Annotated in this window: 58 protein-coding genes and 4 tRNA genes; 50 read left to right on the forward strand and 12 right to left on the reverse strand. The window is 71.1% G+C overall.

The window, feature by feature from the left end; translation table 11 throughout:
• The first annotated feature begins 139 nt into the window (after positions 1-139).
• The 8 genes from VIS07_16655 (at position 140) to VIS07_16690 (ending at position 4,955) form a co-directional block, all read left to right on the forward strand.
• Positions 140-228: transfer RNA gene (locus VIS07_16655), tRNA-Ser, on the forward strand.
• Positions 229-321: 93 nt separating this feature from the next.
• Positions 322-395: transfer RNA gene (locus VIS07_16660), tRNA-Gly, on the forward strand.
• 79 nt (positions 396-474) lie between these two features.
• Positions 475-975: a hypothetical protein gene (locus VIS07_16665; protein HEY8517144.1), complete on the forward strand. Its 501-nt coding sequence runs from the start codon at positions 475-477 to the stop codon at positions 973-975.
• Between the two features lie 163 nt (positions 976-1,138).
• Entirely contained in the window at positions 1,139-2,200 is a 1,062-nt protein-coding gene (locus VIS07_16670; protein HEY8517145.1) for a tetratricopeptide repeat protein, read from the forward strand.
• A 95-nt stretch (positions 2,201-2,295) separates the two neighbouring features.
• A tRNA-Cys gene (locus VIS07_16675) sits at positions 2,296-2,368 on the forward strand.
• A 213-nt stretch (positions 2,369-2,581) separates the two neighbouring features.
• Positions 2,582-3,778 carry an HRDC domain-containing protein gene (locus VIS07_16680; protein HEY8517146.1) on the forward strand — a complete coding sequence of 399 codons (1,197 nt, stop codon included), beginning with the start codon at positions 2,582-2,584 and terminating at the stop codon, positions 3,776-3,778.
• Positions 3,779-3,794: 16 nt separating this feature from the next.
• Positions 3,795-3,880: transfer RNA gene (locus VIS07_16685), tRNA-Leu, on the forward strand.
• A 514-nt stretch (positions 3,881-4,394) separates the two neighbouring features.
• Positions 4,395-4,955, forward strand: a complete 561-nt coding sequence (locus tag VIS07_16690) for a lytic transglycosylase domain-containing protein (protein ID HEY8517147.1) — start codon at positions 4,395-4,397, stop codon at positions 4,953-4,955.
• Between the two features lie 42 nt (positions 4,956-4,997).
• On the opposite strand, the gene VIS07_16695 is transcribed toward VIS07_16690, so the two are convergent.
• Positions 4,998-5,858, reverse strand: coding sequence for an MOSC domain-containing protein (locus VIS07_16695; GenBank protein ID HEY8517148.1), 861 nt, complete (start codon positions 5,856-5,858; stop codon positions 4,998-5,000).
• A 161-nt stretch (positions 5,859-6,019) separates the two neighbouring features.
• Between VIS07_16695 and VIS07_16700 the strand changes: the two genes are divergently transcribed.
• Genes VIS07_16700 through VIS07_16710 form a run of 3 tightly spaced genes read left to right on the forward strand, consistent with a single transcriptional unit; the run spans position 6,020 to position 8,131 of the window.
• Positions 6,020-6,190, forward strand: coding sequence for a hypothetical protein (locus VIS07_16700; GenBank protein ID HEY8517149.1), 171 nt, complete (start codon positions 6,020-6,022; stop codon positions 6,188-6,190).
• Complete coding sequence (rffA, locus tag VIS07_16705) at positions 6,187-7,359, forward strand: dTDP-4-amino-4,6-dideoxygalactose transaminase (GenBank protein ID HEY8517150.1); 1,173 nt, start codon at positions 6,187-6,189, stop codon at positions 7,357-7,359. The genes VIS07_16700 and rffA overlap by 4 nt, the downstream gene beginning before the upstream one ends.
• Positions 7,360-7,363: 4 nt before the next feature.
• Positions 7,364-8,131, forward strand: a complete 768-nt coding sequence (locus VIS07_16710; GenBank protein ID HEY8517151.1) for a GNAT family N-acetyltransferase — start codon at positions 7,364-7,366, stop codon at positions 8,129-8,131.
• Here the strand turns inward: VIS07_16710 and VIS07_16715 are convergent.
• Positions 8,052-9,128 (reverse strand): glycosyltransferase family 2 protein, encoded by a 1,077-nt coding sequence (locus VIS07_16715; GenBank protein HEY8517152.1) that lies wholly within the window; start codon positions 9,126-9,128, stop codon positions 8,052-8,054. The genes VIS07_16710 and VIS07_16715 overlap by 80 nt on opposite strands.
• Positions 9,129-9,304: 176 nt before the next feature.
• Here VIS07_16715 and VIS07_16720 point away from each other — a divergent pair, with 176 nt between their 5' ends.
• The 4 genes from VIS07_16720 (at position 9,305) to VIS07_16735 (ending at position 15,832) form a co-directional block, all read left to right on the forward strand.
• On the forward strand, positions 9,305-11,890 hold the full coding sequence (locus VIS07_16720) for a glycosyltransferase (protein ID HEY8517153.1): 2,586 nt from the start codon (positions 9,305-9,307) through the stop codon (positions 11,888-11,890).
• Positions 11,887-13,683: an ABC transporter ATP-binding protein gene (locus VIS07_16725; GenBank protein HEY8517154.1), complete on the forward strand. Its 1,797-nt coding sequence runs from the start codon at positions 11,887-11,889 to the stop codon at positions 13,681-13,683. The genes VIS07_16720 and VIS07_16725 overlap by 4 nt, the downstream gene beginning before the upstream one ends.
• Entirely contained in the window at positions 13,676-14,839 is a 1,164-nt protein-coding gene (locus tag VIS07_16730; protein ID HEY8517155.1) for a hypothetical protein, read from the forward strand. The genes VIS07_16725 and VIS07_16730 overlap by 8 nt, the downstream gene beginning before the upstream one ends.
• Before the next feature lie 180 nt (positions 14,840-15,019).
• Positions 15,020-15,832, forward strand: coding sequence for a hypothetical protein (locus VIS07_16735; GenBank protein ID HEY8517156.1), 813 nt, complete (start codon positions 15,020-15,022; stop codon positions 15,830-15,832).
• A gap of 67 nt (positions 15,833-15,899) precedes the next feature.
• Here VIS07_16735 and VIS07_16740 read toward each other — a convergent pair whose 3' ends face one another.
• Positions 15,900-17,090 (reverse strand): acyl-CoA dehydrogenase family protein, encoded by a 1,191-nt coding sequence (locus VIS07_16740; GenBank protein HEY8517157.1) that lies wholly within the window; start codon positions 17,088-17,090, stop codon positions 15,900-15,902.
• 124 nt (positions 17,091-17,214) lie between these two features.
• Between VIS07_16740 and VIS07_16745 the strand changes: the two genes are divergently transcribed.
• The 4 genes from VIS07_16745 to VIS07_16760 all read left to right on the forward strand — a co-directional run bounded on the left by VIS07_16745 (position 17,215) and on the right by VIS07_16760 (position 22,183).
• Positions 17,215-17,883 (forward strand): ribonuclease HII, encoded by a 669-nt coding sequence (locus tag VIS07_16745; GenBank protein HEY8517158.1) that lies wholly within the window; start codon positions 17,215-17,217, stop codon positions 17,881-17,883.
• Positions 17,884-17,982: 99 nt separating this feature from the next.
• A complete protein-coding gene (locus VIS07_16750; protein ID HEY8517159.1) occupies positions 17,983-19,632 on the forward strand; it encodes a 2-oxo acid dehydrogenase subunit E2 in 1,650 nt (549 codons plus the stop codon).
• Positions 19,629-21,383, forward strand: a complete 1,755-nt coding sequence (gene lipA / locus VIS07_16755) for a lipoyl synthase (protein HEY8517160.1) — start codon at positions 19,629-19,631, stop codon at positions 21,381-21,383. Before VIS07_16750 ends, lipA begins: the two co-directional genes overlap by 4 nt.
• Positions 21,384-21,550: 167 nt before the next feature.
• Positions 21,551-22,183, forward strand: a complete 633-nt coding sequence (locus VIS07_16760) for a glutathione S-transferase family protein (GenBank protein HEY8517161.1) — start codon at positions 21,551-21,553, stop codon at positions 22,181-22,183.
• A 21-nt stretch (positions 22,184-22,204) separates the two neighbouring features.
• On the opposite strand, the gene glgC is transcribed toward VIS07_16760, so the two are convergent.
• Positions 22,205-23,449 (reverse strand): glucose-1-phosphate adenylyltransferase, encoded by a 1,245-nt coding sequence (glgC, locus tag VIS07_16765; GenBank protein ID HEY8517162.1) that lies wholly within the window; start codon positions 23,447-23,449, stop codon positions 22,205-22,207.
• Between the two features lie 101 nt (positions 23,450-23,550).
• Between glgC and VIS07_16770 the strand changes: the two genes are divergently transcribed.
• From VIS07_16770 to VIS07_16835, 14 genes are all read left to right on the forward strand, one after another.
• Positions 23,551-23,775: a (2Fe-2S)-binding protein gene (locus VIS07_16770; GenBank protein HEY8517163.1), complete on the forward strand. Its 225-nt coding sequence runs from the start codon at positions 23,551-23,553 to the stop codon at positions 23,773-23,775.
• A gap of 109 nt (positions 23,776-23,884) precedes the next feature.
• The gene (locus VIS07_16775) at positions 23,885-24,313 is read left to right on the forward strand and encodes a rubrerythrin family protein (GenBank protein HEY8517164.1); all 429 of its coding nucleotides are present in this window, start codon (positions 23,885-23,887) and stop codon (positions 24,311-24,313) included.
• Positions 24,314-24,381: 68 nt separating this feature from the next.
• Positions 24,382-24,963, forward strand: a complete 582-nt coding sequence (locus VIS07_16780; protein ID HEY8517165.1) for a DUF3501 family protein — start codon at positions 24,382-24,384, stop codon at positions 24,961-24,963.
• Positions 24,960-25,454 (forward strand): transcriptional repressor, encoded by a 495-nt coding sequence (locus VIS07_16785; protein ID HEY8517166.1) that lies wholly within the window; start codon positions 24,960-24,962, stop codon positions 25,452-25,454. The genes VIS07_16780 and VIS07_16785 overlap by 4 nt, the downstream gene beginning before the upstream one ends.
• A 12-nt stretch (positions 25,455-25,466) precedes the next feature.
• Positions 25,467-26,120 (forward strand): LON peptidase substrate-binding domain-containing protein, encoded by a 654-nt coding sequence (locus tag VIS07_16790; GenBank protein HEY8517167.1) that lies wholly within the window; start codon positions 25,467-25,469, stop codon positions 26,118-26,120.
• A 15-nt stretch (positions 26,121-26,135) separates the two neighbouring features.
• Entirely contained in the window at positions 26,136-26,396 is a 261-nt protein-coding gene (locus tag VIS07_16795) for a hypothetical protein (GenBank protein ID HEY8517168.1), read from the forward strand.
• A gap of 55 nt (positions 26,397-26,451) precedes the next feature.
• Positions 26,452-27,645, forward strand: coding sequence for a molybdopterin-synthase adenylyltransferase MoeB (gene moeB / locus VIS07_16800; protein HEY8517169.1), 1,194 nt, complete (start codon positions 26,452-26,454; stop codon positions 27,643-27,645).
• A gap of 3 nt (positions 27,646-27,648) precedes the next feature.
• The gene (locus tag VIS07_16805) at positions 27,649-28,323 is read left to right on the forward strand and encodes a histidine phosphatase family protein (GenBank protein ID HEY8517170.1); all 675 of its coding nucleotides are present in this window, start codon (positions 27,649-27,651) and stop codon (positions 28,321-28,323) included.
• Between the two features lie 54 nt (positions 28,324-28,377).
• Positions 28,378-29,232, forward strand: a complete 855-nt coding sequence (locus tag VIS07_16810) for a transketolase (protein ID HEY8517171.1) — start codon at positions 28,378-28,380, stop codon at positions 29,230-29,232.
• A 2-nt stretch (positions 29,233-29,234) separates the two neighbouring features.
• The gene (locus VIS07_16815) at positions 29,235-30,182 is read left to right on the forward strand and encodes a transketolase C-terminal domain-containing protein (protein HEY8517172.1); all 948 of its coding nucleotides are present in this window, start codon (positions 29,235-29,237) and stop codon (positions 30,180-30,182) included.
• Positions 30,183-30,270: 88 nt separating this feature from the next.
• Positions 30,271-31,362 carry a Zn-dependent alcohol dehydrogenase gene (locus VIS07_16820; protein HEY8517173.1) on the forward strand — a complete coding sequence of 364 codons (1,092 nt, stop codon included), beginning with the start codon at positions 30,271-30,273 and terminating at the stop codon, positions 31,360-31,362.
• A gap of 508 nt (positions 31,363-31,870) precedes the next feature.
• Positions 31,871-32,311 (forward strand): OB-fold domain-containing protein, encoded by a 441-nt coding sequence (locus VIS07_16825; GenBank protein HEY8517174.1) that lies wholly within the window; start codon positions 31,871-31,873, stop codon positions 32,309-32,311.
• Between the two features lie 26 nt (positions 32,312-32,337).
• Entirely contained in the window at positions 32,338-33,468 is a 1,131-nt protein-coding gene (locus VIS07_16830; GenBank protein ID HEY8517175.1) for a thiolase family protein, read from the forward strand.
• Positions 33,469-33,521: 53 nt separating this feature from the next.
• Complete coding sequence (locus VIS07_16835; GenBank protein ID HEY8517176.1) at positions 33,522-33,701, forward strand: hypothetical protein; 180 nt, start codon at positions 33,522-33,524, stop codon at positions 33,699-33,701.
• Between the two features lie 43 nt (positions 33,702-33,744).
• Here the strand turns inward: VIS07_16835 and VIS07_16840 are convergent, their stop codons facing one another.
• Positions 33,745-34,635, reverse strand: coding sequence for an alpha/beta hydrolase (locus tag VIS07_16840; GenBank protein ID HEY8517177.1), 891 nt, complete (start codon positions 34,633-34,635; stop codon positions 33,745-33,747).
• A gap of 94 nt (positions 34,636-34,729) precedes the next feature.
• On the opposite strand from VIS07_16840, the gene VIS07_16845 reads away from it, so the two are divergent.
• Positions 34,730-35,515: an enoyl-CoA hydratase-related protein gene (locus VIS07_16845; protein HEY8517178.1), complete on the forward strand. Its 786-nt coding sequence runs from the start codon at positions 34,730-34,732 to the stop codon at positions 35,513-35,515.
• A gap of 39 nt (positions 35,516-35,554) precedes the next feature.
• On the opposite strand, the gene efp is transcribed toward VIS07_16845, so the two are convergent.
• From efp to VIS07_16860, 3 genes are read right to left on the reverse strand one after another with little or no spacing between them, the layout of a single operon-like run.
• Positions 35,555-36,127: an elongation factor P gene (gene efp / locus VIS07_16850; protein ID HEY8517179.1), complete on the reverse strand. Its 573-nt coding sequence runs from the start codon at positions 36,125-36,127 to the stop codon at positions 35,555-35,557.
• 41 nt (positions 36,128-36,168) lie between these two features.
• On the reverse strand, positions 36,169-36,489 hold the full coding sequence (locus tag VIS07_16855; protein ID HEY8517180.1) for a cupin domain-containing protein: 321 nt from the start codon (positions 36,487-36,489) through the stop codon (positions 36,169-36,171).
• 21 nt (positions 36,490-36,510) lie between these two features.
• Entirely contained in the window at positions 36,511-36,975 is a 465-nt protein-coding gene (locus tag VIS07_16860; GenBank protein ID HEY8517181.1) for a hypothetical protein, read from the reverse strand.
• 94 nt (positions 36,976-37,069) lie between these two features.
• Here VIS07_16860 and VIS07_16865 point away from each other — a divergent pair, with 94 nt between their 5' ends.
• Positions 37,070-38,716, forward strand: coding sequence for a nitrite/sulfite reductase (locus VIS07_16865; GenBank protein HEY8517182.1), 1,647 nt, complete (start codon positions 37,070-37,072; stop codon positions 38,714-38,716).
• Positions 38,703-39,023, forward strand: coding sequence for a hypothetical protein (locus VIS07_16870; protein ID HEY8517183.1), 321 nt, complete (start codon positions 38,703-38,705; stop codon positions 39,021-39,023). Before VIS07_16865 ends, VIS07_16870 begins: the two co-directional genes overlap by 14 nt.
• Here the strand turns inward: VIS07_16870 and VIS07_16875 are convergent.
• Positions 39,012-39,821, reverse strand: a complete 810-nt coding sequence (locus tag VIS07_16875; GenBank protein HEY8517184.1) for a hypothetical protein — start codon at positions 39,819-39,821, stop codon at positions 39,012-39,014. The two genes, VIS07_16870 and VIS07_16875, sit on opposite strands and share 12 nt — an antisense overlap.
• A gap of 86 nt (positions 39,822-39,907) precedes the next feature.
• Here VIS07_16875 and VIS07_16880 point away from each other — a divergent pair, with 86 nt between their 5' ends.
• A complete protein-coding gene (locus VIS07_16880) occupies positions 39,908-40,786 on the forward strand; it encodes a DsbA family protein (protein ID HEY8517185.1) in 879 nt (292 codons plus the stop codon).
• 115 nt (positions 40,787-40,901) lie between these two features.
• On the forward strand, positions 40,902-41,444 hold the full coding sequence (locus tag VIS07_16885; protein ID HEY8517186.1) for a hypothetical protein: 543 nt from the start codon (positions 40,902-40,904) through the stop codon (positions 41,442-41,444).
• A gap of 7 nt (positions 41,445-41,451) precedes the next feature.
• Here VIS07_16885 and VIS07_16890 read toward each other — a convergent pair whose 3' ends face one another.
• Positions 41,452-42,249: a hypothetical protein gene (locus tag VIS07_16890; GenBank protein ID HEY8517187.1), complete on the reverse strand. Its 798-nt coding sequence runs from the start codon at positions 42,247-42,249 to the stop codon at positions 41,452-41,454.
• An 81-nt stretch (positions 42,250-42,330) separates the two neighbouring features.
• On the opposite strand from VIS07_16890, the gene VIS07_16895 reads away from it, so the two are divergent.
• Both VIS07_16895 and VIS07_16900 read left to right on the forward strand, forming a co-directional pair.
• Positions 42,331-42,939 carry a hypothetical protein gene (locus tag VIS07_16895; protein HEY8517188.1) on the forward strand — a complete coding sequence of 203 codons (609 nt, stop codon included), beginning with the start codon at positions 42,331-42,333 and terminating at the stop codon, positions 42,937-42,939.
• A 156-nt stretch (positions 42,940-43,095) separates the two neighbouring features.
• Entirely contained in the window at positions 43,096-43,257 is a 162-nt protein-coding gene (locus tag VIS07_16900) for a hypothetical protein (GenBank protein ID HEY8517189.1), read from the forward strand.
• 18 nt (positions 43,258-43,275) lie between these two features.
• On the opposite strand, the gene VIS07_16905 is transcribed toward VIS07_16900, so the two are convergent.
• Entirely contained in the window at positions 43,276-43,542 is a 267-nt protein-coding gene (locus tag VIS07_16905) for a helix-turn-helix transcriptional regulator (GenBank protein HEY8517190.1), read from the reverse strand.
• A gap of 373 nt (positions 43,543-43,915) precedes the next feature.
• Here VIS07_16905 and mvaD point away from each other — a divergent pair, with 373 nt between their 5' ends.
• From mvaD to VIS07_16935, 6 genes are read left to right on the forward strand one after another with little or no spacing between them, the layout of a single operon-like run.
• Positions 43,916-44,941, forward strand: a complete 1,026-nt coding sequence (gene mvaD / locus VIS07_16910; GenBank protein HEY8517191.1) for a diphosphomevalonate decarboxylase — start codon at positions 43,916-43,918, stop codon at positions 44,939-44,941.
• A gap of 2 nt (positions 44,942-44,943) precedes the next feature.
• Complete coding sequence (locus tag VIS07_16915; GenBank protein HEY8517192.1) at positions 44,944-46,011, forward strand: hypothetical protein; 1,068 nt, start codon at positions 44,944-44,946, stop codon at positions 46,009-46,011.
• Positions 46,008-47,108 carry a type 2 isopentenyl-diphosphate Delta-isomerase gene (gene fni / locus VIS07_16920; GenBank protein ID HEY8517193.1) on the forward strand — a complete coding sequence of 367 codons (1,101 nt, stop codon included), beginning with the start codon at positions 46,008-46,010 and terminating at the stop codon, positions 47,106-47,108. The genes VIS07_16915 and fni overlap by 4 nt, the downstream gene beginning before the upstream one ends.
• On the forward strand, positions 47,105-48,424 hold the full coding sequence (locus VIS07_16925) for a hydroxymethylglutaryl-CoA reductase, degradative (GenBank protein HEY8517194.1): 1,320 nt from the start codon (positions 47,105-47,107) through the stop codon (positions 48,422-48,424). Before fni ends, VIS07_16925 begins: the two co-directional genes overlap by 4 nt.
• Entirely contained in the window at positions 48,421-49,377 is a 957-nt protein-coding gene (gene mvk / locus VIS07_16930) for a mevalonate kinase (GenBank protein HEY8517195.1), read from the forward strand. The genes VIS07_16925 and mvk overlap by 4 nt, the downstream gene beginning before the upstream one ends.
• A gap of 10 nt (positions 49,378-49,387) precedes the next feature.
• Positions 49,388-49,600 carry a hypothetical protein gene (locus tag VIS07_16935; protein ID HEY8517196.1) on the forward strand — a complete coding sequence of 71 codons (213 nt, stop codon included), beginning with the start codon at positions 49,388-49,390 and terminating at the stop codon, positions 49,598-49,600.
• 36 nt (positions 49,601-49,636) lie between these two features.
• Here the strand turns inward: VIS07_16935 and VIS07_16940 are convergent, their stop codons facing one another.
• Positions 49,637-49,939: a 4a-hydroxytetrahydrobiopterin dehydratase gene (locus tag VIS07_16940; GenBank protein ID HEY8517197.1), complete on the reverse strand. Its 303-nt coding sequence runs from the start codon at positions 49,937-49,939 to the stop codon at positions 49,637-49,639.
• An 81-nt stretch (positions 49,940-50,020) separates the two neighbouring features.
• Between VIS07_16940 and VIS07_16945 the strand changes: the two genes are divergently transcribed.
• From VIS07_16945 to VIS07_16960, 4 genes are all read left to right on the forward strand, one after another.
• Positions 50,021-51,739 (forward strand): hypothetical protein, encoded by a 1,719-nt coding sequence (locus VIS07_16945; protein HEY8517198.1) that lies wholly within the window; start codon positions 50,021-50,023, stop codon positions 51,737-51,739.
• Entirely contained in the window at positions 51,736-52,479 is a 744-nt protein-coding gene (locus tag VIS07_16950; protein HEY8517199.1) for a hypothetical protein, read from the forward strand. Before VIS07_16945 ends, VIS07_16950 begins: the two co-directional genes overlap by 4 nt.
• A complete protein-coding gene (locus VIS07_16955; GenBank protein HEY8517200.1) occupies positions 52,476-53,303 on the forward strand; it encodes a lysophospholipase in 828 nt (275 codons plus the stop codon). Before VIS07_16950 ends, VIS07_16955 begins: the two co-directional genes overlap by 4 nt.
• A 123-nt stretch (positions 53,304-53,426) precedes the next feature.
• Positions 53,427-55,262, forward strand: a complete 1,836-nt coding sequence (locus VIS07_16960; GenBank protein ID HEY8517201.1) for a DEAD/DEAH box helicase — start codon at positions 53,427-53,429, stop codon at positions 55,260-55,262.
• Positions 55,263-55,289: the final 27 nt, after the last annotated feature.

A 55,289-nucleotide genomic window follows, 5' to 3' on the forward strand; every position in this document is an offset into this window, starting at 1 on the left:
CGCGGTCACCGAGCACCGCACGGGGGCGAAATTGCTGCGAGGAGGGAGGGCTTTGCCCGACCGACGAGGCCCATCGGAGGAGCGCAGGTGAACGCGCGCAGCGCGGTCACCGAGCACCGCACGGGGGCGAAATTGCAATGGAGAGGTGCCGGAGTGGTCGAACGGGCGCGACTGGAAATCGCGTGTACCCCCAAAAGGGTACCGTGGGTTCGAATCCCACCCTCTCCGTTCCGACGCGCGGCGGGAGAATTTCGCGATCGGCAATTGCTCCCCAGCCGCTCGTTCATTATCTACGGCACCAACAGCGAGTCGTAACGCTTTGCGGGTGTAGCTCAGTTGGCTAGAGCGCAACCTTGCCAAGGTTGAGGTCGCCGGTTCGACCCCGGTCACCCGCTCTCTCATCCCCCTGCTCACGGGAGGCGCTGGCGGATTTCTTTCTAGCCTAGCGCGCGCGGGCCGTGTTAGGCGTTCGCCATGGCGTCGAACACGTTATTCGTGAGCAACTTCCCGTTCGCCACGACCGAAGACGAGCTCCGCGCGACGTTCACCGCCTTCGGCACCGTCAGCAGCATCCGGATCATCCACGACCGTGAGACCGGCCGCAGTCGTGGCTTCGCCTTCGTCGAGATGGCGGACGGCGACGCCGCCGACGCCGCGATCGAAAGCCTCAACGACACGGAGTTCCATGGTCGCCGGCTCGTCGTCAGCAAGGCGCGCGGACGCACCGCAGGGGACGCCGGTGCAGGCACCGTGACGTCGAGCACGCGCTACGCACGTCCGGGCAACTCCGCTTCGTCGCCGGCGAGCGCTCCGTTCCGCCATCGCATCGTCGTCGAGTGGAGCGAGCAGAGCGGGGCGTACGTCGCCACGGTCCCCGACCTCGGCGTCTCGGCCCAGGCGCCGACGATCGAGGCGGCCGTGCGTCAAGTACAAACGCTGGCGCGGGAGTCCGTGCTGACGAGCCACGTCGGCTGAGCCCGGCTCGAGCTCGAGCACCGCAAGCGAGCGCACGCGCACGACCGGACTTCTTGACACGCGGCGTCTTTTGCGCGAAGCGAGCGCCAATCGAGGTGGGGCGCGTCGAGACGTCCGGCGTGTCCGCAAACGGAGCCGCAACCGGGGTGGTTGTGTGGACGAGGTGCAGCATTCGCCGCTAGCGGGTAAACGAATCGGCTTCACCGGGCGCCTGCTGTCCTGTGATCGGCGCCTCGCACGCGAGCTGGTGCGCAACGCGGGTGGACGCGTCGCGCGCGGACGCTCGCTCGACTACCTCGTGCTCGGCAACGGCGGACGCGCGACCGCCGTCGCCGCCGAGCGAACGCTCACCGAGGCGCAGTTCCTGAATCTGGTGTGCGCCTCGACCTCCGATCCGTTGCCCGATCCGCCCGAGCTCAACGACCTCGTCCCGGCCCGTCACGCGGCGCGGCTGTATCCGCGCGTCACCTGGGCGCGCCGCCAGAGCCTCGCGCGCCGCGGTCTGATCAACCCCGTGCAGCTGCCGAACGGCGTCGGCTACCGCTTCGCCGACCTGCGCGTCCTGCGTCAGGTCGACGAGCTGCTCGGTGCTGGCTTGACGCTCTCGCAGGTCATCCAGCGACTCGCGCCGAAGCTGCGCGGCCAGCTCGAGTTCCGCTTCCCGATGGCGGCGATCAAGCCGAAGCCGCGCCGGATGGACGTGCGGCCCGACGCCGAGTCCGCCGACGCGTGGTTCGACGTCGGCTTCTGGGCCGATCGCGACCGCTCGAGCTACCCGACCGCGATCGCCGCGTACCAGCGCGCGCTCAAGATCGATCCGACGCACGTGCCGTCGCTGATCAACCTCGGCAACATCTACTACGAGCTCGGCGAGTTCTCGCGCGCGCGGGAGATGTACGCGCGCGCGACCGTGCTCGACTCGGAGAACCCGCGGACGCACTTCAACCTGGGCAACGCCTGCGACGAGATGGGCGACCTGCTCGGCGCGACGCGCGCGTACCGCCGCGCGATCGCGCTCTGGCCGGGCTACGCCGACGCGCACTTCAACCTCGCGCTGGTCGCCGAGAAGCTCTCGAGCTGGGCGCTCGCGCGCAAGCACTGGGAGCGCTTCCTCGAGCTCGAGCCGGGCAGCGAGTGGGCCGCGGTCGCGCGCTCGCACCTCGCGGACGTGAAGCGGGCGCAGCCGGCGCGCCGCAAGTCCTCCGCCGAAACCGAGCCGCGCTGAGAGCGCCAAAGCACGAGCTCGCTAGCGCGCTACCGGCGCGTATGGTAGCTCGTTCGACGCGCACGCGTTCGCGTCGCGCTCGTTCGAATTCCCCGGGCGGCGTACCCAAGTGGCTAAGGGGAAGGTCTGCAAAACCTTTATTCGTGAGTTCGATTCTCACCGCCGCCTGTTGATTCGAGCCGGCGGGCGTCGGCCCGGCGCGCCACACGGCGACGCCGCCAGGCGCCCGCGCACCGGTGACACGACGGGCCGGCTGCGAGCCGCCCGTCGGAGCCGCCGTCGCCCGCACGCGACCCGGCGACGGCGCGCTCGGCCCGCGTCGAAGCTCGCACGCGACGCTCGACAGTGGGCAGCGTTCGCCGCCGTCGCTATAGTCGCGGCGTGACGAAGCCGCTGTGGATCGACGACGCGGAGGGGCTCGAGCGGCTCGTCGACACCGTCGTCTCCGAGCCCGCCTATGGGCTCGACACCGAGTTCCACCGCGAGCGGACGTACTTCCCGCACCTCGCGCTGGTGCAGCTCTCGTGGTCGTCGGGCATCGCCGTGATCGACCCGATCGCGGTCGACGTGGCGCCGCTGCGACGCCTGCTCGAGAGCCCCGGGCTGATGATCTGCCACGCGGCGGAGCAGGACCTCGAGGTGCTGTGGCTCGCCTGCGGCACGCGACCGAGCCGGCTGTTCGACACGCAGATCGCGGCCGCGTTCGTCGGCCTCGGCTTCGCGGCGCTCGGCCGCCTGGTGACGGCGCTCACCGGCGCCACGCTCGCGAAGGGCGACCGCCTCACGGACTGGACGCGCCGCCCGCTCGACGAGAGCCAGATCGCGTACGCGGCGGCGGACGTCGAGCACCTGCTGCCGATGCACCGTGCGCTGGTCGAGCGCGCGCGCGCCGCCGGCACGCTCGCCTGGATCGAGGAGGAGTGCGAGAACCTGCGCCTCAAGGTCGCTGGTCCGCCGGAGGCCGAGACGGCCTGGTGGCGGATCAAGGGTAGCCGCAGCCTGCGCGGCAAGGCGCGCGGGGTCGCGCAGGAGGTGGCGGCCTGGCGCGAGCGGGTCGCGATGGCGCGCGACATCCCGCCGCGCTTCGTGCTACCGGACCTGGCGCTCGCCGGCATCGTGCAGCGTCCGCCGCGGACGCGCGAGCAGCTCGCCAAGGTCCGCGGCCTCGAGCCGCGGCACGTGCGGGGTGCGATCGCGGACGAGATCTTCGCGGCGATCGAGCGCGGGCTCGCGCTCGATCCGAAGGACCTGCGCCTGCCGGCGCGCGGCGAGCCGCCGGTCGACGAGGACGTCGGTCCGAGCGTCGCGCTGGGGCTCGCCCTGATCGCGCAGATCGCGGCCCAGCGTCGCATCGAGCCGTCGCTGCTCGGCACCCGGGCCGACGTGCAGCTGCTCGCGGCGGGACGGCGCACCGGTCGTCTGAGCACCGGCTGGCGGGCCGAGCTCGCCGGCACGGCGTTACGTCGGCTGCTCGCCGGCGAGGCGGCGCTGACCGGCGACGGCAACGGCGGCGTGCGGCTGCTCGAGGTCGAGCGCGGTCCCGGCGACGACGCGCGCGGCGTGCCGGCCGCCGAGTGAGCGACGCCACACCCCGGCCGGGGTGGTGAAATCGGCAGACACAGGGGACTTAAAATCCCCTGGGGCGTGAGCCCCGTGCGGGTTCGAGTCCCGCCCCCGGCACCTCGCATGGCGGCGCCGCTGGCCGGCGCCCGGTGTTTCGCTATCCGGGCCGACCGAAATTCTGGGGTTGTGGACGGCGCTCCCGTGTGCTGACGTAAGGGTCGCCTCAAGACAGACCGCCCGAGCCCAGCCGCGACCCCCCAGCGGAGTCTCCGTTGCGGCTCCCGCCCCAGGCCCATCCCTGGGCCATCCGAGGCGGGGTTCAGCCGCGCTCATCCTAGCCATGAGACTTTCTGGGCAAACCCACGCTTGTGGGTTTGACGCAGCGCGTTACGCTCGGCGACTGGACGTTCCCATGACCGATTCACCTGTACTCGCAGCCGCCGACGCGCAGCCTTCCGCCCCGTCGGCGTCCCGTGGTGCGCTTGCCTGGCGGACGCTCTCCGCCTTCGCCACCCGGGCAGCCCTGGCCGCGACCGTCAGCGGATCGATCGCGGTCTTCCTGTCCTCGGACCTGGCCCCCAGGCGGGCGGCGGAGGTCCTGGAGGCCGAGCGGGCGGCACGGCCGGCCGCCGTGCAGCAGCCGCAGCCCGCGGTCGCGACCGCGACGAAGGCCGCAAACGAGGCGACCTCGACCGTCGAGCGGCCGGAGGCGGAGGTGGTCCGCGAGCGCCTGTTCGCCGCGGTTTCGCGCTGCCGGCCGACGCTGAACCGCTCGGAGCGCGCCCGCATCGCCGAGGCGATCCATCAGGAGGCCGAGCGCCACGGCTACGACCCGATGTTCGTGATGGCGATGGTCGAGGTCGAGAGCACCTGCTCGCCGACCGCCAACAGCCCGCGCGGCGCGGTCGGCCTGACGCAGCTCCGGCCGTCCACGGCCAAGGCCGTCGCCAAGGAGGTCGGGGTGCCCTGGCAGGGGCGCACGACGCTCGTCCACCCGGTGCTCAACGTCCGGCTCGGGCTCAGCTACCTGACCCAGCTCCTCGAGCAGTTCGGCGACCCGTACCTCGCGATGGCGGCCTACAACATGGGCCCGACGCGGGTCTCGAGCATGCCGAAGCACCGCGCGCGCGGCTCGCGCTACGTGAAGAAGATCCTCGCTCGCTACCAGGGCCTGCTCGACGAGCACGCCTGAGCGCGGTCCTCGCCCAGCGAGCGCATCCGGCTCGCGACGCGGCTAGAGGAGCTCGACCGGGTCGCCTTGCGTGACCTGTCCCGGCTCGACGACGCGCGCGTAGACCCCGAGGCACTGCTTCGCGTCGCGCACCAGCGTGCGCATGATGCGCGGGTCCTTCGGCAGGTCGTCGAACGGCAGCGTGGTCATCACGCAGCGCATGCAGTGGATCGTCGCCTCGGCGACCATGCCGCCGATCCGCAAGCGACGTCCCGTCCAGGCGCTCTCGACGAAGCTCGGCTCGGCGTCCGGCGTCGCGATCAGGAAGTTCGGCCGGAAGCGGCGCACGTCGATCTGCGAGTCGGGCAAGAGGCTCTGCAGGTGGGCGAGCGACGCCTCGGTCAGCAGCAGCAGCGGGAAGGCGTCGAAGTAGGTCCCCGGCGGCGACTCGAACTCGTACAGCTCGGGCGGCAGCCCGGAGAGGTCCGGCAGCGGCTCGTCGGGCTCGAGGCCGAACATCGAGCGGAGCTCCTGCTCGAGGTCGTCGTGCGTCGGAGCGCCGCGGCGGTAGTGGTCGAGCTTGTCCGCGGGCTGCAGCGGCCACAGCGTGACCGGCGTGCCGAGCGCCGCGCTGAGGCGCTCGTGGACGTCGGGCGCGTCGCTGCGCACGATGCCGCCGTCCGGCAGGCGCATCTCGACGTCGCCCGCGCGTGCGAGCGTCGGCTCGCCGAGGTAACGCGCCGCGCAGCGCATCAGGTCGGGGATCTTCTTCGCGCCGCGGATGCCGCCGCGCTGCTCGTCGCGCACGGCCCAGCCGCGGTCGCCCGCGAGCCCCTGCATCCCGACGTCCGTTCGTGCGAGACGCTCGCCCGCCATCGACTTGACGGGGTAGCGCCAGATCTCCTTCACGCTGCCGACGCGCATCGATCCTCCCGAGCGGCGCGGCAGCAGGACCGGACTCGTCTTGCTCGACCGCGCGGCGCAACGCTCCTACCATGCGCGCGTCGCCGACCGTAGCCGCGGGTCGCAGCGCGGACGCGGCGAGACGAGCCGCGCCTCGAGCGCGATCGCACGGAGGCGAGAGCGTGGTCGTGGTGCCGCTCTTGATGCGCGACCGCAGCGTGCTCTACCTGCTGTCGGAGCGGGTGCCCTACGTGATCGACGGGCTGTACGACAACCGCGGGATGCCGGACTGCGCGCGCCGTGGACGCTTCGCCGACGCGTACGTCCTCGGCGACGAGGGAGCGCCATCGTGAGCGAGCGCGACTCGCCGGACGCGAGCGCGGGCGGCTACCGCATCCCGTTCCATCGCTCGTCGCTCGTCGGACGCGAGCTCGAGTACATCGCGCACGCGATGCGGATCGGGCAGATCGCGGGCGATCAGGAGTACTCGCGCCGCTGCCACGAGTTTCTCGAAGCGACGCTCGGCGTGCGGCGCGCGCTGCTCACCACCTCGTGCACGCACGCGCTCGAGATCGCGGCGCTGCTCCTCGAGCTCGAGCCCGGCGACGAGGTCGTCGTGCCGTCGTTCACCTTCGTCTCGACCGCGAACGCCTTCGTGCTGCACGGCGCACGCCCGCGCTTCGTCGACATCCGACCCGACACGCTGAACCTCGACGAGCGCCTGCTCGAGGGATGCATCGGTCCGCGCACGCGCGCCGTCGTGCCGGTGCACTACGCGGGCGTCGCGTGCGAGATGGATCCGATCCTCGAGCTCGCCGATCGACGCGGCTTCGCGGTGATCGAGGACAACGCGCACGGTCTCTTCGGCAAGTACCGCGGACGTCACCTGGGAACGCTCGGGCACCTCGCGACGCAGAGCTTTCACGAAACCAAGAACGTCACCTGCGGCGAGGGCGGCGCGCTGCTGATCAACGACCCGGGCTACATCGAGCGCGCCGAGATCCTGCGCGAGAAGGGCACCGACCGCAGCCGCTTCTTCCGCGGCGAGGTCGACCGCTACCGCTGGGTCGACGTCGGCTCGAGCTACCTGATGTCGGACGTGCTCGCGGCGTTCCTGTACGGGCAGCTCTGCGAGTGGCGAACGATCCAGGAGCGTCGCGCGCATCTCTGGTCGCGCTACCACGAAGGGCTCGCCGCGTGGGCGGCGGAGCACGGGGTGCGCACGCCGATCGTGCCGCCGGACCGCGAGCAGACGTACCACATGTACTACCTGCTGCTGCCGTCGTGTGACGCGCGCACGCGCCTGATCGCGCGGCTCAAGGAGCGCGGCATCCTTGCCGTGTTCCACTACCTGCCGCTGCACCTCTCGCCGATGGGCCGCAAGCTCGGCGGGCGACCCGGAGATTGCCCGGTCGCGGAGGACGTCAGCGAGCGGCTGCTGCGTCTGCCGATGTTCGTGTCGCTGACCGACGCCGAGCAGGACGAGGTCATCGACACGGTGTGCTCGTTCCGCGAGCTTTGACGCGATGGCGGCGCTCGTCGAACGACTCGCCTGGGACTCGGACTTCTTCGGCCGTCCGATCGGACGCGCGCGGATCGAACGTCTCGACGAGGCGACCGCCGATCGTCTTCTGGACGAGGCGCGCGCGGCCGGCCTCGAGTGCGTGTACTTCGCCGCCGCGGCGGACGACCTCGCGACGCTGCTCGTCGCCGAGGCGCGCGGCTTTCACCTGGTCGACGTGCGCGTGGTCTTCGAGCGCTCGACGGCGACGCCGCTACCGAGCTGCGCGGAAGACGAGCGCTACGTCCTCGAGCCGGCGCGTGCGGACGAGCTCCCGCGCCTCGAGCGGATCGCGGAGCAGGTGTCGCGCGTGAGCCGCTACGCCTTCGACCCGCGCTTTCCGACCGGCGACGTCGAGCGTCTCTACCGGACCTGGATCCGCAACGCGCTCGGCGGCTCGGCCGACGCGGTGCTGGTGGCGCGCGAGGCCCCGGGCGCGGAGGCGCTGGGCTTCGCCTGCTGCAAGCTGCACGGCGAGCTGTGCGATCTGGAGCTCGTCGGCGTCGACGAGCCGTACCGCCAGCGCAGGGGCGGCCGCGCGCTGGTCGCCGAGGTCGTGCGCTGGGCGCAGGCCCACGGCGCGAAGCGCGTGCAGGTCGTCACCCAGGCGCACAACGTCGCGGCGCAGCGGCTCTACCAGCGGCTCGGCTTCCTCACCGCCGAGGTGAAGCTGCGCTTCCATCTGTGGTTGACGCCGCCGACGCAGTCGTCTCCGCCGACGCCGGCTCGCTGAGCGAGCGCACCGTGTACGGCGGACGGTTCATCGTCCGGAAGTGCACGCGCGCGAGGTACTCGCCGATGATGCCGAGCGCGAAGAGCTGCGCGCCCGAGAAGATCGCGATCACCGAGGCGAGGAACGGAAAGCCCGGCACGCTGCTGCCCTGGATCAGGTAGCGCCCGATCACGTACGCGAGCACCGCGAGCCCGAAGAGCGTGAAGCCGAAGCCGACCAGGCTCGCGATCTGCAGCGGGAAGACGCTGAAGCCCGTCATCATGTTCATCGCGTGCGTGACGAGCTTGCGGAAGGTGTAGTTCGACGTGCCGTCCTGCCGCGGCGCGTGCTCGACGGGGACCGCGGAGAAGCGCGTCGTGCCCCAGGTGAGCAGCACGTCGATCGAGACGAAGAAGCCGTCGTAGGCGGCGAACGCGTCGCGCAGCCGCGTGCGCAGCGCGCGGAACGCGCTCACCTTTCGCGCGATCGGCGCGCCCATGGTCTGCGCGAGCGCGAGCTTGGTGACGCGCGAGGCGACGTCGCGCAGGAAGCCGTGCTGCTCGTGCAGCGGCGCGCCGTAGACCACGTCGTGGCCGCGGTCGAGCTCGGCGAGCAGCCGCGGGATCTCCTCGGGCGGGTGCTGCAGGTCGTCGTCCATGGTGACGACGACCTCGTGGCGCGCCGCGCGGATCCCGCAGAGGAGCGCGTTGTGCTGACCGTAGTTGCGCATCAGGTCGATGCCGCGCACCCAGTCGTGCGTGCGGGCGAGCTCCTCGATGACGCTCCAGCTCGCGTCGCGGCTGCCGTCGTTGACCAGGATCAGCTCGTAGTCGCGCGCGACCGCGCGCAGCACCGGCGCGAGCCGCTCGACGAGCCGCGGCAGGATGGTCGCGCTGTCGTAGACCGGGACGACGACCGAGACGCCGCGGGCGGGAGCGGGGCAGGGCGTCGCCTCCGTGGTCGGCGAGCGGTGCTGCGCATCGTCGCGGGCCTGCGTCGCGTGCGGGACGGAACGCATCGTCGTGCGGCATCCTCGCACCGGCATCGCGAGCGTGGCAAGCAGGCGGTCTCGTTGGTGTCCGGCGCGGGGATGTCCGGCGCGCGCGGCGGCGGACCGGCCTTGCTCCCGCGCCGGGCCGCCGTTACGCATGGCAGATCGATGATCGAGGGCGAGCCAGCGCAGTGGGAGCGGCCATGAGCGTGCCCTCGATCGCCGCGCAGCGCGAGCCGCTGGTCGCCGCGGCGCCGGCGGGCGCGCTCGAGCGCGTCCGCGTCTCGGGCAAGTTCTTCTTCGCCGGCAAGGAGAAGCTCTACGTCAAGGCGGTCTCCTACGGACCGTTCCGCCCGACGGAGGACGGCACGCCGTTCCCCACGCGCGAGCGCGTGCGCGAGGACTTCCGGCTCATGCGCGAGCTCGGCGCGAACGCCTTTCGCACCTTCACGCCGCCGCCGATCTGGCTGCTCGATCTCGCCGCGGAGCACGGCCTGCGCGCGATCGTCGGCGTGCCGTGGGCGCAGCAGGTCTGCTTCCTCGACGACCCGCCGATCATGCGCGACGCGCGCCGGCGCATCGCGGATGCGGCGCGCGCCGTCGGAAAACATCCCGCGGTGCTGGCGCTGTTCGTCGGCAACGAGACGCCGCCCGACATCGTCCGCTGGCACGGACCCGAGCGCGTGCAGAGCTTTCTCCGCACGCTCTACGAGGAGGCGAAGGGCGCCGCGCCCGACACGCTCGTCAGCTACGCGAACTTCCCGCCGACCGAGTACCTCGACCTCGACTTCCTCGATTTCCTCTCGTTCAACGTCTACCTGCACCGCGAGCCGGACTTCCGCCGCTACCTGATGCGGCTGCAGAACCTCGCCGAGGACCGGCCGCTGTTCCTCTCGGAGTTCGGCATCGACTCGATCCGCGAGGGGCGTGACAAGCAGGCGGAGATCCTCGGCTGGCAGGTGCGCGCCGCGTTCGAGGTCGGTGCCGCGGGCGTGACGGTCTTCTCGTGGACCGACGACTGGTTCGCGCTGTCCTGGCAGACCGGCGGCGGCTTCCAGGTCGAGGACTGGGCGTTCGGTCTGGTCGACGTCGAGCGCAAGCCGAAGCCGTCGTACTACGCGGTGCAGCGGACGTTCACCGAGCCGCTGCCGCCGATGCCGCCCGACCCGCCGATGATCTCGGTCGTGGTTTGCGCGTACAACGCCGAGCGCACGATGGCGGCGTGCCTCGAGTCGCTCGCCGACTGCCCGTACCCGAACTACGAGGTGATCGTCGTCAACGACGGCTCGACCGACGCGACCGGCGAGATCGCGCACCGCTTCGAGGGCGGACGCATCCGCGTCATCGACCAGCCGAACCTGGGCTTGTCGGCGGCGCGCAACGTCGGCTGCGACGCCGCGCGCGGCGAGATCGTCGCCTACACGGACTCCGACTGCGTCGTCGACCCGGACTGGCTCACGTACCTCGCGTACAAGTTCAAGGAGGGCTTCGTCGCGGTCGGCGGTCCGAACTTCCCGCCGCCGGAGGACACGCTCGTGCCGTCGGCGGTCGCGGTGTCGCCGGGCGGTCCGACGCACGTGCTGGTGAACGACGAGGTCGCGGAGCACATCCCGGGCTGCAACATGGCCTTCCTCAAGTCGAAGCTCGAGGAGATCGGCGGCTTCGACGTCAACTATACGGCGGCCGGCGACGACGTCGACCTGTGCTGGCGTCTGCAGGACGCGGGCTACACGATCGGCTTCAGCCCGGCGGCGATGGTGTGGCACTTCCGGCGCAACACCGTGCGCGCCTACCTCAAGCAGCAGATGGGCTACGGCAAGGCCGAGGCGCTGCTGTTCTTCAAGCACCCGCTGCACTTCAACCTGCTCGGGCAGTCGCGCTGGCTCGGACGCATCTACGGCGACCTGACGACGTCGTTCTTCACGCGTCGCCCGGTGATCTACTACGGCACGTTCGGGCAGGGGCTCTTCCAGACGCTCTACGAGCGTCCGGCGTCGTTCCTGAGCTACCTGCCGTTCACGCTCGAGTGGAACCTGATCGCGGCGGTGCTGCTGCTCACGGCGCTGATCTCGGGCGAGTACCTGATCGCGTCGTCGCTGCCGCTCGCGATCTCGGTGATGTCGGCCGCGAACAGCGCCGCGCGCGCGAAGCTCGACCCGCGCTTCCGCGGGCTGCGCGCGCGCCTGCTCGTGATGCTGCTGCTCTACCTCGGACCGCTGGTGCGCAGCTTCGAGCGCTACCTGTGGCGCATGCGCGGCACGAAGGACGTCGAGCGCTTCGAGGGGGCCGTGAAGCTGCGTCCGACCGAGGTCTCGTGGCTGCGGCGCACCTTCCAGCTCGCGCTGTGGAGCGAGAGCGGCCACGAGAAGGATCACCTGCTGCACGAGCTGATGTCGTTCCTCGCCGTGCGCAAGTACCGCATCTCGATCGACTCGGGCTGGAACGACTGGGACATCGAGGTGTCGCGCGGCTTCTGGACGTCGGCGCGGATCGCGGTCGCGGTCGAGAACCACACGGGCTCGAAGCGTCTGCTGCGCGTGCGCGTGTCGCTGCACAGCGCGAAGACCGGGCTCTGGGCGTTCCTCGCCTGCGTCGGCGTCGCGGTGCTCGGCGTCGTGCTCGACAACCCGGACCTCGCCCGCATGGGCGCCCTGCTGGCGCTGCTCGATGCGGGGACGGTCGCCTACCAGAACTTCCGCCTTGGCCGCATCCTGCTTCGCGTCTTCGGGACGCTCGCGAGCCGGCTCGAGCTGACGCCGCTGCCCAAGGAGAAGAGGCGCACCGCGTGAGCGAGCTGCTCGCCCACCTGCGTCGCATCTCGCCGTACCTCCGTCCGTATCGCTGGCGTCTCGCCGGTGCGGTGGCGCTCGTGCTCGGCATCTCGCTCGCCGAGGTGGCGAAGCCGTGGCCGCTGAAGGTCGTGGTCGACAGCGTGCTCGGCGGCGAGCCCTTGCCGTGGCTCGGCTTCCCCGACGAGCTCGACGCGCGCGGCCTGCTCGCGCTCGCCGCGATCGCGCTCGTGCTGCTCTACGTGATCCTCGGCCTGCTGCAGGTCGTGAGCAACTACGTGACGATCGACGTCGGCCAGCGCATGGTCGACGACTTCCGCAGCGACCTCTACCAGCACCTGCAGCGCCTCTCGCTGCGCTTCCACACGCGACGCAGCGCCGGCGATCTGATGTACCGCCTCGCCGCGGACACCTTCGCCGTGCAGACGCTGACCATGAACGGCTTCTTCCCGACGGTGTCGGCGCTCGCGATGCTGATCGGGATGCTGGTCGTGATGGCGCGGCTCGATCTCTACTTGACGATGGTCGCGCTGCTCGTGTGTCCGCTGCTCGCGGTCGCGATCCGCTTCATGAGCGCGCGGATCACGCAGGTCGCGACGCAGGCGCGCGAGCGCGAGAGCGACCTCTACACGGCCGCCGAGCGCTCGATGTCGGCGATCAAGGTGATCCAGGCCTTCACCACCGAGGAAGAGGAGCTTCGCCGCTTCGGCGACGTGAGCCGCGCGAGCCTGTCGGCGAACCTGCGGCTCTACACCTACCAGACCGGCTACTCGATGCTGGTGAACGTGATCGCGGCGGTCGGCACGGCGGTCGTGATCTGGGTCGGCGCGAGCGCCGTGCTCGACGCTCGCCTCACCGTCGGCGACCTGCTGGTCTTCACGAGCTACCTCGCGTCGCTCTACGCGCCGATCAACAGCATCAGCCAGAGCTACGGGCTCGTGCAGGGCGCGAAGGCGGGCATCGCGCGCGTCTTCGAGATCCTCGACATGGCGCCCGACGTCCCCGACGGTCCGCGCGTCCTGCAGCGCGCCGACGTGCGCGGACGCTTCGAGCTGCGCGACGTGAGCTTCGGCTACGCTCCCGGCTCGCTCGTGCTGCGCGGCGTCTCGCTGACCGTCGAGCCCGGCGAGCGCATCGCGCTGGTGGGTCCCACGGGCGCCGGCAAGACGACGCTCGTCAGCCTGCTCGCGCGCTTCTACGACCCGAACGAGGGCGTGATCACGCTCGACGGCGTCGACCTGCGCGAGCTGAACGTCCGCTCGCTGCGTCGGCAGATCGCGATGGTGCTGCAGCCGCCGCTCGTCTTCCCGACGACGCTGCGCGACAACGTCTCGTACGGACGCCGCGACGCGACGCCGCGCGAGATCGAGGCGGCCGTCGAGGCGGCGCAGCTCGCCCCGCTGGTCGCGCGCCTGCCGCAGGGTCTCGACACGGTGATCGGCGAGCGCGGCGCGACGCTCTCGGAAGGCGAGCGTCAGCGCTTGACGATCGCGCGCGCGATCCTGCGCGACGCGCCGATCCTGATCTTCGACGAGCCCACTTCGGCGCTCGATGGGGAGACCGAGGCGCTGCTGATGCGCTCGCTCGACCGGCTGCTCGTCGGACGCACGTCGTTCATCATCGCGCACCGGCTGTCGACGATCCGCAGCGCGGACCGCATCCTCGTCCTGCGCGACGGCACGATCGAAGAGATGGGGACGTACGACGAGCTGGTCGCGCGCCGCGGGCTGTTCGCGCGTCTGCACGCCGCACAGCAGGGACTCGAGGAGGCGGGGAGGGAGAGCGTTGGCTGATCCGCGACGCATCCTCGTGCTCGGCCTGATGGCGCGCTACCCGATGGCGGGCGTCGCCTGGCAGGCGTTGCAGTACCTGCTCGGGCTCAAGCGGCTCGGCTACGACGTCTGGTACGCGGAGGACTCGGGCGCGTACCCCTACGACCCGATCCGCATGACGGTCAGCGACGACTGCACGTACAACGTGGAGTTCCTGCGCGCGGCGATGGCGCGGATCGGTCTCGCGGACCGCTGGGTCTACCGCGACGAGGCGCGCGACCGCTGGCTCGGGCTCGGCAAGGACGCGCTCGACGAGCTGTACCGCACCGCGGGCTCGATCTGGAACCTGTGCGGCGCGAGCCCGCCGCGTCCGGAGCATCGCTCCGGCCGCGCGAAGCTGGTCTACGTCGAGACCGATCCCGTGTACGAGCAGTTCCGCGCCGCGAAGGGTGACGCCACCGTGCGTGCGATGCTCGACGCGCACGACGTGCTGTTCACCTACGGCGAGAACCTCGGACAGCCGGACTGCCCGGTGCCGCTGTCCGGTTACACGTGGCACGCGACGCGGCCGCCGGTGGTGCTCGACCTGTGGGAGGCGCCGCCGCCCGCGCGCGGCGCGTGGTCGACGATCGCGACCTGGGAGAACAAGGGCAAGGACGTCGAGTTCGCGGGCGAGACCTACCGCTGGTCGAAGCACCTCAACTTCCTGCACTACCTGCCGGTCGCGAAGCGGAGCGGCGTCGAGTTCGAGGTCGCGATCCAGCCGCCCGGCGAGCGCGAGGCGGCGCTGCTGCGCGACAACGGCTGGCGGACGATCGATCCGCGCGCGGTGTCGCAGGACCTCGACGTGTACCGCCAGTTCATCCAAAGTTCGCGCGGCGAGTTCACCGTCGCGAAGGACATCTACGTGCGTCCGCGCTCCGGCTGGTCGAGCGATCGCAGCGTCTGCTACCTCGCGGCCGGGCGTCCGGTCGTGACGCAGGAGACCGGGGCGAGCAAGCGCATCCCCTCGGGCGAGGGCTTGCTGACCTACTCGACGCTCGACGAGGCGGTGGCGGCGATCCGCGCGGTCGAGGCGGATTACGAGCGGCACTGCGCCGCCGCGCTGCGCATCGCGCGCGAGTACTACGCCGCCGAGCGCGTGCTCGGCGACATGCTGCGGGTGATCGGGGTCTGAGCCGCGCCCGCGCGCACGTCGCGGCCTTGCGCGACTCCCGTCTGCGATGCGCGCACGAACGGCTTTGACAGACGCGTGACGGCTCGCGTAGCTCTTGTGCGCTTGCTCACCGAATCCTGCTCAGCTTCCCCGGCGTCGCGGCGAAGGCGCGGCGCCCTCGTCCTGCTCGCCCCGCTCGTCGTGCTCGCGCTCGCCGCGTGCAACCGCTCGCCCGAGCGCGTCGACCTCGCCGCGCACGAGCGCTCGGTGTTCTCGCAGTCGGGCGAGGACGGTGTGCTCGAGAAGATCTTCACGATCATCGAGCCGACGAACCGCTTCGCGGTCGAGTTCGGCGCGGGCGACGGCATCAAGAACAGCAACGTGCGCAACCTCGTGGTCAACCACGGCTGGGGCGGGCTGCTGATCGAGGGCGACGAGGAGCGCGCGAAGGAGCTCGCCGCGAACTACGCCGACTACCCGCAGGTCCGCACGCTGCAGGCCTGGGTCTTCCCGGGCAACATCGAGCTGCTGTTCGAAGAGAACGGCGTGCCGCCCGACCTCGACCTGCTGGTGATCGACATCGACAGCAACGACTACTACGTCTGGCGCGCGATCCGGGACTTCCGGCCGAAGGTCGTGGTCATCGAGGTGAACTCGCTGTTCCCGCCGCCGCAGCGGATGGTGATCGAGTTCCACCCGATGAACTACTGGGACCGCACCGACTACTTCGGCGCGAGCCTGCAGTCACTCTACGAGCTCGGCAAGAAGAAGGGCTACGAGCTGATCTACCACAACCGCTTCGGCAACAACGCGTTCTTCGTCGACGCCCCGTACTTCGAGCGCTTCGGCATCGACGACAACTCGCCCGCGGCGCTCTTCCAGGACAACCCGGCGGTGAAGCTCGTCCTCGACCGCTCGCCGCAGGGACGCGACGGCGTGCCGTTCGAGCCGGGCAACGACGTCCTGCACTGGGACGCCTTCGACATCCCGAAGAAGTTCCGCTTCGACCGCTGAGGCGGGGCGGCGCGGGACCACGCTGGCGCCGCGCGTCGGGCTCCGCACGGGGCGCTCGACGCGGCGGCTACTCGTCGAGACCCGCCGGACGCTTGTAGCCCGCGCGCTTGAGCAGGCCGCGCGCGATCACCAGGCGCTGGATCTCGTTCGTGCCCTCGCCGATGATCATCAGCGGCGCGTCGCGGTAGTAGCGCTCGACCGGGAACTCCTGGCTGTAGCCGTAGCCGCCGTGGATGCGCATCGCCTCGAGCGCGACCTCGTGGCAGGTCTCCGAGGCGAAGAGCTTCGCCATGCCGGCCTCGACGTCGCTGCGCTCGCCGCGGTCCTTCTTGGCGGCCGCGCTGCGCGTCAAGAGCCGCGCCGCCTCGATCTTCGTCGCCATGTCGGCGAGCTTGAGCTGGATCGCCTGGTGCTCGCAGATCGGCTTGCCGAAGGTCTCGCGCTCCTGCGCGTACTTGAGCGCCGCGTCGAGCGCCGCCTGCGCGACGCCGACCGCGCGCGCCGCGATGTTGACGCGGCCGATCTCGAGGCCCGCCATCACGTACTTGAAGCCCTCGCCCTCGCGCCCGACCAGGTTCGCGGTCGGCACCGGGAAGTCCTCGAACGCGACCTCCGCCGACTCGACGCCCTTGTAGCCGAGCTTCGGCAGGTCGCGGCTGATCGTGCAGCCCGGAATCGGCTTGCCCTGATCGTCGAACTTCTCGGCGATCAGCATCGAGATGCCCGTGTGCGGCGGGTTCGCCGTCGGATCGGTCTTGACGACGAGGCCGAACATCGTGCCGGTGCGCGCGTTGGTCGACCACATCTTGCTGCCGTTCACGATGTAGCGGTCGCCTTGCTTGACGGCGACGGTGCGGATGCGCTGCGCGTCGCTGCCCGCGTGCGCTTCGGTGAGGCCGAGGGCCGCGCGCTTCTCGCCGCGCGCCATCGCGGGCAGGAAGCGCTTCTTCTGCTCCTCGTTGCCGAAGGTGCGGATGATGTAGGCGATCATCAGGTGCGTGTTGAGGATGCCGGACAGGCTCATCCAGCCCCGGCACAGCTCCTCGACGATCACCGCGTACGTGCTGATCGACAGCCCGAGCCCGCCGTACTCCTCGGGGATGGTGGCGCCGAAGAGCCCCATCTCCTTCATGCGGTCGACGAGCGCCTGCGGGTACTCGTTGCGGTGCTCGAGCTCGCTCGCGACCGGCATGACCTCCTTGTCGACGAAGGCGCGAACGCCGGCGATGATGTCCTGATCGATCTGAACGTCCTGCACTGCTTCCTCCGTCGACGAATGAGCCTGCGCGACGAGCGCGGCCGCAGTTCAACACCTCGTCCGCGGGCGTTCAAGGCGTCGTGCACCCTGGAGTCCTGGGCTCCGTCGTTGTATGCGGCGGGCCATGAAGCGGCGGGGAGGAGCGGCGGCGCGCAAGGCGCGTCAGCTGAAGCGTGATCGCGAGCGCAAGCTTTTCACCGAGCGTGCCCTCTGGGGCATGGGGATCATGCACGTCGCGGGCGTCGACGAGGTCGGCATGGGGCCGCTCGCGGGGCCGGTGGTCGCAGCGGCGGTCGTGCTGCCGAGCGACGTCTGCATCGACGGCGTGTCCGACTCGAAGGCGCTCCCGCGTCACCGCCGCGAAGCGCTCGAGGCGCAGATCCGCGAGTGCGCGCTCGGCGTCGGGATCGGCATGGTCGAGGTCGAGGAGATCGACGAGATCAACATCTACCAGGCGGGGTTGCTCGCCATGCGTCGCGCGGTCGCCGCGCTGCCGATCGTGCCGCAGCACCTGCTCGTCGACTCGCGCCGCATCCCGGACCTCGACATCCAGCAGACCTGCGTCGACGACGGCGACGAGACCGTGTACTCGATCGCGGCCGCGTCGATCGTCGCCAAGGTGTACCGCGACCGCCTGATGTGCGAGCTCGACGAGCGCTATCCCGGCTACGGCTTCGCCTCGCACGCCGGCTACGCCACCGCGGCCCACCTCGACGCGCTCCGCCGGCTCGGGCCGTCGCCGATCCACCGCCGTTCGTTCGCTCCGGTTCGCGCGCTGCTGGTCGCGGTCTGATCCGCTTGCTTCGGCTCGTCCGTCGGCTTCGGCTAGACTGGTGAGCATCGAGCCGTCCGCGAGGCCGCGGCGGTGACGTTTGCGACAGGGGACGGACGAATGGCCGAAGTCACCATGCCGAAGCTCTCCGACACCATGGAGGAGGGCAAGATCCTGCGCTGGCTCAAGCAGGCCGGTGAGCGGGTCGAGGCCGGCGAGCTGCTGGTCGAGGTCGAGACCGACAAGGCCGACATGGAGGTCGAGGCGCCCGCGTCCGGCATCCTGCGCGAGGTCAAGCTCGGCGAAGGCGAGAGCGCGCCGGTCGGTGCGGTGATCGCGGTGATCGACGGCGCGGGCGAGGCGGCCGGCGCCGGCCAAGGCGAGAAGAAGGCCGCGTCGCGCGAGGAGGCGTCCGCGCCGCGTGCGGAGGCGAAGCCGCAATCGTCTGCGCAGCCGCCGCAACGCACGGCGCAGCGCCCCGCGGAGACGCGCGCGGAGCCGCCGGCGTCGGAGCAGAAGCATGCCGCCGCGGCGCCGCGCGAGAGCGCGCAGCCGCGTGCGAGCGCGCCGAAGAGCGTTTCTCCGCCGAAGCAGGCGACCGTTCGCGTGATGCCGCCGCGTCCGGTGTCGCAGGGGCGCCCGCCGGACGGGATCAAGGCGTCGCCGCTCGCTCGTCAGCTCGCCGCGGAGCTCGGCATCGACCTGCGCACCGTGCGCGGCACCGGCCCGGTCGGTCGGATCACCCGCCGCGACGTCGAGCTCGCGGCGGCGGCCGCCGCCAAGCGTCGCCCGCAGGACGGCGGCAAGAGCGCGTCCGCCGAGGCGCTCGACGAGACGCCGTCGCGCGAGACGGTGGAGGGCGCCGAGCCGGGGCTGGGCGTCGTCGCGCGTCGTGAGGAGGCCGCGCCCGGGGCCGAGCGTCCCGCGCAGCCCGAGCGCGAAAGCGCGGAAGCGGCTCCCGATCGGGAAGGCGCCAAGCCCGAGGCCGAAGCCGCGCCCGAGCCGCGCAAGGGCGAGGCCGCGCCCGCCGCGCGAGAGTCGCGTCAGGAACCCGGCGAGACGCGCGCCGAGGGCGGCGTGCGGCGCGTGCCGCTGTCGCGCATGCGCGCGTCGATCGGCAAGCGCATGAGCGAGAGCGCGCGCGAGGCGCCGCACTTCTACTTGACGACGGTCGTCGACATGGACGAGGCGGTGCGGATGCGCGAGCAGATCAAGCGCCTCGAGCTCTCGCCCGTCGGCGTGACCTACAACCACATGGTGATCAAGGCGGTCGCCGACGCGCTGGCCGAGTTCCCCGAGGTCAACGCGCGCTTCGCGGGCGACGCGATCGAGATGCTCGAGGAGATCAACGTGGGCATCGCGACCGCGGTGCCCGACGGGCTGATCGTGCCGGTCGTGCACGGCGCGGATCGTCTGAGCCTCCTCGAGATCGCCGAGCAGGCGCGCGCGCTCGCCGAGAAGGCGGAGAGCGGGCGCTTCACCAGCGCGGACCTCTCCGGCGCGACGTTCAGCGTCTCGAACCTCGGCATGTTCGACGTCGACTCGTTCACCGCGGTGATCAATCCGCCGCAGGCGGCGATCCTCGCGGTGGGCTCCGTCAAGCAACGCCCCGTCGTGCGCGACGGCGCGCTCGGGGTCGGCTACACGATGTCGATGACGCTGTCGTGCGACCACCGGGTGATCGACGGCGCGCTGGGCGGACGCTTCCTCGCCGACGTCAAGCGCCGGCTCGAGAGCCCGGTGGCGCTGCTGCTGGGCGGGGGCGCATGAGCGCGGTCGTCGCACCGTCGGCGAGCACGCCCTGGACGCTACCGGGTGTGCCGCTCGCGACGCTCCGCGGACGCGACGGGCGCGCGCTCTCGTGCCGCTGGCTCGGGCGCGTCGAGTTCACGGAGGCGCTCGCGCTGCAGGAGCGCATCGTGCGAGAGCACGCGACGGTCGGCGACACCTTGCTGCTGCTCGAGCACGATCCGGTCTACACGACCGGGCGCGGCGGCCGCGCCGAGCACCTCGGGCTCCTCGCCGCGGACGATCACGGGACGCAGCCGCCGCTCGTGCGCATCAACCGCGGCGGCGACGTCACCTACCACGGCCCGGGACAGCTCGTCGGCTACGCGCTCGTCGACCTGCGCGCCCGCGGCGGCGACGTGCACCGCTTCCTGCGCGACCTCGAGGCGGGGCTGATCGCGACCGCGCGCGCGCTCGGCGTCGAGGCCGTGCGCTGGCCGGGACGCACCGGGATCTGGGTGGTCGACGACGCGCTCGCCGGACGTCCGCTCGACGAGACGCACATGCTCGCGGGTCGGGCGCGCAAGCTCGCCTCGATCGGCATCGGCGTGCGACGCGGCGTCACGATGCACGGCTTCGCGCTGAACGTCGCGCTCGATCTGACGCCGTTCGCGGCGATCGTGCCGTGCGGGCTCGCGGGCGTGCGCATGACGTCGATCGCGCTCGAGACGGGGAGGCCGGTCCCAGCGCTGGACGCCGTCGCGGAGCTGGCGGCGCGCCACGTCGGCGCGGCGCTCGCGGGCGCGGACGCCGAAACCGGCGCGGAAGCCGCCGCCCCGACCGACGCGGCCGCGGAGCGTGGCTCGGGCCGCGACTTGCGCGTCGGCCGCGGCACCAGCACAGGAGACCGAATGAGCGCGAGCGAGGCCACCGTCCGCCGCCGTCACCCCGAGTGGATTCGCGTCCGCGTCCCGGGGGGCGAGGGCTACGCCCGGACGCGCGCCATCGTCGCCGAGTCCGGGGTCGCGACGGTGTGCGAGGAAGCGCGCTGCCCGAACGTCGCCGAGTGCTGGGCGCACGGCACGGCGACCTTCATGCTGATGGGCGACACGTGCACGCGGAACTGCGGCTTCTGCGCGGTGCACCACGGCCGGCCGCAGCCGCTCGACCCGATGGAGCCGTACCGGCTGGCGCACGCCGTCCGGAAGCTCGGGCTCACGCACGTCGTGGTGACCTCGGTCGACCGTGACGACCTCCCGGATCTCGGGGCGGGACACTTCGCGGCGGCGGCGCGGGCGATCCGCAAGCTCGTCCCCGACTGCCAGGTCGAGGTCCTGACGCCGGACTTCCAGGGACGGCGCGCCTGCGTCGAGGAGGTCGCGGCGTCGCCGATCGCGGTCTACAACCACAACCTCGAGACCGTGCCGCGGCTGTACAAGCGGGCGCGCGCCGGGGCGAGGTACGAGCGCTCGCTCGACGTCCTGCGCTTCGCGCGCGAGACCCGTCCGGACCTGCTGACCAAGGCGGGCCTGATGCTCGGGCTCGGCGAGGAGATCGACGAGGTGCTCGCCGTGCTGCGCGACCTACGCTCGGTCGGCTGCGACATCGTCACGCTCGGCCAGTACCTGCAGCCGAGCAAGAAGCACCTGCCGGTCGAGCGCTACCTCGAGCCGCGCGAGTTCGAGGAGCTCGGCGCGCGGGCGCGCGAGCTCGGCTTCCGCCACGTCGAGTCGGGGCCGCTGGTGCGCAGCTCGTACCATGCGTGGTCGCACGTCCCGCCCGCGCATACGTAGTTTCCGCAGTCCTTTCGGCACTTCCGCAGCCCGCACGGTTGCGAAATTCGGTCGCGGCCTCGGGCAGCGTCGATGCCATGTTTCGACGCATGTCCGTTGCGCCCGCGCACCATTTCCCGTAGTCAACTCGTCTTCAGCAAAGACGAAAAAGGGGGCGGAGGAGGCGAATGCTCAAGCTGTACGACTACCCGCAGTGTCCATTTGGACAGAAGACACGCATCGTCCTGGCCGAGAAGCAGCTCGACTACGAGATGACGGTTGTCGATCTGCGGAAGCACGAACAGCTCGAGCCGTGGTTTCTTGCGCTGAATCCGTTCCACAAGGTGCCCGTGCTGGTCGACGAGGACGACGAGGAGCACCGCACGGTCATCTACGACTCGACGATCATCAACGAGTACCTCGAGGACGAGTATCCCGAGCCGGCGCTGCTGCCGCCGCCGGGTGACTCCGCGGCGCGCGCGCGCGTGCGTCAGCTCGAGGACTACGCGGACATGGCGTTCGTGCTGCCGGCGGGCAACCTGCTGACCGAGCACGTCAAGCCCGAGCACGAGCGCGATCCGGAGAAGCTGCGCCGCGCGAAGGAAGAGGTCGATCGCGCGTTCGCGCTGCTCGAGCGCGAGCTGCAGGGCGGCAAGGAGTACCTGGTGGGGAACTTCAGCCTCGCCGACGCCGCGTTCGCGCCGCGCCTGCTGCTGCTGGTGTCGCGCGGCGTGCCGCTGCCCGAGGGCTCGCGCGCGCTGCGCGGCTACGTCGACCGTCTGCGCCAGCGCGAGAGCATCCGCCGCCTCGAAGGGCTCTGAGCGCGGGCTCTCTCGCCCGCCTCAGTCCGAGGTCGGGCGCGCCTGCTTGGGGATCACGACGATCCCCGAGTCGGTGACCATGTAGCGCTGGCGGTCGCGCTCGAGGTCGTAGCCGATCGTCTCGCCCTCGGGGATCTCGACGTACTTGTCGATGATCGCGCGGCGCACCTTGGCGTGACGCCGGATGCGGCAGCCGTCCATGATCACGGAGTCCTCGACCTGGGCGAAGCTGTGCACGAACACGTTGCGCCCGAGCACCGAGTTGCTGACGCTGCCGCCGCTGATGATGCAGCCCTCGGAGACCACCGACTGCACGGCCTGACCGCGGCGCCCGATCTCGTCGAACACGAACTTTGCCGGCGGGTTGGGCGTCTCGGCGGTGCGCACCGGCCAGTGGACGTTGTACAGGTTGAGCTCGGGATCCGGCGCGCGCAGGTCCATGTTCGCCTCGTAGTAGGCGTCGATCGTGCCGACGTCGCGCCAGTACGTCGGCTTGCCCTCGGGCTCGCCCGGTAGGCGGTTGGTCGCGAAGTCGTAGGCGTACGTACGACGCTCGGCGAGGTGCGCGGGAATGATGTGCTTGCCGAAGTCGGTCGCGCCGGACTTGCCGTCGGCGAGGCGCTGCAGGGCGCGCACGAGGAAGTCGGCGTCGAAGATGTAGTTGCCCATCGAGGCCAGGCAGTAGCCCGGACGCCCCGGCATCTCGATCGGATCCTGCGGCTTCTCGTGAAACGCCTCGATGACGCCGTCGGGGCCGACCTCGACGATGCCGAAGCTCGACGCCTCGTGGCGGGGCACCGGCAGCGTCGCGACGGTGACCTGCGCCTCGCGCTGCTGGTGGAAGTCCGCCATCTGCTGGATGTCCATGCGGTAGATGTGGTCGGCGCCGAACACCGCGACCAGGTCGGGGCGGAAGTTCTCGATCAGGTTGAGGTTCTGGTAGATCGCGTCCGCCGTACCCCGGTACCAGTCGTGACCGAGCCGCATCTGCGCCGGCACGGGCGAGATGAAGTGCTCGGAGATCAAGCCGCCGAACTTCCAACCCGCTGCGAGGTGCTCGATCAGCGACTGCGACTTGAACTGCACCATCACGTAGATCGAGTAGATCCCCGAGTTGACGAAGTTCGACAGCACGAAGTCGATCAGCCGGTACTTGCCGCCGAACGGGACGGCCGGCTTCGCGCGGTCGCGGGTGAGGGGGTAGAGGCGCGTTCCCTCGCCTCCGGCCATGATCATGCCCAGGATGCGTCGCGAGGTCGCTGCCACTGGTTCAGAGTGCAAAGGCGCTTGCAGGGAGTCAAGTTTCGCGGCCGCGGAAGGAAGAGACGCGGGTGCTCTCGAGTGATCGCACGTGCTATACGGCAGACGTGGCTGACGATGCAGACGAAGCCGAGCGCCGGCGGATGGAGATCGTCGAGTCCTACAAGATCGTCTGCATCTGCAACAAGATTCGCCGCGGCGTGATCCAGAAGGCGATCGCCGCGGGCGCGGTCACGCTCGACGACGTGCGCCGCCGCACCCGCGCCGCCACCGGACCGTGCGGCTCGAAGCGCTGCGGTCCCGTGATCGCCGCCATGCTGCCGCGACGCTAGCGATGCTTGCGACGGACGTGTCGGCTGCTACGCCTTATCGAGAATTGTTCTCATTAAGCGTTGCGCCGCCGGCGCGACGTCATCCCGGGGGAAAAAAGGAGGACGAACGATGAGCAAGCTGGCCGGCACGAAGACGCACCAGAACCTGAAGGAGGCCTTTGCCGGCGAGTCGCAGGCGAACCGGCGCTACCTCTACTTCGCCCGCCGCGCCGACATCGAGGGCTACCCGGACATCGGCGGTCTGTTCCGCGACACGTCGGAGGCCGAGACCGGTCACGCGTTCGGGCACCTCGACTTCCTGAAGGAGGTCGGCGACCCGGCGACCGGCGCGCCGATCGGCGACACCGACAAGAACCTCAAGTCGGCGATCGAGGGCGAGACCTACGAGTACACGCAGATGTACCCGGGCTTCGCGAAGACCGCCCGCGAGGAGGGCTTCGCGGAGATCGCCGAGTGGTTCGAGACGCTCGCGCGCGCCGAGAAGTCGCACGCGGGACGCTTCCAGAAGGGCCTCGAGAGCCTGCAGCAGCAGAGCTGATCACGCACCCGTGACGCGACGCCGGCCGCTTGGGTCGGCGTCGCGTCGGGGCCGGAACGAGAAACGAAATGCGCAAGGTGAGACTCGAGGACATCGCCGGCCCCGCACGCTACGCGGAGATGCGTGACGAGTTCCGGCGCCGCATCATCGAGCTCAAGCGCAACCGCCGCATCCCGCTCGGCGACCGGGTCACGCTGGTCTTCGAGAACTTCGACACCGTTCTCTTCCAGACGCAGGAGATGCTGCACGTCGAGCGCATCACCGACCTCGACCGGGTGCGCGAGGAGATCGACGTCTACAACCAGCTCCTGCCCAACGAGAACGAGCTGTCGGCGACGATGCTGATCGAGATCACCGACAAGGAGAGGATCGCGACCGAGCTCAACAAGCTGATCGGCATCGACGAGCACGTGTTCATGCGGGTCGGCGACGAGACCTTCCGCGCGACCTTCGAGCCCGGGCGGAGCACGGAGGAGAAGCTGTCGGCGGTGCAGTACGTCCGCTTCCCGCTCAGTCCCTCGGCCGCGCGGACGTTCGGCGAGCCCGGCACGGAGGTCGAGATCCGCGTCGAGCATCCGCAGTATCGGGCGAGCACCATCTTGACGCCCGAGCAGCGCGCGAGCCTGGCGAGGGACCTTTGTCCGGAGTGAGCGCGATCGGCGGGCGTGTCGTCGAGGCGCGTCCGCAGTCGGTGACGGAGGCGCGTCCGCAGCCGGTGACGCGGCAGCGTGCGACGCGTCAGCTCGACGCGACGCTCCGCGTGCTGTCCGCGAGCCGCGAGCACCCGACGGCGGAGGAGGTCTACCGGGCGGTGTGTCGCGAGCTCCCCGGGGTGGGGCGCGGCACGGTCTACCGCAACCTGCAGAAGCTGCTCGCCGCCGGCCGCGCACGCCTGGTCCACGTCCACGACCGCGCGGCGCGCTACGACGCGCGTCTCGACCCGCACGACCACTTCGTGTGCACGCGCTGCGCGATGGTGATCGACGTCGAGCGCGGACGCGAGGCGGAGCCGCCGACGCGCACGCGCGTCGCCGGGCACCGCGTCGAGGGCCGGACGGTGACCTACTTCGGCGCCTGCAACGCCTGCGAGGGCAACGTGGTGCAGATGCGCCGCCACCGGGCGCGCGAGCGCCGGGACTGAAAGGCTCGAGCGATGGACGAGCTGCCCGAGGTCATCCCGGTCTTCCCGCTGCCGAACGTCGTCCTCTTCCCGCACGTCGACCTGCCGCTGCACATCTTCGAGCCGCGCTACCGCGACATGGTGCGCGACGCGATGGCCGGCGATCGCCTGATCGGCATGGTGCTGCTGCGCGGCGACTGGAAGAAGAACTACCACGGCAACCCGGAGGTCTTCCCGGTCGGCTGCGTCGGGCGCATCGAGCGCTTCGTGCTGCTGCCCGACGGACGCTCGAACCTCGTGCTGCACGGCCTGCGGCGCTTCAAGGTGATCGAGGAGATCGGCGGACGGACCTACCGGCTGGCGCGCGTCGAGTGGTGTCCCGAGGTGCCGGATCCGAGCGACGCCGAGGCGCCGGTGCCGCGCTTGAAGAGCACGGTGTCGCGGCTGTTCGCGCGTCGCGAGCGCGAGCTGCCGGGCGACATCTGGGACCGCTTGCCGTCCGACAGCGAGGAGCTGGTCAACACGCTGGCCTCGGGCCTCGACCTCGAGCCGATCGAGAAGCTCGCGCTCCTCGAGTGCGACCGGATCTGCGAGCGCACCGAGCGCCTGCTCGAGATCCTCGAGTTCCACCTCGCCGGCAGCGCCGTCCAGGGCGCCACGCCGCGCGACGACGAGCCGCGGCACTGAGGTCCGGACCGTCGCGTGGCCGCCGTGACCGCCGCCATCGTCCTGCTCGCCTTCTTGGCGGGCTGCGTGACGTTCGTCCTCGGCGTGCGCGCGGGCTACGGCACGAGCCCGCTGTCGAGCCACCTGAATTGGGGCGCGATCACGCTCGTGCTGCAGTTCTTCGCGGCCTGCATCGCGCTGGTCCACGCTCGTGCAAGCGCCGCACGGGCGAGCTCACGGGGCTTCGAGCCGGCCGCCGAGGCCGGGCCCGAGGGGCCGCAGCCGCCCGCAGCTTGAGCCGGGCCGTTCTGCTACGCTGATCCGGTCAGGCTTCCCGAGAGTCGGAGGAAACATGCATCGAACCTTCAAGGACATCATGGACGAGGCCCGCAAGGTCGTCCCCGAGGTCACGGTCGACCAGGTCAAGCAGCGCCTCGCTGGCAACGGCCACGCCGTCCACGTCATCGACGTGCGTGAGAAGGAAGAGTACCGCGAGGGGCATCTGCCGGGCGCCGTCTCCGTGCCGCGCGGCTTCCTCGAGATGAAGATCGAGGAGACCGTTCCCGATCGCGACGCCGAGATCATCGCCTACTGTCAGGGCGGCACGCGCTCGCTGATCGCGGCCAAGATCCTGAAGGACATGGGCTATCGCAACGTCGTGTCGATGGCCGGTGGCTTCGGTGCGTGGAAGGGAGCGGGCAACGCCTGGGTCGCGGATCGTCAGTTCTCGCAGGACCAGCTGCAGCGCTACAGCCGCCACTTCCTGCTGCCCGAGGTCGGCGAGAAGGGCCAGGCGAAGTTGCTTGACGCGAAGGTCCTGCTGATCGGCGCCGGCGGCCTCGGCTCGCCGACGGCGTACTACCTCGCGGCGGCCGGCGTGGGCACGATCGGCATCGTCGACGACGACGTCGTCGACCGCTCGAACCTGCAGCGCCAGATCCTGCACTCGGAGGACCGCGTCGGGATGCCGAAGGTCGAGTCCGCGAAGCTCACGCTCGAGGGGCTCAATCCCGACGTCAAGGTGATCGGCTACCGCGAGCGCGTGACGTCCGAGAACATCATGCGGCTGATCGCCGACTACGACATCATCGTCGACGGCTGCGACAACTTCCCGACCCGCTACCTGGTCAACGACGCCTGCGTGTTCGCCAACAAGCCGAACGTGCACGGCAGCATCTTCCAGTTCGAGGGCCAGGCGACGGTCTTCTACCCCGGCAAGGGTCCCTGCTACCGCTGCCTGTTCCCCGAGCCGCCGCCGCCGGGCGCCGCGCCGTCGTGCGCGGAGGCGGGCGTGCTCGGCGTCCTGCCGGGTCTCGTCGGCTGCGTGCAGGCGGTCGAGACGATCAAGCTGATCCTCGGCGTCGGCAACCCGCTCGTCGGCCGGCTGCTGCACTTCGACACGCTCGCGATGGAGATCAAGCAGCTCAAGCTGCGTCGCGATCCGGAGTGCCCGGTGTGCGGCGACCGTCCGACGGTCACCGAGCTGATCGACTACGAGGAGTTCTGCGGCCTGCGCGGCGGGCACGGCGAGCAGCCGGCCGCTTGACGCATGCAGCCGTTCCCCGGGCGCGGCGTCTTCTACCTGCTACGGCACGGTGAGACCGAGTGGAATCGTGAGCGCCGGATCATGGGCCGGCGCCCGGTTCCACTCAGCGAGCGCGGGCGCGCACAGCTCCTCGAGCTCGCTCCGCACCTCGAGAACCTCGGCATCGCGCGCATCTGGACGAGCCCGCTGCCGCGGGCGCGCGCGACCGCCGAGCTGATCGCCGAGCGCCTCGGTGGGCTCCCCGTCGAGGAGGAGGAGGGGCTCACCGAGGTCCACTACGCGGACTGGGAGGGCAAGACCTTCCTCGATCTGCGCGACGACCCGCTGTTCCACGAGTTCCGCAAGGACCCGCTCGGGACGCCGTTCCCGGGCGGCGGCGAGAGCCTGCTCGAGGTGCGCGACCGCGTGTTCGCGGCGATGGGCCGCATCGCGAGCGCGAGCGACGGCTCGCCGGCGATCGTCGTGTCGCACGGCGACCCGCTGCGGCTCATCCTGTGCGGTTGCCTCGCAATGGACGTTGCGCAGCTGCGCCGTATCCGCGTAGACAATGGAGCCCTTTCCGCCATCGAGCTGACGGGCGACTGGGCAGAGGTGAAGTTCATCAACATGCGACCCGATCTCGACGTCATGCTGCAGCTGCCGGGGGCGACGGCGCGTCCCCGCGAGGCGGCGCGTTGAGCCCGGTCACACGCGCGGTGGAGGAGGATGCCCGTGTCGATGCTCGCCGGAACCGTGTCTTCTGACTCGTCCTCGGCGCCGGACTACGCGAGGTTGCGCAGCATCGCGCGCACCATGCGCGAGCACATCCTCGAGATGATCGCCGCGGCGGGCTCCGGCCATCCCGGTGGCTCCCTGTCCGCGGTGGAGATCGTCGCCTCGCTCTACTTCCACAAGCTGCGCTGGAAGAAGGGGGACCCGACCTGGGCCGAGCGCGACCGCTTCGTGATCTCGAAGGGGCACGGCGTGCCGGTGGTGTACGCGGCGCTCGCGGTCGCGGGCGAGATCCCGGTCGAGGAGCTGAAGACGCTGCGCCGCCTCGGCAGCCGTCTGCAGGGACATCCCGACCACGCGGGCTTTCCGTGGATGGAGGCGGCGACCGGCTCGCTCGGCCAGGGCCTGTCGATCGCGCTCGGCATGGCGCTCGCGAGCCGGCTCGACGGCTCGCCGTTCCACGTCTACGCGCTGCTCGGCGACGGCGAGTGCCAGGCGGGTCAAGTCTGGGAGGCCGCGATGGCCGCCGGCAAGTACGGCGTCCACGAGCTCACCGCGATCGTCGACTACAACAAGGTGCAGCTCGACGGCCTCGTCAAGGACATCCTCGACCTCGAGCCGCTGCGCGCGAAGTGGGAGAGCTTCGGCTGGAACGTGCTCGAGATCGACGGCAACGACTTCGAGCAGGTGATCCCGGCGCTCGATCGGGCGACCGAGGTGCGCGGCAAGCCGACCGTGATCGTCGCGCACACCATCAAGGGCAAGGGCGTGTCGTTCATGGAAGGCACGCACAAGTGGCACGGCGTCGCGCCGAACGCGGAAGAGCTCGCCCGCGCTCTCGCCGAGGTGCGCGGCGCGGACGGGCAGGGGGACTGACGATGGCCAAGGCGACGCGTGTCGCGTTCGGCGAGGCGCTGGCGAAGCTCGGCGAGCGCATGCCCGAGGTGGTCGCGCTCGACGCCGATCTCGCCGGCTCGACCAACACCCACTTCTTCGCGAAGCAGTTCCCCGACCGCTTCTTCCAGCTCGGCATCGCCGAGGGCAACATGGTCTCGGTCGCGGCGGGCCTCGCGCTCGCCGGCAAGATCCCGTTCGCGGCGAGCTTCGCCTGCTTCCTGACCGGACGCTTCGAGCAGATCCGCGTCTCGGTCGCCTACAACCGGGCGAACGTGAAGCTCGTCGGCACGCACGCCGGCATCGGCATCGGCGAGGACGGCTACAGCCAGATGGGTCTCGAGGATCTCGCGCTGATGCGCTCGCTGCCCAACATGCTGGTGGTGCAGCCCGCGGACGCGCTCGAGACGGAGCAGGCGGTCGAGGCGATCGCGCGTCACGTCGGTCCGGCCTACCTGCGCGTCACGCGGCAGAAGCTCGAGGACGTGCACCGCGACGGCTACCGCTTCACGCTCGGCGCGCTCGACCCGCTGCGCGACGGCGACGACGTGCAGATCCTCGCGACCGGCGGCGTGGTCGCGAACGCGCTCGCGGCCGCCGGCGAGCTCGCGAAGCGCGGCATCTCCGCCGGCGTCGTGAACGTGCACACCCTGCACCCGATCGACCAGCAAGGGCTCGTCGCGCTCGCGGCGCGCTGTCCGCAGATCGTGACGGTCGAAGATCACGGCATCGTCGGCGGGCTCGGGAGTGCGGTGTGCGAGGCGCTCGCCGAGACCACCGGCGTGCGGATCGGCCGCATCGCCGTGCGGACGTTCGGCGAGTCGGGCACGGGCGAGGCGCTCTACGAGAAGCACGGGCTCCACGCCGCGGGCATCGCGGCGACCGTCGAGGAGTTCGTGCGCTCGGGCGCGCCGACCCGCGCCAGCGCCTGACGCGCACGGCTCTCGACATCGGGCCCGGACGCTGCAATCGTCGGACTCCCTGCTCGCGCTCCGTGAGGGGCGCACGGAGGAGAGTCAGATGAAGGCAGCAGTCCTCTACGCGTTCAACGAGCCCTTCAAGGTCGAGGACGTCGACCTCGGCGAGCCGCGCGACGGTGAGGTCCGCGTGAAGCTCGCCGCGAGCGGCGTCTGCCACAGCGACCGCTCGATCCAGAAGGGCATCCTGCCCGTCGCGCCGCCGATCATCATCGGCCACGAAGGGGCGGGCGTCGTCGAGGCGGTGGGCCGTGGCGTGACGTCCGTGAAGCCGGGTGACCACGTGGTGCTCACCTGGCTCACGAGCTGCGGGCTGTGCCGCGACTGCGCGCGCGCACGTCCGCACCTGTGCAAGCGCGCCGCGCAGCTCATCAACTCGGGTGGACGCATGGCGGACGGCACGACGCGCTTCAAGGCGTCGGGCGGCGACGTGCCGCACTGGGTGGGCTCGTTCGCCGACCACACGATCGTGATGGAAGACGCGGTCGTGAAGATTCGCGACGACGTGCCGCTCGAGGCGGCGGCGCTCGTCGGCTGCGGCGTCATGACCGGCGTGGGCGCGGTGCTCAACACGGCGAAGGTCGAGCCCGGCGCGACAGTCGCGGTGTTCGGCGCCGGTGGCGTCGGGCTGAACTGCGTTCAGGCGGCGGCGCTCGCCGGCGCGGAGAAGATCATCGTCGTCGATCTCAACCCGAAGAAGCTCGAGCTCGCGAAGGACTTCGGCGCGACGCACGTGATCGACGCGTCGCAGGACGACGCGGTCGCGGCGATCCAGCAGCTCACCGACGGCGGCGCGGAGTACGTCTTCGAGGTGATCGGCAACGCGCGCCTGATCGAGCAGGCGTTCAACGCCGTGCGCCCCGGCGGCAAGCTGGTGATCGTCGGCGTCCCGGCGGTGACCGAGACGCTGACCTTCCCGGCGGCCTTCTTCCCGCTCGCCGAGAAGACGGTGATGGGATCGTATTACGGCTCGCCGCGCTTCCGCTACGACATGCCGATGATCCTCGACCTCTACATGGCCGGGAAGCTCAAGCTCGACGAGCTGATCTCGCGTCGGCTGAAGCTCGAACAGATCAACGAGGCCTTCGACCTGATGGAGAAGGGCGAGGTCGCGCGCAGCGTCATCACCTACTGAGCCGCACCAAGACAAAAAAACCCCGGGGATGCCTTCCGAGCGTTTCCTGCTTCGTGCTCGGCCTCGCGGTGCGGCGAGGGATCCCCGGGGTCGGTGGTGCCTGGATTCTCCCAGGCGACCACGTGTTTATCGAACGTAGCCGGGCCTAGGAGGCCACCACCTCACAGCTCACCGTACTACTACTTGCAATCACGACTGGATCACCTCCTTCCCCGGCGCTGCCGTTCGGGAACCACTCCCGCTCGGCTCCTCGCGGGCTCCAGACCCGCATCCGGTCCGGGACCGCCGACTGCCCCTCGCCGGCACGGCTCGTCACCCAACCGGGACCATTCCCGGAGGAGCAACTTCACAGGCGCTGTTGCCGCCTGAGCCGTTGCGCCAACAGTACAGGGAAGCGTCTGGCGAGTCTAGTTTCCCGACGCGACGATCGTCGATCTTGACCCGCCGGCCCGCTCCTCGGATAGATGGCTGACGCGAGCGTTCGCTCGCAGTAGGAGGGCATTCCAGAATGGCAGAACAAGCCGCGGCGGCCGCGCCCGCGCGCCGCCCGATCGTCCCGTTTTTGCGTCTCGGCGAGCGCGAGGAAGACGCTCGTCTGATCGCCCAGAAGTGCGGCTCCTGCGGCGCGCTCTACTTCTCGAAGCGCGTCGCGTGCGCGAAGTGCGCGGCGGAAGGTCCGTTCGAGGAGGTGCCGCTGTCGAGGCGCGGCAAGCTCTACGTGTACTCGATCGTGCACCAATCGGCGCCGGGCGTGCAGACCCCGTTCGTCTCTGCGATCGTCGATCTCGAGGACGGCATCGCGGTGCGCTGCACGCTGGTCGACGTCGAGCCCGACCCGGCAAAGCTCAAGTTCGACATGCCGGTCGAGATGATCACCCGTACCGTGCGCACGGACCAGGAGGGCAAGGAGGTCGTGGCCTTCTTCTTCCGCCCGGCGCAGGGCAACTGACGGAACTGACGGAACGGAGTAGGACGATGCGTGACGTGTTCGTTGTCGGCGTCGGGATGATCAAGTTCGGGCGCTTCAAGGACAAGACGGTCGATCAGCTCGCCGCCGAGGCGGCGTTGCTCGCGCTGAAGGACGCCGGAATCGGCATCAAGGACATCGAGCTGCTCGCGAGCGGCAACCTGCTGCAGGCGGGCGCGATGGTCGGGCAGCGCATCATGCAGCAGCTCGGCCAGACCGGCATCCCGATCGTGAACGTGGCGAACGCCTGCGCGACGGGCTCGACGGCGTTCCGCGAGGCGTACATGGCGGTCGCCTCGGGGGCCTGCGACGTCGCGATGGCGGTCGGCTCGGAGCAGATGGGCAAGATGGGCATGCTCGGCGGCGGCGGCCAGCGCGAGAGCACCGAGGGCATCCTCGGCTCCGAGATGATGCCCGCTGTGTTCGCGCAGGCCGGCGTCGAGCACATGCGCAAGTACGGCACGACGGTCGAGCAGTTCGCCAAGATCAGCGTCAAGAACCACAAGCACTCGACCAAGAACCCGCTCGCCCAGTACCAGGTCGAGGTGTCGCTCGAGGACGTGTTGAAGAGCCGCATGATCGCGTGGCCGAACACGCTGCAGATGTGCTGTCCGACGGGCGACGGCGCCGCGGCGGCGATCGTCGCGTCGGCGGAGAAGGCGCGGCAGATCGGCCGCAAGCCGATCCGCGTCGCGGCCTCGGTGCTGACCTCCGACCCGTACACCGATCGCGACCTCACGATGCCGGACGTCTCGACGCTGACCCGCATCGCGGCGAAGCAGGCGTACGAGAAGGCCGGCATCGGCCCCGAGGATCTCGACCTCGTCGAGCTGCACGACTGCTTCGCGACCGCGGAGCTGCTGCACTACGAGAACCTCGGCCTCTGCAAGGACGGCGAGGGCGGCCGCATGATCGACGAGGGGCGCACGTGCCACGGCGGCGACATCCCGGTCAACGTGAGCGGCGGCCTGCTGTCGAAGGGGCACCCGCTCGGTGCGACCGGCGTCGCGAACATCTTCGAGGTCGTGACGCACCTGCGCGGCGAAGCGGGCGACCGTCAGGTCGAGGGCGCGAAGGTCGGGCTCGCGCACGTCATCGGCCTCGGCTCGGCGTGCACGATCAACATCCTGCAGGCGTGAGGCGCACGCCGCGCAGGTAGCGAAACGACTGCGCAATGCTCGGACCGTTGATCGTGGCGGGATTCGTCGCGCTGCCGCTGGGTCTCCTGTGGCTCGCGCGGCAGATCCCGCCGCGTCCGGTCGATCGCGAGGTGGAGCTGTGGCGCGGCGCCGAGCGCTCGCTGCTGCCGTTCGGCCGCCAGCCGACGGAGCCGGTCGACGCCGAGAGCGCCCGCGTCGGCCGTCCGTTCTAGCTGCTCTCGCTTCGCGCTCGTCGCCCGCTGGCGCTCGCCCGCGCTACTCCGGACGCAGGAACTCGAGCAGGTAGGCGTTCACCTCTTCGGGACGCTCCTGCTGCACCCAGTGGCTGCACGCCGGGATGTAGCGGACGTCGAACGGCGCCTCGAAGAGCGGCTCCATGCCGTAGGTGAGCTCCTTGCCGAGCGCGACGTCGTCCTCGGCCCAGATGAGGCGCGTCGGGCACTTGATGCGCTTGTCGCTCGAGTAGCGCTTGAGCATCGAGGGATCGCGGAACTGCGCGCGGTAGTAGTTGATCGCCGCCGTGATCGCGCCGGGCGGGTCGAAGGCGCGCTTGATCTCCGCGAGGTCCGCGTCGCTGAACACCTCGCGGTCCTTGCGCACGACCATGTCGCGGAACGCGCGGTCGAGCGCGCGCTTGTTGTCGCGCGAGAAGAGCCACTCCGGCAGGTAGGGAATCTGGAAGAAGAACATGTACCAGCTGCGCAGCAGCTGCCGCGGATTGGACAGCAGCGCCTTCTGGAACATCGCCGGATGCGGGCAGTTGCACACCGCGAGCTTGCGGCACGCCTCGGGATGGTCGATCGCGAACGCCCACGCGATGCCGCCGCCCCAGTCGTGGCCGACGATCGCCGCGTCCTCGTAGCCGAGGCCGCGGATCAGCCCGCGGACGTCGCCGGTCAGCTTCGGCAGGACGTACGCCGAGACCTCCTTCGGACGGTCGCTCTCGCCGTAGCCGCGCAAGCTCGGTGCGGCGACGCGAAAGTGCTGCGCGAGGACGGGGATCTGATGGCGCCAGGAATACCAGGACTCGGGAAAGCCGTGCAGCAGGACGACGAGCGGTCGTCCTTGCTCACCCGCGAGCGCGCAGTGCAGCGTCACCTCGCCGCAGTCGATGCGCGCGTGCTCGATCGAATTGATCTCCGCCATCGACCCTGGTCCTATGCAGGGGCACGCGGGGAAGCAACCCGAGGCGCGCGCCGCGACGTCCGCACGAGCGCGCCGCGAAGGAGAAGGAAAGGAAATGAGCTATCAGTTCGTCAAGTATGAAAAGCGTGATCGGGTGGCATGGGTCACGCTGAACCGGCCGGAGGTGATGAACGCGCTTCACCCGCCGTGCCACGACGAGCTCGAGGAGATCTGGAACGACTTCGCGCGCGATCCGGAAGTGTGGGTTGCGGTGCTGACCGGCGCCGGCGAGCGCGCCTTCTCGGCCGGCAACGACCTCAAGTGGACCGCGCAGCACGGCGGCAAGCTGCCGCCCATGCCGCCGGGCGGCTTCGCCGGCCTCACCACGCGTTTCGACCTGACGAAGCCGATCATCGCGGCGGTGAACGGCTTCGCGCTCGGCGGCGGCTTCGAGATCGTCCTGTGCTGCGACATCGTGGTCGCCGCCGAGCACGCGCAGTTCGGCCTGCCCGAGCCGAAGGTCGGTCTCATGGCGGCGGCGGGCGGCGCGCAGCGCCTGCCGCGCCAGATCCCGCTCAAGGTCGCGATGGGGATGATGATGACCGGCGAGCCGATCTCGGCGCAGCGCGCCTACGAGCTCGGGCTCGTGAACGAGGTGGTGCCCGCGGGCCAGGACCTGCTCGCCGCGGCCGGGCGCTGGGCGGAGAAGATCGTCGCCTGCTCGCCGCTCAGCGTGCGCGCGACCAAGCAGGCGGCGCTCGACAGCCTCGACAAGCCGCTGCGCGACGCGGTGGCGGTCACCAACTACCCGGCCGTGCTCGAGCTGTTCCGCTCGGAGGACGCGCTCGAGGGACCGCGCGCGTTCGCCGAGAAGCGCAAGCCGGTCTGGAAGGGGCGGTAACCGCTGATGGAGAAGACGCGGGGCGAGGCCCGCCCCGCGTCAGCCGCCCTTGCCGGCGCGCGAGACGTACTCGCCGGTCTCGGTGTCGACGGTGATGACGTCGCCGACGTCGATGAAGTTCGGCACCGAGACGACGAGCCCGGTCTCGAGCGTCGCGGGCTTGAGCTGGTTCGTGACCGTCGCCGACTTCAGACCCGGCGCGGTCTCGGTCACCTTGAGGTCGAGCGTCTTCGGCAGCGAGACGCCGATCGGCGTGCTCTCGTAGAACTCGACGTTGAGACGCTGGTTCGGCGTCAAGTACTTCGCGGCGTCGCCCAGGTCCTCCGCCGAGAGCTCGATCTGCTCGTAGTTCTCGGTGTTCATGAAGTGGTAGCGGTCGCCGTCGGAGTAGAGGTACTCCATCTCGTGCTGCTCGAGGGTGACGCGGTCGACCTTGTCCTCCGAGCGGAAGCGGTGCTCGGTCGAGTTCCCCGAGCGCAGGCTGCGCATCTTGGTCTGCACCATGCCGCGCCAGTTGCCGGGCGTCACGTGGGTCACGCTCGTCATCCGGTAGAGCTCGCCGTTGTGCATGATCACCATGCCCACGCGCAGCTTCGTGGCGTCGATCAACATCGAAAATCCTCCTGCAAAGACAGACGAACGGACGCCCGAGCTCAGGGCTTGGGCGCCATGAAGACGAGCACCGTCAAGCGATCGGGACCGGGGTTGGTGACCGCGTGCGAGACGCCGGGCGCCGCGTGCGCCGCGAAGCCGGGACCGACGGTCCGCGTCTCGTCGCCGATCTGGATCTCGGCGGTGCCATCGAGCACGTAGTAGATCTTGTCCGAGCCGGCGTGCGCGTGCGCGGCCTGCGTCTGGCCCGGCTCGAAGCAGTAGACGTCGCAGAACATCCGCTCGCTGTCGAACAGGTTCTGCTTTCTCATCTTGTCGCTCGAGAAGGCGACGCGGGATCGGACGTCGACGAAAGCGCTCATCGTTTCCTCAGCGGCGTTGGCTCAGCGGCGCACGGCGACGGCGACGGTCGCGACGGTCAGGCCGACCGTCAGCCAGGCCGCGCCGGCGAGCCGGGTCAGCATGCTCGACAGCCGCTCGGCGTCGACGGCGTCGCCCCAGTCCTCCTGGCGCACCAGACGATGGCCGAGGCCGAACGCGATGTAGGTGCCGCTCATGACGACCAGGAAGGCGAGGGCGAGCTTCCAGGCGAGGTGGGCGCCGAAGCTCGCGAAGTACGTCGCGCCGAGCGCCTGCTTGTAGGCCGTGATGCTCCAGGCGCCCGTCATCACCATGACGCCGAGCAGCGCGATCGCGAGCGGGTCGTAGACGCGCAGCGCGCGCGCGACGAGGCTGCGGCGCGCGGCCGGATCGGCCGTTCGCCGGGCGCGCGGCACCGTGAACAGCGCGAGGCCCGCCGTCGACCCGAGGAAGGCCCCCGTGGCGATCAGGTGCAGCCAGAAGAGCACCTCTTCCGGGTAGCCAAAAGCCGGCGGGCGCGAAAGGGTGGCGGTTGCGTGGGCGGAACGCGGCTGCTTGTAAAGGTAGGATCGGAGCAACGCCATGAAGCCCACCAAGGAGACCTTCGATTCCGCCCGTGCGCTGCACCTCGGACGCGCGGCGGCCTACCAGCGCGGCGAGCTGAACGACGCGCAGTTCCGCCCGATCCGCCTGTCGTACGGCCTCTACTACCAGCTCGACCACACGAGCTACATGCAGCGGATCAAGCTGCCCGGCGGGCTGATGACCGCCGAGCAGATCGAGGTGCTGGCCGGCATCACCGACGACTACGGGCGCGGCGTGACCCACGTCACGACCCGCCAGGACCTGCAGATCCACTGGGTGCCGCTCGAGAAGATCGGGGACATCTACGAGCGCCTCGAGGCCGTCGGCATCACGACGCGCGGCGCGTGCTCCGACAGCGTGCGCAACGTGACGGCGTGTCCGTTCGCCGGCGTGTCGCCCGACGAGCTGTTCGACGTGACGCCGTACGCGCTCGCGATCCACGACTGGTTCCTGTTCAACCCGCTGAACCTGACGCTGCCGCGCAAGTTCAAGATCGCCGTCGAGGGCTGCCCGCTCGACTGCGCGCAGGCGACGATCAACGACATCGGGCTCTACGCGCGCGAGAAGGACGGCGTGCGTGGCTTCTCGGTGTGGGCCGGCGGCGGCCTCGGCGCCGCGCCGTTCCTCGCGGTGCCGGTGATCGACTTCGCGCCGGCGGACGACGTGCTGATCGTCTGCGAGGCGATCGTGCGCATCCAGCACCGCTCCGGCGAGCGCAAGCTGCGTCACAAGGCGCGCATGAAGTTCCTCGTGAAGAAGCTCGGCATCGAGCGCTTCCGCGAGATGGTGCACGCCGAGGTGGCCAAGGTGGACGCGGAGCGCGGCGACGAGCTGCGCGAGGACGTGCGCACGGCGGTGCGCGAGTACCGCACGCCGCGTCCGGGCAAGCCTGCGCCGGGCGGTGAGCAGCGTCCGACCTTCGCGGCGTGGGCGGCGACCAACGCGCCGGCCGAGCGTGATCCGAACTACGTGTCGGCGGTCGTCGCGCTGCCGCTCGGCGACATCACCGGCGACGAGCTGCGCGCGATCGGACGTCTGGCCGCCGAGTACGGCAACGGCACCGTGCGGGCGACCAACGACCAGAACCTGGTGCTGCAGTCGGTGCACCGCGACTCGCTGCCGCGCGTGCACGCGGCGCTCGAGGACCTCGGGCTCGCCGAGCGCGGCGCGTTCCTGCTGACCGACGTCGTCTCGTGCCCCGGTCTCGACTACTGCAGCCTCGCCGTGTCGCGCTCGATGGGCGTCGCCGAGAAGGTGCGCAGCGAGCTCGCGCGCGGAGAGGTCGACGCCGAGGCGCTGGGCCAGTTCCACGTCAAGATCAGCGGCTGCCCGAACTCCTGCGGCCAGCATCACATCGGCGACATCGGGCTCACCGGCATGATGGTGAAGGGCGAGGACGGCGTCGAGCGCCCGCACTACTCGATCCTGGTGGGCGGCGGCGTCGGCGAGGGCCGCACGCGGATCGGCAAGCGTCTGTTCGGCCGCTTCCCGGAGGACGAGGCGCCGCGCGTGATCGTCGCGCTCGCGCGCCTCTTCGAGAAGGATCGGATCCCTGGCGAGCGCTTCGGCGAGTTCGTCGACCGCGTCGGCACCGACGCGCTCGATCGAGTCGCGCAGGAGACGATCAGCGGTGCGGTCCGGTGACCTCGACGACGAGTCGAGCACGAGCGACGCGCCGGTAGGCTCGAGCTCCGGGGAGCTGTACTACCGCGGCACGGTGATCCGCTGGTCGCGCGGGCTGCAGCAGGGCGTGGTGCGCAGCGACGCGACCGGACGCGAGATCCCGTTCGAGCTGCAGCACACGCTCGTGCTCGACGGCAAGGGCAACGTCGGCGGCGTCGAGATCCGCGAAGGGCTCGCGGTCGGCTACGACGTCGGCTGGACGTCGCGCGGCCTGCGGGTGACGAAGCTCTTCCCGATCCCGACCGCCGAGGCGCGCTCAGAGCGGTAGCCCGGTCCGGAACGTGAAGTAGCGGCCGAGGAACTCGCCCACGAGCACCGCCAGCGTCGCGATGTAGAAGAGCCCGGTCGCGGCCATCGTCTGCGGGATGGCGAGCACGCGGCGGATCATCGCGGCGATGACCAGCGCCGCGAACGGACCCAGCACGAGGCGCAGCACGAGCAGCTCGAAGTGCGCGTCGAGCGCCGCGACGCCGGTGACGGCGCTGCCGGTGAGCAGCAGCCCGAACAGGATCGCCGCGAGCGCCCCGATCTCGACCCACAGCGTGCCGACGAAGTAGCGGAAGCAGCGGTGGAAGGGCTCGATCTCCATGCCGGGATCGATCAGGTACCAGTGCCCGATCAGCATGCCGGTGGTGACCGCGCCGAGCGCCGCCGCCGATGCGAGCGTGCTGAGCGTCGCGATGACGTGCAGCACCGGTCCGCCAAGAGTGAACAGGCTCCACGCGCTCGCCGCGAGCGCCGCCATTCCGATGAGCAGCGAGGCGGCGTAGAGCCGCGCGCGCAGCGCCATCGCCTCACCCCACAGGGTCGCCATGTAGAGCGCGAGCAAGACGACGAAGACGACCCACAAGAGCGCCTCGAGCGGACCGACGCCGCTCGCCGTGCGCGTCAGCCAGAGGTAGACCGTGCCGCCGCCGCCGACCAAGGCCGCGGTGAGGAACACGCCCGCGCTCGACTTGTAGAAGCCGCGCTCGATCTCGTGAAACGGCGGCACCGCGAGCGACAGCAGACCGCCCACCGCGAGCTGGCAGAAGACGAGCAGGAAGCAGCGCGCGAAGAGCGTCATCGGCGCGCGGATGCGGCTCGCGTTTGATGGCCTGCGAGGCCCGTGCGATCGTGGTGGGCTGAGTTCGCGAAAGGAGTGGACCCCGCATGAATCATGTCGGGCTGCTTTACCGGATCACCACCTGTCTCGGCATCCTCGTTCTGATCACCGGCTGCGGCGGCTCGGACGCCGACGAGATCGAGGCGCTGCGCCGCGAGGTCGGCGAGGTCAAGCAGGCGCAGGAGGAGCTGAAGAGATCGCTCGCCGAGCTGCAGAACACGGTCGCCAACCTGCCGGGCGCGAAGTTCCTCGCGAACGCCAAGGCGGCGCAGTCGGGCGGAACGCAGGCCGCGGCGGCGAAGCCACCGGGAGCCCAGGCTCCGGCTGCTGCGCCGGCGCCGGCGCAGCAGGCCGCCGCGCAGAGCCCCGACGGCAGCAAGCGCGAGGCGGTCCGCCTGATCCCGATCGGCATGGCGCCCCGCAAGGGCAGCGAGTTTGCGCCCATCGTCGTCGTCCAGTTCGCCGACTTCCAGTGCCCGGACTGCAAGGCCGCGGTGAAGCTGTCCGACGAGCTGGTCGCCGCCTACCCGCGCGAGGTGCAGTTCGTCTTCAAGCACAACCCGCTGCCGCGGCACCGCGACGCCGAGCGCGCCGCCAAGGCGGCGTGGGCGGCGCACCAGCAGGGCAAGTTCTGGGAGATGCACGACGCGATCTTCGCGGGCGACATCGAGCGCATCGACGACGAGATGCTGCGCCGCTACGCGCAGCAGATCGGCCTCGACATGGCGCGCTTCGAGACCGACATGGCGTCGCCTGCGGCGGATCAGGCGGTCAAGGCCGACCGCAGGCTGGCGCTCGCGATGAAGGTCGGCGGCGTCCCGGTGTACTACGTCAACGGCCGTCGGGTGCTCGACCGCTCCCCGGCGGGCGTCCGCGCCAAGGTCGAGGAGCAGATCGCGCAGCGGAAGCAGCAGCCCGCGTCCTGAGCGCCGCTCGCCGGCGCGTGTGGCCCCGGAACGTGCGAAAATCCGGCGCGTTTCGGCTGCGTCGCCTAACGGATCGTGCTAGCGTCTCCGATATCGCGGAAGCAGGGGGTGTCCGATGGGCAAGCGGGTCGAGTCGCACGGGAAGGGCGTCGTCAAGCTGATCGCGGTCTGCCTGTGCGGCATTCTGGGGACGGCGGTGGCGGTGTCGCTCGCGGACGCGCGGATGGTCGAGGCGGTGCCCGACTCCGCGGTGGTCTCGACCTCCACGGTGGTCGAGACCCGCGTGGTGGAACCCGTACCCGACTCCACCGAGGACAGCTCGTTCTCGGCCTACGGTCCGCCGATCGGCCTCAACGAGGTGCCCCCGGAGGAGGACGCGTTCGCAGCCCATCGTCCGATCGCGCCCGAGCCCTGGAACCGCGCCGTGAGCCTCGACCTCAGCCTGGGCTCGCTGCTCATCAACACGGTCTTCTTCCCGGTGAAGCTCGCCGTCGGCATCGTCGGTGCCGAGATCGGCGGCCTCGCGGGCGCGATGAACGGTGGCGATCAGGAAGCGGCGCGTGGCGTGTGGAACGTCACCACCGACGGCTCGTACTTCGTCACGCCGGCGGCGCTCGACGGACGCGAGCAGTTCACGCTCGGCAGCGACGCTCCCTGAGCGGGTCTCAGGTCGCGCTCGTCTCGACCTCGATCCCTAGCGTCACGAGCGCTTCGAGCAGTCCTGCGCGGTAGCTCGGCCAGCGTAGCGCGCTCGCGGCCCACCACTCGTCGTCCGCCTCCGCGGCGACGGCGACGCCGAACGGCCCGTCGAGCCGCTCGGTGAAGACCAGCAGGTCGCCCGACGCGGTGTCCTCGAGCAGTGCGCCGCGCAGGTCGGCGGTGTCGCGCACCAGCGCCACCTCCGAGCCGCAGCCGAGGAACGACGGCGAGAGCGCGAGCGGCTCGGGTAGCCCCGAATCCGCGTCCTCCGGGGCTCCGGACGCTGGCCCGATGCCGGTTTCGCCGAACGCCGCAAGCTCCTTGGCGAGGTCCTCGGGGTGGACCAGCACCTCGCCCTCGCGCGCGCGTCGCCGCACCGCGCGGGCGACGTAGACCCGCGGCGGCAGCTCGTCCGGACGGACGAGCCCCGCGAACACCTCGAGCGCGAGATCGGCGGCGCGGCGTGGCTCGTGATCGGCGACGGCGCGGCGCAGCTCGCTCGCGGCGCCGTCGCGCAGCGCGGCGTCGATCGCGTCCTCGAGACGGCTCGCGAGCGACCGCAGGTGGTCGCAGTCTTCCTCGTTGGGGCGGCTCGTGTCGCCGTCGCGCAGCGCCCGGCGCACGCCGTTTCCGCGCCGTAGCGCTTCTCCGAGGATCTCGTCGGCCAGCGCCGCGGTGCGTTGCAATCGGTTCGCGATCGCGTGGCGATCGATCACCTGCTGCAGCAGATCGGCGAACGCTTCGTCGCGCTCGTGTACGGGCATGCTGCGAGCGTAGCAGGCGGACGCACCGTCCGCGCCCGGCTTTACGCCTTTCCGAGCGGACTGCTAGAGATCGACTTCGTCATGCCTCGCACCGTGCGTCGGACCACCATTCCCGAGGTTCTCGAGGTCGCGCTCGAGCTCGAGCGCAAGACCATGGAGCTCTACGCGGAGTTCGTCCGGCTGTTCCGGGACGACGAAGAGCTGCGCCAGTTCTGGTTCAACATGGCCCGCCACGAGGCGGGACACTGCGGCGCGCTCATGCTGGTCGAGTGCATTCTGCGCAACGACCCCGATCTCGGCGGCGAGACCAAGGTGCTGTTCGACACCTCGACCGGCATCCGCTTGCGCTCGCTGCTCGCGGGGTACCGCCGCGAGCTGCGTCGTGGGATCACGCGCGAGCGGGCGTTCGAGATGGCGGTCGACCTCGAGAGCTCGGAGCTCGAGGACGTCGTCGTCGACCTGTTGCAGGTGGTGCAGGATCCGAGCTGGCGCGATCAGGCCGTCAAGATGTTGATTCACGACCTGAGCGACATGAGCTACATGATCGAGCGCCACACCAAGGACGAGCGCCTGCTGGCGCGCGCCGATGCGCTCGTCGAGCGTCGCATCGGTCGCACCGGCACGACGAGCGCCGCGGCGAACCGGGCCGCAGCGCGACGCGCGGGGAGCGGCAGCTCCCGCCGACGCTGATCCGCGACCGACGCCGATCAGCTGGGACGACGAGCCAAGCCCGCGCGTGGTCGGCGCCGAGCGCGGCGTCCGCCGAGCGACGCGTCCGACGATCGTCGCGACGCGCTTGCGTTCCGGGTCTTGAACCCCGTTCGCGCCGACTTAGTTTTTGACGCGATGGAACCGCAAGTCACGGAGCGCGACGTCGCGATGCTTTTGCTGAACGAGGACGCGCTGCTCGCTCTGGGCGCCGTGCTCGGCTGGAAGGCGAGGGCAGCGCTCGAGGGCTCGTTGCGAGACGAGGATCTCGCACGCGCCGCCGGAACGCTGCCCGCCTAACCCATTCGGGCGCGGCGCTCAGCTGTCCGAGCGCGGCCCGTTGGTCTGATCGCGCGGCGTCGGCTCGACGAAGATTCCGTGGTTGCTGGCGAGACGCGCGATGGTCGCGCGAGCGAGCTTGCTCGGCTCGGAGTGACCATTCTCCCAACGGTTGACCGTGCTCACGGTGATACCCAGGGCGTGTGCGAACTCCTCCTGGGTCATCGAAAGCTTGTTGCGCATGTCCCGAATGGAAAGTCCCGTGCTCTTCGACATCGTGGAAATTGCCTCCTGATCCACCCTCACGGGCGGCTCTTCCCGGTGGACGCGCCTGGGCAGCTGTTTGTTCAAACGCCACGGCGAATCCGCACGCGTTTCCCGAAAGCAATCGACGTGCCCCTGGGCACGCGAAAAGACCCGGATTTTGCGTGGGTCGGAAGGGGCCGCGGCGCGACGCGAGCGACAATCGAGTGACGCGCTAAGGCGTTTCTCGACGCTGCCGTAGCGCTCGCGACGCGGTGCGCTCGTGGATTCTCCTTGCGCGGCGAGCGCGAGACCTCGGGTCCACGTGGCGACGCGAGGCCACGGCTGGCGCCCGCACGTCCCGCTCGCTACCTCGTGCGGAGGGGAACGCGGGGTGCGGGGTTCAAGGGACGGTACGACTCGAGCTCACGGCGGCATGGCAGAAACGAGCACGCCGGGCGCCAATCACGCGACGGCCACGGCGCTGGCGCGCGCCAACGTCGCCCTGGTGAAGTACTGGGGCAAGCGTGACGAGAAGCGGAACCTGCCCGCCGTCGGCAGCATCTCGTTGACGCTCGACGGCCTCAAGGCCGTCGCCAGCGTGACGCTCGCGAGCCCGGGGACGCGTCCCCGGTTCCGCCACGGCGGCGCCGAGGTGACGGGTGTCGCCGGCGAGCGGATGGCGCGCTTTCTCGATCGACTGACCGGCGAGAGCGCGAAGGTCGAAGCCTGCGTCGACGTCGAGGCGAGCTTTCCGGTCGGCGCCGGGCTCGCGTCGTCAGCGGCGATCTACTGCGCCGTCACCGCGGCGACGCTGTCGGCGCTCGACCGTCGCGTCGACCTCGTGACGCTGTCCGGCCTCGCGCGCGAGGGATCCGGCTCCGCCGCGCGCTCGGTGTTCGGCGGCTTCGTCGAGTGGCGCCGCGGCGAGGCCGAGGACGGCAGCGACTCGACGGCCTACCAGCTCCTGCCCGAGTCGGCCTGGGACGTCGCGATGCTGGTCGCGATCACCAGCGAGGCGATGAAGCGCACGGCGTCGCGCGACGCGATGGCGCACGTCGCCGCGACCTCGCCGCTCTACCGCGGCTGGCTCGACGCGCAGGAAGAGGACCTCGCCGCGATGCGGCGTGCGATCGCCGAGCGCGACCTCGAGACGGTCGGCCGGATCGCCGAGGAGAACTGCCTGCGCATGCACGCGACGTCGTTCGCCGCGCGGCCGCCGGTCTTCTTCTGGTCGCCTGCGACGCTCGCCGCGATGGACGCGGTGCGGCGCACGCGCGACGAGGGCATCGGCTGCTGGTTCACGATCGACGCCGGGCCGCAGGTGAAGGTGCTGTGCGCCGCGCGCGACGCCGACGCCGTCGCCGAGCGTCTGCGCGCCGTGCCCGGGGTGCTGCGCGTCCTGCGCTGCGCGCCCGGAGCGGGCGTGGAGATGAAGCAGGGCGCCGCTCCATGGAGGTGACGGTGTCGGCGCCGGGAAAGCTGTTCGTGACCGGCGAGTACGGCGTGGTCGCGGGCGGCCCCGCTGTCGTCGCGGCGGTGTCGCGGCGCTTGCGCGTGCGGGCACGCGCGCGTCGCGGATCCGGCCACGTGTACGTGCGCCGCGGCGCGGAGTCCGTCCGCTGCTCGTTCGCGACCGAGCGCTTCGACGATCTTCCCGCCGACGTGCGCTTCGTCGCCGGCGCCGCCGTCGTCGCGGCGCGGACGCTCGAGCTGCGCGAGGTCGACGTCGAGATCGACACCGAGAGCGAGCTCGATCGGGGCACGGAGAAGACCGGGCTGGGCGGCAGCGCCGCGGTCAGCGCCGCGACGGTGGCGGCGCTGCACGCGCTCGCCGGGCGTCGCCTCGACGACGAGCGTGGCGCGCGCGAGCGCGCCGCCACCGCGGTGTACGCGCACCGTCTGGTTCAGGGCGGCGGCTCGGGCGCGGACGTCGTCTGCTGCACCGTGGGCGGCCTCGTCTGGACCGCGGGGCTCGACGGACGCGACGTGCCGCGCGACGTGAGCGACTGCGTGCGACGCGTGCGCGAGACGCCGCCGCCGCGCTTCACCCACCTCACGCTTCCGAATGAGTTCGCGCTCGAGATGGTCGCGACCGGCACCGCGTGCGCGACCGGACCGCGCGTCGCGCGCTTCGTCGCGAAGCTCTCGGAAGACGAGACGAGCGCCGCGTCGCTCCGCGCCTGGACGGCCGGCATGGCGGCGGCGGTCGACGCTTTCCGCGACGGCTGCGCGAGCGGCGATCCCGCGCGAGTGCTCGGGGCGCTGCACGCCGCTGGGCGGCTGCTCGAGCGGCTCGGTGCGGTCACGTCGATCCGGATCTTCAATCCAGCATTGCGCCGCGCGAGCGCCGTCGGGCGTGCGCTCGGCGCGGTCGTGAAGCCGTCGGGAGCCGGCGGCGGCGACTGCGCGATCGCGATCGTGCCGGACGGCCTGCGCGAGCGTCTGCGCGCCGCCTGGCGCGAGGCCGGTTTGCAGCCGCTCGACGCGACGCTCGACACCGACGGCGCACGGCTCGAGGAGACACGATGAGACATCGCGGCGAGGCGAAGGCGGTCGCGCACGACGACGTGGCGGCGCGCAAGCAATCGCACCTCGACCTGTGCATACGCGAGGACGTCGAGGCGGCGGAGAAGAGCACGCTGTTCGAGCAGGTCGAGCTGGTGCACGACGCGCTCCCCGATCTCGCGGTCGACGACATCGACCTGCGCACCCGCTGGCTCGGCAAGGAGCTCGCGGCGCCGCTGGTCATCACCGGGATGACCGGCGGCACCGAGGAAGCGTTCGCGGTCAACCGCGACCTCGCGCGCATCGCCGAGGAGACGCGCATCGCGTTCGGTCTCGGTAGCCAGCGCGCGATGCACAAGCGACCCGAGTCGGCGTGGACGTACCGGATTCGCGAGTTCGCGCCGACGACCGTGCTGCTCGCCAACATCGGCCTCGCGCAGGCGCGGGAGATGACCGCGAAGGAGCTCGAGCCGCTGATCGCCGCGATCTCCGCGGACGCGCTCTGCCTCCACCTGAACGTCGCGCAGGAGCTGATCCAGCCCGAGGGCGACCGCGACTTCCGCGACGGCACGCGGACCTTCCGCCGCCTGTGTCGCGAGCTCGAGGTCCCGATCGTCGCCAAGGAAACGGGCTGCGGCGTGTCGCGCGAGGTGGCGCTCCGCCTGCGCGCGGCGGGCGTCAAGCACATCGACGTGTCGGGCGCCGGCGGGACATCGTGGGTGCGCATCGAGGCGCTGCGCACGCCGCGGGGCTCGAGCCTCGGCGACCTGTACCGCGACTGGGGCATCCCGACGGCGGCGAGCCTGCTGCAGCTGCGCGGGATCGGCGTGCAGACGATCGCGAGCGGCGGCATCCGCGACGGCCTCGACGCGGCGAAGGCGATCGCGCTCGGTGCGAGCCTGGTCGGCTTCGCGCTGCCGGTCTACCAGGCGTACCGCGAGGGCGGGGCGGAGGCGGCGCGCGCCTTCATCGACGGCGTGATCGCGGGGCTGCGCATGGCCATGCTGCTCACGGGCAGCCGCACGCTCGCGGATCTGCGTCGCGCGCCGACGGTCATCGGTCCGACGCTCGAGCGCTGGCAACCCGGTCGCCGCCCGCTGAGACGGAGGAGAGGATCGTGAGCGATCGTCGCGAGTCGCGCATTCCTGGATTTCACAGCCTGCCGGTCGCCGAGCGTCAAGCATTGATCTCGAGGGTCGCCGGGCTCACCGACGAGGAGCGGGCGTCGCTGCTCTCCGAGGCGCCGTTGCCGCTCGCGACGGCGGCGAGGCTCACCGAGAACACGATCGGCGTCTACGCCCTGCCGCTCGGCGTGGCGCTGAACTTCGTGGTCAACGGACGCGACGTGCTCGTGCCGATGGTCACCGAGGAGCCGTCGGTGATCGCCGCGGCGAGCAACGCGGCGCGGCTCGCGCGCGGCGGTGGCGGCTTCGTCGCCGAGTCCGACCCGCCGTGCATGATCGCCCAGATCCAGCTCGTCGACGTGTCGGATCCGGAGGCTGCGTGCGAGCGCCTGCGCGAGGCCACTGCGCGGATCTGCGCGCGCGTCGACGAGGTCGAGCCCGGCATGGCGAGGCGCGGCGGCGGCGCGCGCGGCGTCGAGGCGCGCGTGATCGAGGCGCCGCTCGGGCGCACCTTCGTCGTCGTGCATTTGCTGGTCGAGGTCGGGGACGCGATGGGCGCGAACGCGATCAACACGATCGCCGAGAAGACCGCGCCGCTCGTCGCCGAGATCGCCGGCGGGACGCCGCACCTGCGCATCCTGTCGAACCTCACCGATCGCCGGAAGGCGCGCGCGACGGTGCGCTACCGGCACGCCGACCTCGAGATGCCGGGACGCTCCGGGGCGGAGGTCGCGGCCGCGGTCGAGCTCGCGAGCCTGTTCGCCGAGGCGGATCCGTACCGCGCGGCGACGCACAACAAGGGCATCATGAACGGCATCGACGCGGTCGCGCTCGCGACGGGCAACGACTGGCGCGCGCTCGAGGCCGGCGCCCACGCGTACGCGTCGCGCGACGGACACTACGGCGCGCTCGCGACCTGGCGCGTCGAGGGGGACGCGCTCGTGGGCCGGATCGAGCTGCCGCTCGCGGTCGGCACGGTCGGCGCCACCGTCGACGGCAACCCGCGCGCACGCCTCGCGCTCAAGCTTCTCGGTGTCCGTGGGGCGCGCGAGCTCGCGGAGATCATGGCCGCGGTCGGTCTCGCGCAGAACTTCGCCGCGCTGCGCGCGCTCGCGACCGAGGGCATCCAGAAGGGTCACATGTCGCGTCACGCGCGTGCGGTCGCGACCGCGGCCGGCGCGGCTCCCGACGAGGTCGAGGCGATCGCCGAGGCGCTGATCGCGTCGGGCGAGATCAAGATCGAGCGCGCCCGTCAGCTGCTCGCCGCGCGTGCCGGGCGGAGCGGCGCATCCGCGGCGCGCCCCACGTCGTGAGCGAGCGCGACGCCGCCGTCCCGCCGCTGCGGCTCGCCAGCGCTGCGGCGTCGGGCAAGGTGATCCTGCTCGGCGAGCACGTCGTCGTGCACGGGCAGCCGGCGATCGTCGCGGCCGTCGAGCGCGGCGTGCGCGTGACCGTCGCGCCGCGCGCGGCGGACGAGCCGACGCTGCCGCCGGATCTCGCCGACCCGCGGCTCCACTCTGCGGTCGAGCTCGCGGCGCGCTGCTGCGGCGTCGCGCCGGACGCGCTGCGGATCGAGGTCGAGGGCGATCTCCCGGTCGCGATGGGGCTCGGCAGCTCGGCGGCGCTCGCGGTGGCGCTGCTGCGCGCGCTCGCGGCGAGCGTCGACCACGAGCTCGCCGACGAGGCCGTCGCGCGCCACGCGCACGAGATCGAGAAGCTCTTTCACGGCACGCCGTCCGGCGTCGACAGCACGGCTGCGACCTACGGCGGCGTGCTCTGGTTCGAGATCGGACGCGGCGGCGAGCCACCGCGACACGAGCGCCTCGCGCTCCCCGAGCCGCTGCCGCTGCTCGTCCTCCTGTCGCACACGCCGCACACGACGGCGAGCACGGTCGGCAGCCTGCGCCAGCGCGCGGCCGACGCGCCCGAGGTCTACCAGCCGGTGTTCGCGGCGGTCGGCGCGCTCGTCGCGTCGGCGCGCGACGCGCTGCTGCGCGGCGACCGCAAGCGGCTCGGCGAGCTGATGACGATGAACCACGGCCTGCTGCGCGCGTGCGGCGTCTCGACGGCGGAGCTCGACGCGCTGGTCGACGATGCGCTCGCCGCCGGCGCGCTCGGCGCGAAGCTCACCGGGGCGGGCGGCGGCGGCGCGATCATCGCGCTGCCCCCGGACGACGGCGAAGCGCTGCTCGCGGCGCTGCGCGCCCGCGGCCACGACGGCTTCATCGCGCGGCTCGGCGTCGCTCCCGACTTGGCGGTCTGCTAGAGGCGGCACGATGGCGGCCAAGGCGAGCGGGCAAGCGAACGTCGCGCGCGAGAGGAAGGTTGCGCCCTCGACGTGGGTGCTGATCGCCGTCGTCGCCGCGACGCTGCTGCTCCTGCACACCGGCTACACGACCGGGGAGTGGCGCGGCGTGATCGTGACCGAGGTGCAGATCGCCGTCGTCGGCTTCGTCACCTGGCTCGCGGTGCGCGCGTCCGAGCGCTGACCCGCTCGCGCACGGCGGACGTCCCGACGCGCGAGCTCAGGCCGCGCCGTGGCGGCGCGCCAGCTCCTCCATCCGCTCCGCCAGCTCGAAGTCGCGCGCCGAGATGCCGCTCGCGTCGTGCGTCGTGAGGTCGACGCGCACGGTGCCGTAGACGTTGAACCACTCGGGGTGGTGGTTCATCCGCTCGGCGACGAGCGCCACGGCGGCCATGAAGCCGAAGGCCGCGACGAAGTCGGGAAAGCGGTACTCGCGGTGCAGCTTGCCGCCCTCGAGCGTCCAGCCGGAAAGCGTCTTCAGCCGGCGCTCGACCTCGGCCGCATCCAGCTTCTGCAGCGCCATCTCGTCACCTCCAACGAAAGCTCGCCTCGAGCCGTAGCGCTTCGCTTGACCGTTCTCCATCGACGCGGCTAACCGGGGGCGATGAAGAGCACGCTCACGCGCCTCGTTCTCGTCGTCTGCTGTGCGGCGCTCGCCGCCGCGTGCTCGGACCGCTCGTCGTCGAGCACGGGCACGCTTCGCGTCGGTGTGGCGGCGGTGCCGATCACGCCGTGCGGCGACCATCCGGAGTGGGACGGTCCGGTCACCGCAACCGGCGTCTGGGGCGAGCTCTACGACGACCTGAACGGCAACGGGCGCTACGACGTCGGCGAGCCGTTCACCGACGACCCACGCAACGACGCGCTCGATCCGCAGTCGCGCGGCAAGTACGACGGCACCTACATGGCAGGCTTCGGCGCGGACCGGATCGCGCTCGGCTGCCACGACGATCTCTGGGCGCGCAGCATCGTGCTCGACGACGGGACGACGCGTCTCGCGCTGACCTCGGTCGATCTCGTCGGGACGCTCAAGCACGGCAGCTACTACGGCTTCGCGCACGCCGAGGCGATGGTCGATCCGGCGCTCGGCATCACGCACTTCGTGCACGCGAGCACGCACAACCACCAGGGACCGGACGCGATCGGGCTGTGGGGGCCGGACACGCTGATCGACGGCAAGTTTCCGCTTTACCTCGCGTTCGTCGACCGCCAGGTGGCGCGCGCGATCTCGCTGGCCGCGTCGAATCTGCAGCCGGTCGAGCGCGTGCGCGCGTTCCGCACGGACGCGACGCAGAGCCCGGAGCTCAAGGGCCTGCAGGTGCGGACCGGCTGCCGCCCGCCCTGGATCTTCGACGACGAGCTGCGCGCGCTGGCGTTCGACGGCGCGGACGGAACGATCGCGACGCTGCTCAACTGGGGCACGCACCCCGAGTCGCTCGAGAGCGAGAACGAGCTCATCACCTCGGATTTCCCGCACTACATCCGCGACGAGGTCGAGCGCCGCGTCGGCGGCACGGCGGTGTACTTCTCCGCGGACCTTGGCGCCGCGGAGATCGTCGGCGACACCTGCGTCGGCGGCGCCGACGCGCGCAATCCGGACGGCACGAACGAGTTCGACACGCGCGACGACATCGGCTTCCCGCGCACCGAGCGCATCGGACGCCTGGTCGGCGACGTGATCGCGCGCGGGCTCGAGAGCGCGCAGACGGTCGAGGTCGCGAGCGTCACGGTGCGCAGCTCGATCAAGCGCGCGGCGTCGTCGAACGCGACCTTCGAGCTCGGACGCTCGGTCGGCCTCCTCGACCTCGACCCGGAGATCTACGACCCCGCGAACTGCCCCGGCGCGACCGGCCTGTGCGGCATCCTCGAGCAGAACGCGATCACGCTCGCCGACGCCGCCGGCGCGCCGCAGGTGCAGATCGTGACCGTTCCCGGCGAGGTCTTCCCCGAGCTCTACCTCGGCGTCGCGACCCACCGTCGCACCGATTGCCCGGCGGCGGACACCGGGCGTCCCGCGGAGCCGGCGATCCGCGACGCGATGGACGCTCCGTTCAAGCTCGTGCTCGGGCTCTCGCCGGACGAGCTCGGCTACATCGTGCCCGGCTACGACTTCTACCCGGCGAACCTGTTCGACGAGGCGGTCGATCCGTGCGACGGCCGCGAGTACGACACGCGCTACCCGCGCCGTCGGGTGCCGACGCACTACCACGAGGTGCTGTCGGTCGGCGTCGAGGCGGCGAGCTACGTGACCTGCACGGCCGTCGAGCTGCTGCGCGGTCCGGGCGCGGTGGCCGACGAGCCGGCGTGCGCGGCGCTGCCTTGAGCGCGCGTCGAGCAACACGCGCCGCCGTCGCGATCGTCGTGATCCTCGCGGTCGTCGCGCTTGCCGCGGCGCTCGGCGACGCGCACCTGCGCCCGAGCGGGGCCTCGAGCCTGGTCGGCATGCTGCAGGCCGCGGACGGCGTCGTGCTGGCGCGCTCGGTCGAGGCGACGCGCGCGCGCGACCCGCAGCACGCGTCGACGCCGTTCCTCGCGCGCGACACGATCGCCGGCGAGGGACCGAGCGGCGGCTTCGTCCTCGAGCAGGAGGCGCCGCTGCTGCGCTACGCGGCGCTGGCCGACGCGATCGTGCTCGTGCGCCGGACGTCGCACGACAGCGGCACGCGCTGGCTCTCGGTGCAGCCGGCCGGCGCGGGCATCGTGCTGGACGGTCCGGAGGTCGGGGAGGCGACGCGCGCGGTGCTGCGCGATCTGTTCGCGGCGGTGCATCCGACGGCCGGGGCGGAGCCCGACGTCGGTCGTGCCGCCGACGCGCTGGTGCGCGCGCTGTCGCTGCCCGAGCGCAAGCTGCGTGCGCTCGCGCTGCTCGACGTCGCGGCGCTCGCCGCCGAGCCCGATCACTTCACGCCCGCGCAGGCCGAGCGTCTCGCGCGCTACGGGGACGCGCCGGGCGACGATCCGCAGCTCGCGCCGCAGGTGCGCGACATCGGCAATCGCATCGTGGCGCGCCTGAAGGGCAAGACCGGAGCGGCGCCGACGAACGCCGGGGGAGGGCAACCATGACGACGGAGGAGCGCGCGTCGCAGAGCCGTACGGAGACGATCGCCGTCGAGGCAGGACATCGCCTGCTGCGCTGGTGGCCGCCGAAGGAGCCGGCACACGCGAGCCTCGTGATCGTGCACGGCTACGCGGAGCACGGCGGGCGCTACGAGAAGGTCGGCGCGCAGCTCGCTGGCGCGGGCGTCGCGGCGTGGGCGATGGACCTGCTCGGGCACGGCGCGTCGAGCGGCGAGCGCGCGAGCGTGCCGTCGCTCGATGCGCTGGTCCGCGACGCGTCGCTGCTTCTCGAGCGCGCGCGTGCGGCGCGTCCGGCGCTGGCCCTCTTCGTGCTCGGGCACAGCATGGGCGGCCTCGTCGCGACGGCGCTCGCGCTCGAGCGTCAGGGCGAGCTCGCGGGGCTGATCCTCTCCGGCGCGGCGGTCGGCGACCCGTCGGCCCTCGAGCCGCTGCTCGACCTCGACCCGCTGCCGGAGGTGGTGCTCTCCTCGGAGCTGCTGTCGCGCGATCCGCGGGTCGCGGAGGACTACGATCGCGACCCGCTCAACTACCGCGGGCCGTTCAAGCGCGAGACGCTGCGCGCGCTCACCTCGGGCGCGCGCGCGGTGCGGGCGCGCTTCCCCGAGCTGACGCTGCCGCTGCTCGTGCTGCACGGCGGCGACGACCAGCTCGTCGTGCCGCAGGCGAGCGAGGACCTGTACGCGGGCGCCGCGTCGTCGGACAAGCGGCTCGAGATCCTGCCCGGGCTGCGCCACGAGATCCTGAACGAGCCCGAGGGGCCGGAGCTCACGGGCCGCATCGCCGCCTGGATCGCCGAGCGCGCGCGCTGACGAGCCGCCGCGCGCGCGGCTTCTGCCCGCGCCGACGGGCGCGGATGGTGCGTGGATCGGTGGTACGGCGTCTGCTACGGGTCGAAGGATGACGCTTGCAGCCAGAGGCGTCTCCCGCACTCGATGAGCACAGCCACGGACACCCAAGCGGCCGCGCAGGACGCCGCCGAATCCACGGAAAACCGGCTGCCGTTCGACGCCCTTCCGCTGCCGGAACCGGTGCGTGCCGGCATCCGCAAGGCCGGCTTCACGCACGCGACGCCGATCCAGGCGAAGATCCTGCCGCTCTCGCTCGCCGGACGCGACGTCGCGGGTCAGGCCCAGACCGGCACGGGCAAGACGGCCGCCTTCCTGATCACGGTCTTCACGCGCCTCCTCGAGCACGGCAAGCCGCGCAAGCCCGCCGCGCCGCGCGCGCTCGTGATCGCTCCGACCCGCGAGCTCGCCGTGCAGATCGCCAAGGACGCGGAGGTGCTCGGCTCCGAGTGCGGCTTCGTCATCCAGGCCGTCTACGGCGGCGTGGATTACAAGAAGCAGCGCGAGAACCTGCGGCAGGACGTCGACCTGCTGGTCGGCACCCCGGGGCGTCTGATCGACTACTGGAAGCAGGGCGTCTACCGGCTCAACGCCGTCGAGGTCCTGGTCATCGACGAAGCCGACCGCATGTTCGACATGGGCTTCATCAAGGACCTGCGCTTCCTGCTGCGGCGCTGCACCCCGGTCGAGCAGCGTCAGTCCATGCTGTTCTCGGCGACTCTGTCCCACGACGTGATGGAGCTCGCCTACATGTTCATGAACGACGCGGTGAAGGTCGAGGTGAACCCCGAGCAGGTCACCGCCGAGCGCGTCGAGCACAAACTCTACCACGTCGGCAAGCACGAGAAGCTCGGCTTGCTGTTCGGCCTCCTGCAGCGCGAGGGCGCCGAGCGCACGCTGATCTTCGTCAACATGCGCCGCACCGCCGACCAGCTCTGTCGCACGCTCGCCGCGAACGGCATCGAGGCGGAGCAGATCACCGGCGACATCGACCAGCGCAAGCGTCTCAAGATCCTCGAGGACTTCCGCGAGGGACGCCTGCCGATCCTGATCGCGACCGACGTCGCGTCGCGCGGCCTGCACATCGACGGCGTGACGCACGTCATCAACTACGACCTGCCGCTCGACCCCGAGGATTACGTCCACCGCGTCGGTCGCACGGCGCGCGCCGGGGCTTCGGGCAAGGCGATCTCGCTCGCGTGCGAGGACTACGTCGAGGGCCTCGAGGCGATCGAGAAGCTGATCGGCTTCAAGCTGCCGTACGACTTCCCCGACGACGACATGCTGGTGCCCTACAAGGAGCCGCCGCGGCAGCCGCGTCGGCGCTCGGAGGACGGCGGCCGCGGCGAGCGGCGCGGGCGTGAGCGTGGCGGACGTCGCGACGAGCGACGCGAGCCGCGTCCGGCCGCAGTCGAGAGCGAGGCCGCGGCGCCGGCCGCCGAGGGCACCGAGGCCGCACCCGCAGCGGCGGGCGAGGGCGCAGCGGCGCCGCGCAAGCGCCGTCGTCGGCGTCGGCGCGCAAAGGGGCAGGCTGCCGCCGGCACGACCGAGGCGACCGGCGCGACGGCCACGGCCGAGACCGGAGCCGCCACGGCCGCGACGGGCGACGGCGAGAGCGCTGCGGCGAGCGGCGAGACGTCGGCCGCGGCGACGGGTGGCGAGGGCGCCGCGAAGCCGGGCCGACGGCGTCGGCGCCGGCGCCGTGGACGGCGCGGCGGCGCGCGCGACAACGGCTCGGCGGGCGCGGAAGCCTCGGCGAGCGGCGCAGCCTCGACGGGCGAAGGCGAAGCCTCGACGGCGAGCGGCACCGCGAGCGCCGGCGACGCGTCGTCCGGCGGCGACGCCGCGCGTGGCGCTGAGAGCGCGTCCGGCGGCGAGAGCTCGGCCCCCGATGCCGGCGATCATGCCTCGCACGAGAGCTGACGCGTGCAGAACGGACGCGCCGCGACC

This window comes from Candidatus Binatia bacterium (genome assembly GCA_036563615.1).
Lineage (GTDB): Bacteria > Desulfobacterota > Binatia > UBA12015 > UBA12015 > DATCMB01.

Bases quoted from the DNA above. Each gene is read 5' to 3' on its own strand.
- VIS07_16665 (HEY8517144.1), top strand. From the start codon at position 475: ATGGCGTCGAACACGTTATTCGTGAGCAACTTCCCGTTCGCCACGACC.
- VIS07_16695 (HEY8517148.1), bottom strand. From the start codon at position 5,858: ATGCGCGTCGGCAGCGTGAAGGAGATCTGGCGCTACCCCGTCAAGTCG.
- VIS07_16710 (HEY8517151.1), top strand. From the start codon at position 7,364: ATGGCGGCGCTCGTCGAACGACTCGCCTGGGACTCGGACTTCTTCGGC.
- VIS07_16715 (HEY8517152.1), bottom strand. From the start codon at position 9,128: ATGCGTTCCGTCCCGCACGCGACGCAGGCCCGCGACGATGCGCAGCAC.
- VIS07_16720 (HEY8517153.1), top strand. From the start codon at position 9,305: ATGAGCGTGCCCTCGATCGCCGCGCAGCGCGAGCCGCTGGTCGCCGCG.
- VIS07_16745 (HEY8517158.1), top strand. From the start codon at position 17,215: ATGAAGCGGCGGGGAGGAGCGGCGGCGCGCAAGGCGCGTCAGCTGAAG.
- VIS07_16750 (HEY8517159.1), top strand. From the start codon at position 17,983: ATGGCCGAAGTCACCATGCCGAAGCTCTCCGACACCATGGAGGAGGGC.
- lipA (HEY8517160.1), top strand. From the start codon at position 19,629: ATGAGCGCGGTCGTCGCACCGTCGGCGAGCACGCCCTGGACGCTACCG.
- VIS07_16760 (HEY8517161.1), top strand. From the start codon at position 21,551: ATGCTCAAGCTGTACGACTACCCGCAGTGTCCATTTGGACAGAAGACA.
- VIS07_16775 (HEY8517164.1), top strand. From the start codon at position 23,885: ATGAGCAAGCTGGCCGGCACGAAGACGCACCAGAACCTGAAGGAGGCC.
- VIS07_16780 (HEY8517165.1), top strand. From the start codon at position 24,382: ATGCGCAAGGTGAGACTCGAGGACATCGCCGGCCCCGCACGCTACGCG.
- VIS07_16790 (HEY8517167.1), top strand. From the start codon at position 25,467: ATGGACGAGCTGCCCGAGGTCATCCCGGTCTTCCCGCTGCCGAACGTC.
- moeB (HEY8517169.1), top strand. From the start codon at position 26,452: ATGCATCGAACCTTCAAGGACATCATGGACGAGGCCCGCAAGGTCGTC.
- VIS07_16805 (HEY8517170.1), top strand. From the start codon at position 27,649: ATGCAGCCGTTCCCCGGGCGCGGCGTCTTCTACCTGCTACGGCACGGT.
- VIS07_16815 (HEY8517172.1), top strand. From the start codon at position 29,235: ATGGCCAAGGCGACGCGTGTCGCGTTCGGCGAGGCGCTGGCGAAGCTC.
- VIS07_16820 (HEY8517173.1), top strand. From the start codon at position 30,271: ATGAAGGCAGCAGTCCTCTACGCGTTCAACGAGCCCTTCAAGGTCGAG.
- VIS07_16825 (HEY8517174.1), top strand. From the start codon at position 31,871: ATGGCAGAACAAGCCGCGGCGGCCGCGCCCGCGCGCCGCCCGATCGTC.
- VIS07_16830 (HEY8517175.1), top strand. From the start codon at position 32,338: ATGCGTGACGTGTTCGTTGTCGGCGTCGGGATGATCAAGTTCGGGCGC.
- VIS07_16840 (HEY8517177.1), bottom strand. From the start codon at position 34,635: ATGGCGGAGATCAATTCGATCGAGCACGCGCGCATCGACTGCGGCGAG.
- VIS07_16845 (HEY8517178.1), top strand. From the start codon at position 34,730: ATGAGCTATCAGTTCGTCAAGTATGAAAAGCGTGATCGGGTGGCATGG.
- efp (HEY8517179.1), bottom strand. From the start codon at position 36,127: ATGTTGATCGACGCCACGAAGCTGCGCGTGGGCATGGTGATCATGCAC.
- VIS07_16855 (HEY8517180.1), bottom strand. From the start codon at position 36,489: ATGAGCGCTTTCGTCGACGTCCGATCCCGCGTCGCCTTCTCGAGCGAC.
- VIS07_16865 (HEY8517182.1), top strand. From the start codon at position 37,070: ATGAAGCCCACCAAGGAGACCTTCGATTCCGCCCGTGCGCTGCACCTC.
- VIS07_16875 (HEY8517184.1), bottom strand. From the start codon at position 39,821: ATGACGCTCTTCGCGCGCTGCTTCCTGCTCGTCTTCTGCCAGCTCGCG.
- VIS07_16880 (HEY8517185.1), top strand. From the start codon at position 39,908: ATGAATCATGTCGGGCTGCTTTACCGGATCACCACCTGTCTCGGCATC.
- VIS07_16885 (HEY8517186.1), top strand. From the start codon at position 40,902: ATGGGCAAGCGGGTCGAGTCGCACGGGAAGGGCGTCGTCAAGCTGATC.
- VIS07_16890 (HEY8517187.1), bottom strand. From the start codon at position 42,249: ATGCCCGTACACGAGCGCGACGAAGCGTTCGCCGATCTGCTGCAGCAG.
- VIS07_16895 (HEY8517188.1), top strand. From the start codon at position 42,331: ATGCCTCGCACCGTGCGTCGGACCACCATTCCCGAGGTTCTCGAGGTC.
- VIS07_16900 (HEY8517189.1), top strand. From the start codon at position 43,096: ATGGAACCGCAAGTCACGGAGCGCGACGTCGCGATGCTTTTGCTGAAC.
- mvaD (HEY8517191.1), top strand. From the start codon at position 43,916: ATGGCAGAAACGAGCACGCCGGGCGCCAATCACGCGACGGCCACGGCG.
- fni (HEY8517193.1), top strand. From the start codon at position 46,008: ATGAGACATCGCGGCGAGGCGAAGGCGGTCGCGCACGACGACGTGGCG.
- VIS07_16935 (HEY8517196.1), top strand. From the start codon at position 49,388: ATGGCGGCCAAGGCGAGCGGGCAAGCGAACGTCGCGCGCGAGAGGAAG.
- VIS07_16940 (HEY8517197.1), bottom strand. From the start codon at position 49,939: ATGGCGCTGCAGAAGCTGGATGCGGCCGAGGTCGAGCGCCGGCTGAAG.
- VIS07_16945 (HEY8517198.1), top strand. From the start codon at position 50,021: ATGAAGAGCACGCTCACGCGCCTCGTTCTCGTCGTCTGCTGTGCGGCG.
- VIS07_16955 (HEY8517200.1), top strand. From the start codon at position 52,476: ATGACGACGGAGGAGCGCGCGTCGCAGAGCCGTACGGAGACGATCGCC.
- VIS07_16960 (HEY8517201.1), top strand. From the start codon at position 53,427: ATGAGCACAGCCACGGACACCCAAGCGGCCGCGCAGGACGCCGCCGAA.